The sequence below is a fragment of the Streptomyces sp. NPDC047853 genome, assembly GCF_043204535.1.
GTDB lineage: Bacteria > Actinomycetota > Actinomycetes > Streptomycetales > Streptomycetaceae > Streptomyces.
This window is the reverse complement of sequence record NZ_JBIDCI010000007.1, coordinates 167149-222790: the sequence shown is the minus strand read 5'-3', so window position 1 is coordinate 222790 and position 55642 is coordinate 167149. Positions and strand designations below refer to the sequence as shown.

The window sequence follows — 55642 nt, the reverse complement described above, 5'->3', positions numbered from 1 at the left end:
CCGTGGTCTCGTCGAGACCCAGGGCGAGGTTCATGCTCTGGACGGCACCGCCCGCGGTGCCCTTGGCCAGGTTGTCGATGGCGCTGATGGCGATGATGCGGCCCGCCGCGGCGTCGTACGCGACCTGGACCTGAACGGCGTTGGAACCGAAGACGGACGCGGTGGCGGGCCACTGGCCCTCGGGCAGCAGGTGCACGAAGGGCTCGTCGGCGAAGGCCTTCTCGTAGGCCGCGCGGACGGCGTCCGCGGTGACGCCGGGCTTCGCCTTGGCGGTGCAGGTGGCGAGGATGCCGCGGGGCATCGGCGCGAGGGTCGGGGTGAAGGAGACGGTGACGGGCTCGCCGGCGACCGCGCCGAGGTTCTGGATCATCTCGGGGGTGTGCCGGTGGGCGCCGCCGACGCCGTACGGCGACATGGAGCCCATGACCTCGCTGCCCAGCAGGTGCGGCTTGGCCGCCTTGCCGGCGCCGGAGGTGCCGGACGCGGCGACGATCACGGCCTCGGGCTCGGCCAGCGACGCGGCGTACGCCGGGAAGAGCGCGAGCGACACGGCGGTCGGGTAGCAACCGGGCACCGCGACACGCTTGGACCCCTCCAGCGCGGCGCGGGCACCCGGCAGTTCGGGAAGGCCGTAGGGCCAGGTGCCAGCGTGCGGGGAGCCGTAGAACCGCTCCCAGTCACCGGCGTCCGCCAGCCGGAAGTCGGCGCCCATGTCCACGACCAGCACGTCCGGCCCGAGCTGCTCGGCGACGGCGGCGGACTGCCCGTGCGGCAGCGCGAGGAAGACGACCTCGTGCCCGCCCAGCACCTCGGGGGTGGTCGCCTCCAGGACCCGGTCGGCCAGCGGCAGCAGGTGCGGCTGCAGTGCGCCGAGCCGCTGGCCCGCGTTGGAGTTGCCGGTCAGAGCGCCGATCTCGACCTCGGGGTGCGCGAGAAGCAGGCGCAGCAGCTCACCGCCCGCATACCCGCTCGCTCCGGCCACCGCCGCACGTACCGCCATGATGTCCTCCATCCTCGATGGCATGACTATACGTAGCGGCGCACGTTTATGCAACGCATCGCTGTGCCACCACCTGCGCACCGCTCACGGCCGTCGCCACGGAGGTCGGAGGTCGCCCCCACCCCCGCCCCCGCCGAGGGCGGGCCCGGGACGACCTCGTGCACCGGTGGCCGTCCCGGGGCCGTACGAACGGCTACCGCTGCCTGATCCGCAGGAACGTCACCGAGTTCGCCGGGAAGGTGTACGTGAACTTCCCCGCCGCCCCCGAGAAGGTCGACGTCACCGGGGTGACCGGGGTGTCCGTCTCCGTGTTCACCGCGTCCTGGTCGGCGGCGAGCGTGGTGACCCGGGCCCGGGAGGCGACCCGCGCGCCGCCGAGGTCGACGGCGGTGCGGGCCGCGGCGTCCTGGGCGTTGACGACCTTGACGATCAGCTCACCCGTCCGCTCGTCCTCGGTGACGATCTGGCGGAAGGGCTCGGCCGGCTTGTCGTCGGTGAAGCTGCCCCACTCCTGGCCGTCGAGGTACAGGGTCACCTGGCGGCCCCGCACCTTCACGTCGATGTCGTAGGCGCGGCCCGTCTCGATCGAGCCGGCCTTCGACAGGAGCGTGGTCTTGCCGCCGTCCGAGGCCTGTTCCACGGCGGACTGGGTGTTGTTCCAGCCGCCCAGGTTCCACCAGTAGTAGTTGCCGGTGTCCTTGACGCCGAAGGCGACGAGGAAGCCCTCCTTGCCGGACTTCTTGGTGGCCTTCACGTGCAGGTCGTAGTCCTGCCAGGCCGGGTCGCCCGCCGTGACGAGGGTGTTCTCGGCGGCGTCGTCCGTCTGGACGTACTCGCCGTCCCGCACGCTCCAGCTGCCCGCGCCCGTGGGGGTCCACCGCGAGGCGTCACCGGAGAAGTCGTCGGACAGGAGCGTCCGGCCGTCCGCCGACGTCACCTCGACGTCGTCGTAGGCCGCGCTGGTCGCCCAGGTCGAGAGGCCGACGGCGCCGGCGATGGGGCCGCTGACGGCCGGCGTGCCGGTCGCGCGCGAGGGGACGACGCGGTCGCCGGTGTTGTTCATGAAGAGCTTCTGGACCTCGTAGTTGGCCGAGTTCCAGGACGCGTGGTTGTTGAACCAGATCATGTCGGGGCTCCACTGCACGTAGTCCTCGTTGGCGAGCAGCGGGGCGTACGAGGCGAGCTTGACGATGTCGGCGTTGCGCTCCAGGCCGGTCATGAAGGCGGCCTCGGACAGCGCGTTCCTCCAGGCGTTGCCCTGGGAGGCGTACTCGCCGAGGAAGACCTTCGGGCCGTTCCTGTCGTACGTGTCGTAGCGGTCGTTGTTCTGCAGGAACCACTGCGGGCTGTTGTAGTAGTGCTCGTCGACCAGGTCGACGCCGGCCTCGCGGTTCAGCTGCCAGGCGGTGTCGAAGGTGGCGCCGGTGTCGTCCGGGCCGGAGTTGGAGACGACCGTGATGTCCGGGTACCGCGCCTCGATCGCGGTGCGGAACTCCTTGAAGCGGGCCATGAACTCCCGGGGCAGGTTCTCCTCGTTGCCGACGCCGACGTGGGTGAGACCGAAGGGCCGCGGGTGGCCCATCTCGGCCCGCTTGGCGCCCCACTCGCTGGTGCGGGGGCCGTTGGCGAACTCGATGAGGTCCAGGGTGTCCTGGATGTGCCGCTTCAGGAGTGCGTCGTCGTCGGTGGCCTTGTTCTGGCCGCAGCCGGTGACCAGGGCGGGAACCACGGGCAGCGGCATGGCGCCGATGTCCTCGGCGAAGCGGAAGTACTCGTAGTAGCCGAGGCCGTAGCTCTGGTTGTAGCCCCAGAAGTTGGCGTTGGTGGCACGCTCCTCGACCGGCCCGATGGTGTCCTTCCACTGGTAGCTGCGCTCGCGCTGCCAGCCGCTCTCCTCGCTGTAGTCCTCCATCGAGCCGGTGTTGACCAGGCAGCCTCCGGGGAAGCGCAGGAAGCCGGGGTTCAGGGCCTCGATCTTCTCCGCGAGGTCCCTGCGCAGGCCGCCCGGCTGCCCCTTGTAGGTGTCGCGGGGGAACAGAGAGATCATGTCGAGTGCGGCGGGGGCGGTGGTGGCGACGGCGAGCCGGCCGCGGTTGCTGGTGCGGGTCGCGGTGAAGGTGGCGGTGTACTTGCGCCACTCCCCCTCGGCGGCCACCTGGCGCACCTTCGCGAGGGTGCCGGCGGCGTCCCGCAGGGTGACGGTGAGCGTGGTGCCGCCCTCGGCGCGGACCCACACCGAGAAGTCGTACCTCTCGCCCTTCTCCACCCGGACGCCGGTGTTGTAGCCGGCGTTGGTGACGGACGAACCGGCTCCGAGGGAGAGGTAGGTGCGGTTGCGCTCGTTGAGGCGTCCGGCGTCGTTCACGGCCTCGGCCGGGCCGTCGACCGTCCAGGAGGTGAGCGGTGTGTAGGAGGCGTTGTCGGCGGTCGTGTACTCGAAGGACCGGTTCTGCACGAGCTCGGCGTACAGACCTCCGTCGGCCGCCCGGTTGATGTCCTCGTAGAAGACGCCGTACATCGAGTCGTCGATCGCGGCGCCCTCGGCGGACGGGTCGACGGTGATCGCGTAGTCGGTGACGGCCTCCGCGTGGGCCGGCGGCGGCAGCAGGGCCGAGGCCGCCAGGAGGGCGGTGACGCTGAGACCTAGTCTCCAGCGGGTGCGTGACATGGATGCTCCGCGACTCTCATAGGTCGTTCGAAATATCGGACATTGGTCAGCACTTCGAACGGCAAGATAGGGAGGGGGTGTGGGCGCGTCAATGGGTCGCGCGGTAACCAGGGACCTGGAGACGGAAAGCGGGTGGAAATGGGCGAGTGGTGGCCGGTACCGGATGTGCTGGCGTATCTCGCGGGCCGGTGGCGCACCGAGCGGTCGGTACGCGACCTGGCGAGCGGCGCGGAGGGCCGCTTCGAGGGGGAAACGGATTTCGGCGCACTGGCCGGCGGCGGTCTGCTGAGCCGGGAGTCCGGCGCCTTCACCTGGCAGGGCGTGACCCGCCCCGCCGAGCGGACCCTGCGCTACGAGCCGGGAGCCGCTCCGGGCACCGCCGACGTGCGCTTCGCGGACGGCCGGCCCTTCCACGGCCTGGACCTGACCACGGGACGGCACGTGACCGACCACCCGTGCGCCGCCGACCTCTACCGGGGCGAGTTCACCGTCCGGGACCGGGACCGTTGGCGGACCGTGTGGCGGGTGGGCGGCCCGGCCAAGGACCTGCTGCTCACCACGGACTACGTCCGGGCGGGTCCGCGTTCCCCGGCCACTGGGCGCGGCCCCCTTCGAAGCGGAGGTTCCAGCGGCCCGCACGGCCGGTGACGGTGCTCGCGGACAGCGGGCGGACGTCCAGGTTCCAGTACGTCGCGGGCGGCGCCCTCAGCACGTACACCAGCGCGGCCCGGATCACGGACGGTTCGGCCACCGCGACGATGCGGTCGCCGTCCTCGCCGGGACGCGTGTCGAGCCAGCCGCCGACCCGGGTGATGAACGCGAGGAGCGACTCCCCGCCGTGCGGGGCCGCGCGCGGGTCGGCGAGCCAGGCGTCGACGGTCCCCGGCTCACGCGCCATGGCCTCGCCCAGGGTCATCCCGCGCCAGCGGCCCATGTCGCAGTCGCGCAGGGCGAGTTGCGCGAGCGGAGCACAGCCCAGGGCATCCCCGGTGGCACGGCTGCGGGGCGTGGGCGAGCAGTAGCGCAGCTCGGCCGCCGCGAGCGGCAGCAGATCGCCGGCGGCGCGCAGCACCTCGTCCCAGCCGGCCTGGTCCAGGGGCCGGTCGTCCTCGAACCGCTCCGCGAGCAGCGGTGAGCCGCGTGCGGCCGCCACGAACGTGACCCGAAGCGCCATGCGGTGATGGTGCTGCGCACGGGTGCGCAGGTCAAGAGGTGTTACCTGCGGTCGTCCAAGAGGTCGCACCGGCCGGCCCGGCCCCGGCCCGTCAGCCCCACACCTCGGTGCAGGCCGTGCGCAGCCGCCGTACCCCTTCGGCGATCTCCCCAGTGCCCGCGACCGCCGCGAAGCTCAGCCGGAGATGGGCGGCGGGCGGTTCGGCGCTGAAGTACGGGCGGCCCGGGGTGATGGCGACACCCGCGCGCAGGGCCGCCGAGGTGAGCGCGGCCTCGTCCGTGCCCTCGGGCAGGCGCGGCCACAGGTGGTAGCCGCCCGAGGGCACGTGGGGCAGGGACACCTCGGGCAGGTGCAGCCGCAGCGCGGAGGTCATCGCGTCCCGGCGGGCCTTCAACTCCGACGAGACGGCCCGCAGGTGGCGGGGCCAGGCGGGCGAGCCGACGAGTTCCAGCGCCGCTTCCTGGAGCGGGCGGGGCACGAAGAAGGTGTCGACGATCTGGATGGCCCGCAGCCGCTCCAGCACCGGCCCCCGCGCGACCAGGGCGCTCACCCGGAAACTGGGCGAGGTCGCCTTCGTCAACGAGCAGACGTGGACGACGACCCCGTCCGGGTCGTCGGCGGCGAGCGGGGCGGGAAGCGGGCCCGCGTCCTCGTGCACCAGCCGCCGCACGAAGTCGTCCTCGACGACGAAGGCGCCGGCCTCGCGGGCGATGCGCAGCACCTCGCCGCGCCGCTCGGGGGCGAGCACGGCACCGGTCGGGTTCTGGAACAGGGGCTGGCAGACGAAGACGCGGGCGCCGGTCGCCCGGAAGGCGTCGGCGAGCAGGGCCGGCCGCACACCGTCCGCGTCCACCGGGACCGGCACCGGGCGCAGGCCGGCCGCCCGCGCGATGGCCAGCATGCCGGGGTAGGTCGGGGACTCGACGAGGACGGGGGCGCCGGGCGGGGCGAGCGCGCGCAGGGCGGTGGTCAGGGCGGACTGGCCGCCCGCCGTGATCAGCACCTCGGCCGCCGTGATGGCCCCGCCGACGCTGCGCGCGAACCACTCCCGCAGCTCCGGCAGTCCTTCCATGGGCGGCCGGCCCCACGCACCGGGACGCCGCCCGGCCCGGGACAGGGCCGCCGCCATCGCCCGCTCCGGCTGGAGCGAGGGGTGCAGATAGCCGCCGTTGAACTCCACCACCCCGGGCGGCGGCGCGGCCAGCGAGACCAGGACCCCGGAGGCGTCGACCGAGCGCGGTACGAGGTCGGCGGCGCCGTCGGCGCTGAGCGTGACCTCCTGCCAGGAGGTGTCCCCGGCGGGTGCGGCCGAGGGGCGCGGTCCTGCCCGGTAGGCGCCGGCGCCGGGGCGGGTGACCACGAGCCCCTCGGCGGCCAGCTGCGCCAGGGCACGGGAGACGGTCACCGGGCTCACCCGGAACCGGTCGATCAGGACCCGGCTGGACGGGAGCTTTCCGCCGGGTGAGTAGCGGTCGAGTTCCCTTCGCAGCTTGTTCGCCAGCTCAGAGGTACTGCTACGCTCGTGCATGAGAGCACAGAGTAGCGCTACCGCACCGTCTCCGATAGCAGTCGGCGATCCGGACCCGACCGTCGGCGATCCGGACCCGACCGTCGGCGATCCGGACCCGACCGTCGGCGATCCGGACCGGGCCGTCGGCACCAGGCCCCTCGGCACGCTCCAGGCCGCCCTCGGCGTGGTGGCCTTCTCCCTCACCTTCCCCGCCACCGCTTGGGGCCTGGAGGGCTTCGGCCCGTGGTCGCTGATCGCCGTGCGCAGCATCCTCGCCGCGGTGATCGCCGGGGGCTGTCTGTTGGTGCTGCGTATACGGCTGCCGGAGCGGCGGCACTGGTTCGGGCTCGCGGTGGTGGGCGCGGGGGTCGTCCTGGGCTTCCCCCTGCTGACCACGCTCGCCCTGCGGACCTCGACCACCGCGCACGCCGCCGTCGTGGTCGGCCTGCTCCCGCTGACCACCGCCCTGCTGTCCGCGCTGCGCATCGGCAGCCGGCCCTCGCGCGGCTTCTGGTGGGCCGCGCTGGCCGGCGCGGCGGCCGTGGTCGCCTTCACCGTGCAGCAGAGCGGGGGCGCCCTCACGGCGGCGGACGCGTACCTGTTCGCGGCGCTGCTGGTGTGCGCGGCCGGCTACACGGAGGGTGGCCGGCTGGCCCGGGTGATGCCGGGGTGGCAGGTCATCGGCTGGGCGCTGGTCCTGTGCCTGCCGCTGACCGTGCCCATGGCCGCCGTGGCCCTGTCGTTCGAACCGGTGCACCTGACCGCGCACAGCGTGAGCGGGCTGCTGTGGGTGGCGGTCGGCTCGCAGTTCCTCGGCCTGGTCGTCTGGTACCGGGGCATGGCGGCCATCGGTATTCCGAAGGCCAGCCAGTTGCAGCTGGCCCAGCCGCTGCTCACACTGGTGTGGTCGGTACTTCTCCTGGGCGAGCACCTGACGGTGGCCGCTCCGCTGACGGCCGCGGCGGTCCTGGTGTGCATCGCGGTCACCCAGCGGGCCCGGGGTTGAGCGGCACACAGGTGAGGAGGCCTCACGGATGCACGCAACCAAGGGCGACCAGCTGATCCAGCACGGCAGGGTGGTGGGTGAGCACGACAAGGTCGCGGAGATCGTGGAAGTCATGGGCGCGCAAGGCGCTCCCCCGTACCGGGTCCGCTTCGAGGACGGCCACGAGGCCGTGTGCTCACCCGGCCCCGACTCCGAGATCCGGCACCGGGAGATCCAGCTCTAGAACCGGCCGGCCGGGATTCCCGGCCGGTGCGGCCGGTGGCGTGCCGCCGGCGTGCCGTAGTGGTCGGCGCTCACCCGCGCCATCGCCCCGATCCGGTCCTCGGCCACCTCCTTCGCCGAGAAGAAGACGTGCCCGCGCACCTCGGGATGGTTCCGCGCCAGCGTGAGGTGACGGGACAGCTCGGCCGGATCCTGCCAGGCGGCGGGCTGCGCCGGATCGCCGGCCTTGTACAGCGCCTCGCCGATGTACAGCTGGGTGCGGCTGCCCTTGGCGACCTCCGCCCACCAGGGGACCAGCTTCGCGTAGTCGGCGGCCGCGAGGCCGGTGTGCCAGTACAGCTGCGGCACGATGTAGTCGATCCAGCCCTCGCGCACCCACCTGCGGGTGTCGGCGTGCAGGTCGTCGTACGTCTGCACGCCGGCCCTGGTGTCGGAGCCCTTCGCGTCGGTGGCCGCGTTGCGCCACACCCCGAAGGGGCTGACGCCGAAGCGGGCGGTCGGCCGGATCTTCTTGACCCGGGCGGCCGTCTCGCGCACCAGCAGGTCGATGTTCTGCCGGCGCCAGGCGGCCTTGGTGGCGAAGTCACCGCCGTAGGTGCTGTAGGTGCCGCCGTCGGCGAAGCTCTGGCCCGCCACCGGATAGGGGTAGAAGTAGTCGTCGAAGTGGACGCCGTCCACGGCGTACTTCTCCACCGCGTCCATCATCGCGTCCTGGACGAAGGCCCGGACCTCGGGCAGCCCCGGGTTGTAGTAGAGCTTCCCGCCGTAGGGCACCACCCAGCCCGGGTTCTTCCGCGCGGGGTGGGAGGGCACCAGGTGCGCCGGGTTGTCGTGGGTGGCGACGCGGTAGGGGTTGAACCAGGCGTGCAGCTCCAGCCCCCGGGCGTGGGCCTCCTTGACGGCCGTGCCCAGCGGGTCCCAGCCCGGGTCGCGGCCCTGGCTGCCGGACAGGTACTCCGACCACGGCTCATGGGCGGACGGCCACAGCGCGTCGGCCGTGGGACGCACCTGGAAGATGACCGTGTTGAGTCCCTGCCGGACCGCCGCGTCGAGCAGTGCGAGCAGTTCGGCGCGCTGCTCGCCCGCGCGCAGCCCCGCGCGGGTGGGCCAGTCGCGGTTGGCGACCGTGGCCAGCCACATCCCGCGCATCCCGGTGACGGCGCGGCTCGCGGGCGCTCCCGCGAGCGGCACCGGCGCCGTGGGCGGGGTGGGAGCGACCGGTGAGTCCGGCGCCGCCGACGCGCGCGGCGCCATGGTGAACGCCGACAACGCCGCCACCGCGAACGCCCGACGCGAGACACGGCCCATGGGGAAACCTCCTGAACGCTGTGGATCCGCACGGTCACGGATCGTGCACGGGCCCTCAGCATGCCCGACCCGGGAGACGGATCCGTGACCATTCGGGGGTAACGTGCTCGATCGGAGCAGACGACGGGGACCCCGGCACGTCTGCTGCCACAGCCGTGGAGTCAGCGAAAGGGACGATGTGACCGGCATCTCGGGAGATATCACACGCGTCGGCGTGGTGGGCTGCGGTCAGATGGGAGCGGGCATTGCCGAGGTGTGCGCCCGCTCCGGTCTGGACGTGATGGTCGCCGAGACCACCGGCGAGGCGCTGGAGATCGGCCGGACCCGGTTGTACAACTCGCTCACCAAGGCCGCCGAGCGCGGCAAGATCACCGAGGAGGAGCGGGACGCGACGCAGGCGCGCCTGAGCTTCACCACCGACCTCGGCGAGTTCGCCGACCGTGATCTGGTGATCGAGGCCGTCGTCGAGAACGAGCAGGTCAAGACCGAGATCTTCCAGGTCCTCGACCAGGTGGTGACCCGGCCGGACGCGATCCTCGCCTCCAACACCTCCTCGATCCCGCTGGTGAAGCTGGCGGTCGCCACGTCGCGGCCCGACCACGTGATCGGCATCCACTTCTTCAACCCGGCCCCGGTGCAGCAGCTCGTCGAGCTGATCCCGGCGCTCACCACCTCCGAGGGCACGCTCAGCCGGGCGCAGCTCTTCACGGAGAAGGTGCTCGGCAAGCACGCCATCCGGGCCCAGGACCGCTCGGGCTTCGTGGTCAACGCGCTGCTGATCCCGTACCTCCTCTCCGCGATCCGGATGTTCGAGTCGGGCATCGCCAGCCGCGAGGACATCGACAACGGCATGGAGATGGGCTGCGCCCACCCGATGGGCCCGCTGAAGCTGTCGGACCTGATCGGCCTGGACACGGTCGCCTCGGTCGCGTACTCGATGTACGAGGAGTACAAGGAGCCGCTGTACGCCGCTCCCCCGCTGCTCCAGCGCATGGTCGACGCGGGCCGCCTCGGCCGCAAGAGCGGCTCGGGCTTCTACGCCTACGGCTGACACGCTGGTACGGCTGACACGCGGAGTGACGCTGCACGGGCCCGGCACCTGACGAGGTGCCGGGCCCGCGGCGTTCACACGGCGTGTGCGCTCCGGGCCCGCATATGCCTTCCGCACACTCTCCCCAGGCGCCCACCAGGCGGGTTGACTCACCATGCACATGCAAGGGACGTGAGACGACTACGGAAAGGAGCGGTTTCGTGACCGCCGATCCCGAGCATTCCGTCGCCCAGGGAGAACTCGCGGAGTTACGACGCCGGCTGGACGTGGCCTACGCCCGCGTCGAGGGCGGGCTGGCTCTGCTCTCCCACCGCACCGAGGAGACCGCCAAGGAGCTGAGCGAGCTGAACGCACGGCTGACCACCCTGGAGCACGCCCGCTGGCCGCTGCCCTCGGTCGCGGTCGTCACGGCCGTGGGTTCCCTGGTGGTGGCGGTCTGGCAGGCCCTCGGCCGCTGAGCCCCGGACGTCAGGCCATGCCGTCCGGGCCGGGCGGGCCGTCCTGCCCGAGCCTGAGGTGGTGCAGCAGGAGTAACGCGGCCGCCATGTTCGCGGCCGGGACCTCCCCCCGGGCGACCAGGTCGGGAACGAGCTTGAGAGGGACCCACTCGCGGCGGTCCGACTCGAAGTCGTCCACGGGGTGTCCGACGTACGTGCCCTCCTCGGCCCAGTAGATGTGGTGCCGGGCGTCGGTGAGCCCGTTGGACGGCTCCACGCTCATGAGGTGGCGCAGCGGTCCCGGCCGCCAGCCGGTCTCCTCCTCCAGTTCCCTGGCCGCCGCCGCAGCGACGTCCTCGCCGTCCTCGACGACGCCGGCCGCGAGTTCCCAGCCCCAGCTGTCGGTGATGAAGCGGTGCCGCCACAGCAGGAGCACCTCGCTCGCGGCGTTCACGACCGTGGCCACGGCCACGGGGCGCATGCGTATGAGGAAGTGGTCGAGATGCCGGCCGTCCGGGAGCGCGACATCAGCGAGGTTGACGCTGAACCAGCGGTTTGCGTACACATTTTGTTCGCTTTGTTTCGTCCACTGCACGGTTCTGCCACCTTTCCTTGAGTAGGTGGCAATATCGCAGCAGGAACGGCTCGGCAGCAGGCGCACGGCGGCCGCTCGGGGCGCAGGGGTGGCGCAGCAGCCCCCGGGCGGGGAGGTCAGAGCGGTACGCGCAGGGCTCCGTCGATGAGTTCGGCGGCCTCGGCCGTGCCCGCGCCGCCGCTGCGCACCAGGTGCTCGCGCACCGCCCTGAGTCGGTCGCGCAGGCGCTGGGACTCCATGCCCCGGGCCTGTTCGGCCATCTGCACCGCGGTGGCCACCGCCTTGTCGGCGTTGCCCCGGCGCAGTTCGATGGTGCTGAGCATGGCGAGCCGGTGCACCCGGCCCCGGTCGTGCGCGGGGTTGTCGACGGCCGCCGCGGCGTGCTCGCCGGCCGCCGCGAGTTCCCCGAGGCTCAACAGGGCCTCGGCCACCTGGACGTTGACCAGGCCGGGCTGGACATAGCCGGTCTCGTCGGGTTCGTACCCGCGGCGGATGCGCTCGGCGGCCTGCTCGGCCCGCCGGATGCAGGACAGGGCGCTCGTGCCGTCGCCGAGGTGGGCGTACGCCTTGGCCTGCATCGCGTAGAGGTCGGAGGCGAGAGCGGGGGTGATGTGCCGGCCGGCCGCGCGCAGGGCGGCCTCGGCGAAGGCGACGGCCTGGCGGTACTCCCGCATGAACAGCGCCTGGTTGACCAGCAGCGCGATGACGTAGGCGCCCAGGCCCCGGTCCCCGCTGGCCTTGGCGAGCCGCAGGGCCTGGTGGAAGTAGCGCTGGGCCAGGCCGTGCGCGTCGGAGTCGTAGGCGCAGATGCCGGCGACCGCGACCAGCCCTCCGGTGGCCCGGTGGAGCTGGCGGCCGGTGGCGTCGGTGTAGCCGCCGCGCAGCAGGGGGGCGGCCTCGGAGTTGAGGAAGCCGACGATGCGGGCGCGGGTCGCTATGCCGCCGGCCTTGCGGTAGAGCTGCTCGTAGTGGGCGCGCGCGCAGCGCAGCATCTCCAGGTCGGCCGGGGTGACCCGGTGCCGGCCCCCGCGGGAGACGTCCACGTCCTCGGGCGGGTTCTCCCACTCCCACACGGGCATCACGGCCGGTGTGCCGGTGAGCGCGGGGGCGCCGAGGATGTGCGGGCGCTGCTGCTGGTCGGAGCGCCACAGGGCGGTCGCGCGCTCCACGAACCCGGAGAGGGAGCCGGTGTGCGGGGCGGCCGGTTCCCCGGGCACGCCGAGGCCGATGTCGTCCAGGGTGACGGGGCGGTGCAGCCGGGACGCGAGGACCTCGCAGATCAGGTCGGGCACCTGGCCGCGCGGACGCTGACCCTTCAACCACCGGGCGACGGCGGTGTGTTCGTATCTCAGGGCGAGCCCGCGTGCCCGCCCCGCCTGGTTGACGTGCGCGGCCAGTCCCGCGTGCGAGATTCCGGCCTCGTCCAGGATCGCGTCGAGCAGGGTGTTGGGCTGCATGGATGCCCCCCGGTGATTCGGTGCCGACAGCGTAGTGCGTCGGTACTCACACGGGGTGTGAACGGAGTACGCGCATCCGTACCGTGTGCGCGCTGTCGCGGAGAGTTCCGGGCCGGTTGACTGAGCTGCCTCGAAAGAGGCCGGCCGGGCCGCCGGCTCCCCCTCGTACAGTGCGGCGGCCCGCTACCGCCGTCCGCTCCGTCGCCTGCCCGACACTCCGTGGCGGGGCGGACGGCTCCGCCGGTCGCGTGGAGGATTGCGGTGCGTTGTCGGCCGCAGGTCCGCTGTGGCTGGTCGCGCGGTTCCCCGCGCCCCTCAAAGGGGCGCGGGGAACCGCGCGGGCGACCACGGCGTACCCGCGGCCGCCGGACCGGAAGCCTCCCGGTCCTTGGGCGCACCGCCTAGCTGCGCAGCGCCGCTCCGACCCGCTCGCCCGCGAGGGCGACCGCCGCGTCGCGGGCAGCCGACGCCTCGTCGACCGTCAGCGTCCGGTCCTGCGCGCGGAAGCGCAGCGCGTACGCGAGGGACTTGCGCCCCTCGCCGAGCTGCTCCGCGTTGTCGTAGACGTCGAACAGCCGGATCGACTCCAGCAGTTCACCGGCGCCCTCGCGCAGCGCCGCCTCGACGTCGGCCGCCGGCACGAACGCGTCCACGACCAGGGCGACGTCCTGCGTGGCGACCGGGAACGTGGAGATGCCCGGCGCCTGCGGGGTGTCGTCCCCGGCCCGCTGCACCGCGTCGAGGTCGAGTTCCATCGCGCAGCTGCGCGCGGGCAGCCCGAGCGTCTTCAGCACGCGCGGGTGCAGCTCGCCGGCGTGCCCGACGACCCGCTCCGCACCGTCCACCGTGAGGATCAGCTCGGCGCAGCGGCCCGGGTGCCAGGGCCCGTACTGGCCCTTGCGGGTGCCCAGTTCGGCGCCGGCCTCGCGGGCGACGGTGCGGGCGGCCTCGACCGCGTCGGCCCAGTCGGCCGGACGGCCCTTGCCCCACCAGCCGGCCTGCTCACGGGCGCCGGCCAGGACGACGGCGACGTGCCGCGGCTGGTCGGGCAGCGCGGCGTCCAGCGCGGCGAGGTCGTCGGCGTCGGGGCGCCGGTCCACGGGCAGGTTCGCGGCGACGCGCCGCTCGTCGCGCGGGTGGAAGACCAGGCCGGTCTCGAACAGCGCGAGGTCGTGCGAACCCCGGCCGTCGTTGCGCCGCAGCGCGCCGAGCAGACCCGGCAGCAGCGAGGTCCGCAGCGCGGGCTCCTCGTCGCTGAGCGGGTTGACCAGCTTCACGACGCGGCGGGCCGGGTCGTCGGCGTCCAGTCCGAGCTGGTCGAAGACCTGCTCGCTGACGAACGGGTAGTTCGGCGCCTCGACGTACCCGGCGCCGGCCAGGGCGCGCCCGACGCGGCGGTGCAGGCGCTGGCGGGCGGTCAGGCCGCGGCCCGCCGAGGGCCTCGGCAGCGTGGCGGGCAGGTTCTCGTAGCCCTCCAGGCGGATGACCTCCTCGGCGAGGTCGTTGGGGTCGGCGAGGTCCGGCCGCCAGGACGGGACGGTGACGATCAGCTCGTCCTGCCCGTACACGTCGCAGCCGACCTCCTGGAGGCGGCGTACGACGGTCTCGCGGCCGTAGGTCACACCCGCGACCTTGTCCGGGTGGTCGGCCGGGACGCTGATGGTGTGCGGCACCGGCGGGGCGCTGAGCTCCGTGACGCCGGACTCGGCGGTGCCGCCCGCGAGGAGCACCAGCAGGTCGACGGTGCGCTGCGCGGCAGCGGCGGCGGCCTGCGGGTCGACGCCGCGCTCGAAGCGGCGGGACGCCTCGGAGGACAGCTTGTGCCGGCGGGCGGTGCGCGCGATGGCCACCTGGTCGAAGTGGGCGGCCTCGATGACCACGTCACTCGTCGCGCTCTCGGCGTCCCCGTGGTCGGCGATCTCCGTGTTGGCGCCGCCCATGACACCGGCGAGGCCGATCGGGCCGCGGTCGTCGGTGATGACCAGGTCCTCGGCGTGCAGCTTCCGCTCGACGCCGTCGAGGGTGACGATCTTCTCGCCCTCCTCGGCGCGGCGCACGCCGATGGTGCCCTGGACCAGGGAGCGGTCGTAGGCGTGCAGGGGCTGGCCGAGCTCCATCATCACGTAGTTGGTGACGTCGACGGCGAGCGAGATCGGGCGCATGCCGACCTTCTGGAGCCGGCGCTGGAGCCAGATCGGGGAGCGCGCCTCGGCGCTGAGGCCGGTGACCGTGCGGGCGGTGAAGCGGTCGCAGCCGGTCGGGTCGGCGATCTTCACCGGGTAGCCGTAGGCGTTCGGGGCGGGCACGTCGAGCAGCGCCGGGTCGCGCAGCGGCAGGCCGTAGGCGATGGCGGTCTCGCGGGCGACGCCGCGGATGGACAGGCAGTCGCCGCGGTTGGCGGTGACGGCGATGTCCAGCACCTCGTCGACCAGTTCGAGCAGCTCGATGGCGTCCTTGCCGACCTCGGTCTCGGGCGGCAGCACGATGATGCCGTGGCTGCCGTCGTCGCCCATGCCCAGCTCGTCGCCGGAGCAGATCATGCCGTGGGACGTCTTGCCGTACGTCTTGCGGGCGGAGATCGAGAAGCCGCCCGGCAGGGTGGCGCCGGGGAGGACCACGACGACCTTGTCGCCGACGGCGAAGTTGCGGGCGCCGCAGACGATCTCCTGCGGGTCACCCGTGCCGTTGGCCTGTCCGACGTCGACGGTGCAGAAGCGGATCGGCTTCTTGAAGCCCTCCAGCTCCTCGATGGTGAGGACCTGGCCGACGACGAGGGGGCCCTTGAGGTCGGCGCCGAGGTGCTCGACGGTCTCGACCTCGAGGCCGGCCGAGATCAGCTTGGCCTGCACGTCGCGGCCGGTCTGCGTGGCCGGCAGGTCGACGTACTCCCGCAGCCAGGAAAGTGGGACCCGCATCAGATCTCCGTCCCGAACGGCCGGGTGAACCGGACGTCACCCTCGACCATGTCTCGCATGTCCTCGACGTTGTGGCGGAACATCAGCATCCGCTCGATGCCGAACCCGAAGGCGAAGCCGCTGTACTTCTCCGGGTCGACGCCGCAGGCGGTGAGCACCCGCGGGTTGACCATGCCGCAGCCGCCCAGCTCGATCCAGCCCTCGCTGGAGCAGGTGCGGCAGGGCCGGTCGGGGTTGCCGACGGACGCGCCCTTGCAGACGTAGCAGAGCATGTCCATCTCGGCGGACGGCTCGGTGAAGGGGAAGAAGTTGGGCCGCAGCCGGGTCTTCATCTCCGCGCCGAACAGCGACTGGACCATGTGGTCCAGGGTGCCCTTGAGGTCCGCCATGGTCAGGCCCTCGTCGATGGCGAGCAGCTCGACCTGGTGGAAGACGGGGGTGTGCGTGGCGTCCAGCTCGTCGGTGCGGTACACGCGGCCGGGGCAGATCACGTAGACCGGCAGCTCGCGGTCGAGCGCGGAGCGGATCTGCACGGGCGAGGTGTGGGTGCGCAGCACGACGCCGGACTCGGCGCCGCCGTCCGCACCCTGCACGAAGAAGGTGTCGGCCTCGCCACGGGCCGGGTGGTCCGGGCCGATGTTGAGGGCGTCGAAGTTGAACCACTCGGCCTCGGCCTCGGGGCCCTCGGCGACCTCGTAGCCCATGGCCGTGAAGACGTCCTCGATGCGCTCGGAGAGCGTGGTGAGGGGGTGCCGGGCGCCGGCCGGCACCCGGTCGTAGGGCAGCGTGACGTCCACGGCCTCCTCGACCAGGACGCGCGCATCGCGCTCGGCCTCCAGCTCCTCCTGGCGGGCCGCGAGGGCCTTGTTCACGGCGCCTCGGGCCATGCCGACGCGCTTGCCGGCCTCGGCCTTGGCCTGCGGCGGCAGGGCGCCGATCTCGCGGTTGGCCAGCGCCAGCGGGGAGGTGCCGCCGGTGTGGGCGACCTTCGCCTCCTGGAGCGCGTCGAGGGAGCCCGCTGCGGCGAAGGCGGCGAGCGCCTCGTCCCGCATGCGCTCGATCTCTTCCGGTTTCAACGCCTCGACCTCGACCGGGTCGTACGACTTATTCGGTGCCGACATCTCTTCCCGTGCTTCCGATTGGCTGGCTGGGACGCCCCGTCTACGGTCCGGAGACGATGGTCTGCGGAGCTGGACGCAAAGGTGCCAAAGACCGAGTCTAACGGGGGTGTGGAACGCGACCGCGCCCGTGGGGCCGCTCAGGCCAGGTAGGCCGGGGCCGCCACGGGCAACGTAAATCGGAACTCGGCGCCGCCGCCGGGGGCGCGGCCGACCGTGATGGTGCCGCCGTGGGCCTCGACGATGCCCTTGACGATGTACAGCCCGAGGCCGGTGCCGCCGCGCTTGCTGCCCCGCCAGAAGCGGGTGAAGACGCGGTTCATGGACTCCTCCGGGATGCCGGCCCCTTCGTCGCTCACCGTGACCGACGTACCGGTGTCCTCTCCCTCGCGGGGGGACGCCGTGGGCGTGACGTCAATGGTGACGGTTCCCTCGCCGTGGCGCACCGCGTTTTCGAGCAGGTTGCCCAGCACCTGGTCGACCTTGTCGGGGTCGGCCCACAGGTCGGGCAGCGGCTGGGAGACGCGGAGCAGGAAGCGGTCGGCCTCCTGGCCTGCGGCGACGTACGCCTGGATGTGGCGGCCGACGGCGGCGCCGATGTCCACGGGCTGGCGGCGGACCTCGAGCCGGCCCGAGTCGATGCGGGAGATGTCCAGCAGCTCGGCGATGAGCCGGGTGACGCGGTCGGCGTCGGCGTCCACGGTCTCCAGCATCAGCCGCTTCTGATCGTCGGTGAACCGCTCCCACTTGGCCAGCAGGGTGGCCGTGAAGCCCTTGACGGAGGTGAGCGGCGAGCGCAGTTCGTGGGCGACGGTGGCGATCAGCTCGGCGTGGCTGCGTTCGGTACGGCGGCGGGCCTCGGTGTCGCGCAGGGTGACGACGACGCGGTGGACGGGGCCGGTGGGCTGGATGCGGACGTAGCGGGCGGAGACGAGGACCTCCCGGCCGCCGGGCAGCAGGAGGTTGCGTTCGGGCTGGCCCACGCGGATGGCGAGGCCGCCGTAGGGGTCGGTCAGCTGCCACCAGCGGCGGCCCTCCAGGTCCTCCAGGGGGAGGGCCTTCTCCAGCGGCTGTCCGAGGGCGTCGGCCGCGGCGACCGCCGTGATGCGCGCGGCGGCGGCGTTGAAGCAGACGACGCGGCCCCGCTCGTCCGCGACGACGAGGCCGTCGGGCAGCTGGTCGGGGCCGATGCCGAGGTCGGCGAGGTCGCCGGGTGCGCGGGGCGCGGGCGGACGCGGCGCCTGGCGTGCTCCCGGTGCGCTGCTCGTGCCGACGCTCATCCCCGTACCCCACCTCTCAACCGCTCAGGGGCCTTGAGCTGGTCACCCTACTAGTCCTTGGTGACGGAGCGGCACCCTCCGGCGGCGCGCTGTGCACGCGCCGACGCGTAGAGACATACGGCGGCGGCGGTCGCGAGGTTCAGACTTTCGGCCTTCCCGTGGATCGGGACGCGCAGCACGGCGTCGGCGAGCGCCCGGGTCTCCTCCGGGAGCCCCCAGGCCTCGTTGCCGAAGACCCAGGCGGTGGGGCCGCCCATGGTGCCCTCGTCCAGTTCGGCGTCGAGGTCGTGTTCGCCCGCGCCGTCGGCGGCGAGGATCCGCACACCGGCGTCCCGTAGGCCGGCGACGGCGTGCTCGACGGGTACGCCGACGGCGACCGGCAGGTGGAACAGGGAGCCGACGGAGGCGCGGACGGCCTTGGGGTTGTACAGGTCGACGGAGGCGTCGGTGAGGACGACCGCCTCGGCGCCGGCGGCGTCGGCGCAGCGCAGTACGGTGCCCGCGTTGCCGGGGTCGCGGACGTGGGCGAGGACGGCGACCAGCTTCGGGCGGGCGGCGAGGATCTCGTCGAAGGGGGTGTCCAGGAACCGGCAGACCCCGACCAGGCCCTGCGGGGTGACGGTGGTGGAGATGTCCTCGATCACCTGCTCGGCGGCGAGGTGGACCCGGGCGCCCGCGTCACGGGCGGCGCCGATGATGTCGGCGTAGCGCTCGGCGGCCTCGACGGTGGCGAACACCTCGACGAGGGTGTCCTCGTACCCCGCGGCCTCCCGCACGGCCTGCGGCCCCTCGGCGAGGAACAGCCGCTCCTTCCCCCGGAAGTTCCGCTTCGCCAGCCGCCGCGCGGCGAGGACCCGGGGGGAACGGGGGGAGATCAGCTCGGGGGCGGCGGGGCGCATGCGATTCTTCACCTTCACAAGTAGTCGACGCCGGGTGCGGGCGCGCCCCTGGGGGGCGCGGGGAACTGCGCGACCAGCCACGACGCACCCGCGGACGAGGACGGTGCGCCGGGCGGCAATCGAAGGACCCGCAGGCTCGAAGCCTGCGGGTCCTTCGACGTCGGCTCAGAGCCGGCGCAGCGTCACGCGGCCTTCGGCGCGTTGACGTCGCTCGGCAGCGCCTTCTGGGCGACCTCGACGAGCGCGGCGAACGCGGCGGCGTCGTTGACGGCCAGGTCGGCCAGGATCTTGCGGTCCACCTCGATGTTGGCGGCCTTCAGACCCTGGATGAAGCGGTTGTACGTGATGCCGTTGGCGCGGGCAGCGGCGTTGATGCGCTGGATCCACAGCTGGCGGAAGTCACCCTTGCGCTTCTTGCGGTCGTTGTAGTTGTAGACCAGCGAGTGGGTGACCTGCTCCTTGGCCTTGCGGTACAGGCGCGAACGCTGACCGCGGTAGCCGGAGGCCTGCTCGAGGATCGCCCGGCGCTTCTTGTGGGCGTTGACTGCCCGCTTGACGCGTGCCACTTGTTAACTCCTTGTAGCGGGGCCGCGGGGATGCTCACGCGGCCCGGTATCGATGGGGTCCCGGTCCAGACGTACGGCGCTCAGAGGGCGCCGTGACGTCACTTGCCGAGAAGCTTCTTGATCTTCGCGGCGTCGCCCGGGGCCATCTCGGCGTTGCCGGTGAGGCGACGCGTCACGCGGGACGACTTGTGCTCGAGCAGGTGGCGCTTGCCGGCGCGCTCACGGAGCACCTTGCCGGAGCCGGTGATCTTGAAGCGCTTGCTGGCACCGCTGTGCGACTTGTTCTTCGGCATAGCGCCGTTCTCTCCTCGTCGGTGGCACTCCGGTGCCCGGTCGTGAAACCGGGCACGGTGGAGCGTCGCTTGTATCGGTTACGTCCTGGGGACCTGGGCCCCCCGGAGTCACGCCTCGGCGGGAGCCTCGGCCGGAGCCTCGGCATCCACCTCGTCGACGTCGTCGGCCTCCGCGGCGTTCTGCGACTTGCCGGGGTTGGCCTTCGCGTCCGCCTTGCGGGCTTCCTGCGCCTGGCGAGCCTCGGCCATCGCCTCGGTCTTCTTCTTGTGCGGACCGAGGACCATGATCATGTTGCGGCCGTCCTGCTTCGGGTTCGACTCCACGAACCCGAGGTCGGCCACGTCCTCCGCGAGACGCTGCAGCAGTCGGTAGCCGAGCTCCGGCCGGGACTGCTCGCGACCACGGAACATGATCGTGATCTTGACCTTGTCGCCCTGCTTGAGGAACCGAACGACGTGACCCTTCTTGGTGTCATAGTCGTGCGGGTCGATCTTCGGCCGGAGCTTCATCTCCTTGATGACCGTGTGCGCCTGGTTCTTGCGCGCCTCACGGGCCTTCATGGCCGACTCGTACTTGAACTTCCCGTAGTCCATGAGCTTGCACACGGGCGGACGGGCGTTCGCCGCGACCTCTACGAGATCGAGGTCGTACTCCTGCGCAAGCTCCAGGGCCTTGGCAAGCGGGACAATCCCGACCTGCTCGCCGCTGGGACCGACAAGTCGCACCTCGGGAACGCGAATCCGGTCGTTGATGCGGGGCTCGGCGCTGATGGATCCTCCTCGGTAGCACCACGCGACGGTCTGGCGGACAGCCGCGTAACGTCTGTGTTCGATAGACCTAACCGCGCCGGCGCAACAAAAATGCCCCGGACGATCACAGGCGGGGCTCCTTGAACTGCTACCGGAGCACCGCCGCGATGGCCGCGGGGCGCGATCTCGGGCTGGTCACCGTCGCTGGACGGGACCGCCTGACCGGTGACCCGCCGTCCTGAGGACGGCCAGGTGGGAGTTCGGAGCCTCCACTTGTGGGCCGGGCTCGCTGCCGTGGGCGTGCGTGTCCGACCGGTCGTTACACAAGGTTAGCAGCTCGGCAGGGGAAGGGCTAACCGAGACCGGGTGGGGCCGGGTCGCGCGCTGCGCCTATCGTGGGCGCATGAGTGAGACCCCTCCTGAGACGCCCGACTTCGACGCCATGACCCGCGACATCGCCGAGGTCCCCGCGGTCGAGGTGATCGTGACGGTCGCCGTCAACCTGATGAGCGCCGCCGCCGTGAAGCTGGGGCTGACCGAGGAGGGCGACGCGCACAAGGACCTGGACGAGGCCCGCAAGCTGGTGCACGCGCTGGCCGGTCTGCTGGACGCGTCGGCGACGGAGATCAGCTCGTTCCACGCGGCCCCGCTGCGCGACGGGCTGAAGTCGCTCCAGCTGGCCTTCCGCGAGTCCTCGCTCGTCCCCGACGAGCCGGGCCAGGGCCCGGGCGAGAAGTACACCGGCCGGGTCTACGGCTGAGCAGTCCCCTGCGTGGCCGAGCTGTCCCTCACGCAGCCCAGCTACCCCCGCACGTACAAGGGCTCGCCCGGCGGCGTCGCCCCGGCCGGCAGCAGTGCCAGGTCGAGGCCGCGCACCAGGCGGGCCCTCAGCGTCTCGTCGGCGGCGAGGCGCTCGGCGACGGCCCGGGCGGCCGTGGCCGGGTCGGCCCCGGGGTCCAGTTGCAGCGCGAGCGTGCCGTCGGCCCGTCCCGGCCCGAGGTGGGCCCGGAGCACGGCGGGCTCGGCGGCCACCGCGGTGCGCACCGCCTCGGCGACGGCCGGGTCGGCCAGCGGATCGGTCGTCGTACGCCCCTCGGCCAGCGCCAGCAGCACCGCGCCGGTCAGCTCGAAGGGCACCGGACCGGCCAGGTCCAGGACCACCGTGTCCGCCTTCTCGTGCGCGGCGGCCTGCAGCGCCTGGTGCACGGGTACGGCGACGGGGCGGGCCGCGGGGTCCCAGCGGGCCAGCGACTCGGTGGACGTGAAGGCGGGCAGGGCGGTGCGGTCGCCGGCCTTCAGCGTCGGGACCGCCATGTCACTGGTCTTCTCGCGCCGCAGCCCGTTCTCGTCCTCCTCCACCTCGCCGAGAACGGCCACCACGGGTACGAGCAGCCGGGCGCCCTTGAGCGCCTCCAGCACGGGAGGCAGGGCGGTGCGGTCCTCGGCCCAGGCGGCGAGCGCCGCGCTCAGCCGGGGGTCGGCGGAGCCGTCGTCGTCGGAGTAGCCGGAGTCGGGGATGTTCTTGTTCGCCACGCTCCCGACCCTAGTCGAGGGTCCGGACAGGTCGCCGAGGCCCACCTCGCAGACGTGCGGACCGGCCCGGCGATCATGGTTGGTAGCCTCGCCGGATGACCGCGACCTTCGACGACGCCGTCCGCGCTCGACTGCGAGCTCCGCACATCTGGTACGTCGGCACCGTGTTCGCCGACGGAGCGCCGCAGGTCAGCCCCATGTGGGTGGACCTGGAGGGGGAGAACGAGCTGACCTTCAACACCTCGGTGGGCCGGGTGAAGGAGGAGAACCTGCGCCGCGACCCCCGGGTCTACCTCTCGCACGCGGACGCCGCCGACCCCTTCGACCGCGTGCAGATCAGCGGGGTGGTGTCCCGCTTCGTCGAGGGCCCGGAGGCGCACGACCGGATGGACCGGCTGGCCCGCAAGTACCTGGGCAGCGAGCGCTTCGAGTGGCTCATGCCCGGAGAGCGGCGGATCGCGGTCGTCGTGCGTCCGGTGAAGGTGCGGCACATCGTCGGAGTGGAGCGGTTCCGGCCCGGCGGTCCGGTTTCCGCTCCGTGAGGACGGGCGTCCGGTCGGGCGGCCCGGTCGAGGACCGTGACGCGCTGCTGGCCACGGCCATGGCGTCGGTGCCCGTGGCGGGCGGCGCCGAGGTGTCGGTGGCGGTGTTCGACCCGGCCTCGGGCCGGAGCGCCTCGTACGGCTCGGGCCTCTACGAGACGGCGAGCATCGTCAAGGTCGACATCCTGGCGGTGCTGCTGCTCCAGGCGCAGGACGCGGGGCGTGCGCCCACCGCCGAGGAGGAGGCGCACGCCGTCGCGATGATCGAGCGGAGCGACAACGACTCGGCGTCGGCGCTGTGGCGGGCGATCGGGGCGGCGGACGGGCTCGACGCCGGGAACGCGCGCTTCGGACTGACGCGGACCCGGGGAGGCGACGGACCTCTGTGGGGACTGACGCGGACCACGGCCGCCGACCAGGTCGCGCTGTTGCGGCAGGTGTTCGTGGCGGACGGCTCGGAGCTGAGCGAGGCCTCGCGGGCGTACGTGGGCGGGCTGATGGGGCGGATCACCGAAGGTCAGCGGTGGGGTGTGTCGGCCGCGGCCGACACCGCCGGTGGCTCGGCGTGGGCGCTGAAGAACGGCTGGCTGCGGCGTAGCACCACCGGGCTGTGGGTGGTCGGCAGCATCGGGCGGGTCACGACGGGCGGCCGCGACCGTCTGGTGGCGGTCGTGTCCCGCGGCAGTGCGAGCCGGGCGGAGGGGATCGCGCTCACCGAGGCGGCGGCGCGGGCGGCGGTGTCCGTCTTCCGCGAGGCGGTCCCGCCCGGCGGGGACGGCGCGGCCTGCGGTCAGAAGTCCTCGTAGCGTCCGCGGCGGCCCCGCCACAGGACGACGGCCGCGACGATCATGACGCCGCCCGCGCCGCCCGCGAGGGGCGCCGCCCAGGCGGCGGTGGAGTCGTCGGAGGCGGCGGCCTCCGGTCCGGAGCCGAAGTACTCGTCGCCGTAGGCAGCCGGCTTCAGGCCCCGCCGCTCCAGGCGTCCCGCCGCCTCGATGGCCGCGGCGGGGTCGACGAAGCCGTAGCCGCGGGAGTCGTCGCGGCCCTCCGCGGGGGCGTTGCGGGCCGTGTCCTCCAGGAGGGACTTGACCTGGGCCGGGGTGAGGTCGGGGTGGGCCGACTTGACCAGGGCGGCGGCCCCGGAGACGAAGGCCGAGGCGGCGCTGGTGCCCCAGCCCTCGTAGTAGCGGTGGTCCGGGTCGGCGATGATCACGTCGACGCCGGGGGCGCTGACCGTGGCGTACCAGCGGCGGGTGGAGAAGGAGGCGCGGGTGCCGTAGCGGTCGACGGCGGTCGCGGCGATCACGCCCGGGTAGGCGGCCGGGTAGGAGATGTGGTCGCCCTTCTCCCCTCCGTTGCCGGCCGAGGCGACGACGACCACGCCCTTCCTCAGGGCGTACTGGATGGCCTCGTCCTCGGCGGGTTCGGGGTGGGCGGAGGCGGAGTCGTCGCCCAGGGAGAGGTTGATGATGTCGGCGCCGTGGTCGGTGGCCCAGCGGATGCCGTCGGCGAGGGCGTTGCCGCGGGTCTTGCGGGCCTTGGCGCGGGAGGGGTCGCCGTCCTCCAGGATCACGCGCAGGGGCAGGATCTTGGCCTCCGGGGCGACGCCCATGGCGCCCTCCGCGTTGCCGGCGCCGTGGCCGTGACCGGCGATGATCCCGGCCATGGCGGTGCCGTGCCGGGCCCAGGCACGGTCCCCCTCGCTCGCGCCGAAGCCGACCAGGTCCTTGCCGTCGAGGACGTTGCCCGCCAGGTCGGGGTGGTCGGCCTCGACCCCGGTGTCCAGGACGGCGACGGTGACGCCCGCGCCCTTGGTGGTGCGCCAGGCCTCGTCGGTGTGCAGGGCGTCCAGGGCCCACTGCTGCGCGCGGATGCCGTCGGCGTGCGCGGCGGGCGCCGGGACGAGGACCAGGGCGGCGGCGAGGAGGAGCCCCAGGGCGCCCTTTCCGCGGACGCCGGTGTGCGGCACGGGGGCGGCGGGCTCCGCGGCGGGGTCGACGGTCTTCACGACGGACGCTCCGTGGCCGGGCCGACGTTCTTGCGCAGGGCACGTTCGACGCGGTCGGCGAGGCCCTGCGCCTCGTGGCCGAGGCCGGCCTGGGCGGGGGCCGAGCCCGCGCCGGACTCCATGGCCTCCTCGGCGGGCTCGGGCTCGTCGACGCCGCGGCCGTCGGCCCAGCCGGAGACGGCGTAGACGACGACGGGGCCGTCGGTGAGGACGGAGACGGTCCACGAGGCCCGCTGCCGCGCGCCGAAGCCGGCGGCGACGGTGCCCTCGGCGGCGTACGGCAGCGGCATGAGGTCCTCCCGGCGGCCGAGACCCTCCTTCTCGAACCGGCCCGCCAGTGAGGTCATGGCGGCGGCGTCGGCCTTGGTGAAGAGCAGGCCGACGGTGGTGACGTGGCTCTGGGTGGCGTCGGTGTAGGTGGCGCGCAGCAGACGCCGGCAGCCGACGGGGTCGAGGAGCTTGGCCAGCAGCGGGTCGAAGGCGCCCTCGCAGCCGCTGTCCGGCGCGACGGCGACCCGCGTCCAGGTGCGGTCGGCGCCGCCGGGTCCGGCGCCCTGTCCCCGCACGGTGGGCGGGAACAGCTGGTCGACCGGCACGCTGTGCCACAGGTCTCCCGCCTCGGCGAACGCGCCGCGCGCCCCGTCGTCGCCCGAGTCCCCGGCGAGCCAGCTGCCGGTGACGGCGCCCGTCACCAGTCCCAGCCCCAGCACGAAGCAGACGGCCGCGGCGAGGGCCTGCGCCCGCCCCCGGCCCCGGCCCCGCCCCCGCTCACCGAACGGATGCGGCCGGGCGTGCTCGTCGTACCCCTCGGGCTCCCCGAACGACACCCGGGGCCGCCCCTCGCCGGTCGCCGTCGGAGCGCTCCAGGACCGCCCGGGGTCGGGGGTGGCGACCGTGCCCGTCGGACCGGACGCGGGGCGCGGCGCTGCCGCCCGTTCCGCTTCCGGTGCCGGTGCCGGTGCCGCCGGGATCGGGCGGAGGCGCCGGGTCGTCTCGGACGGGGCCTCCGGGGGCGCCGAGTCGCGGCCGCGCGGGGCCTCCAGGTGCGCCGTGGGGCCGCCGCGCGGGGCATCGGCGGGTGCGCCGGGGCCGGCTGGCGGGGGCGTCATCGGGCCGCGACGGGACGGCCGCGCCGCGCCGGCGCCTGGCGAAGTCCCCGCGGGGGCGTCGGCGCCGCGGGGGGTGGGGGCGCCGGGGACGGGTGTGCCGGGGCGGCGCGGTGAAGGCGGCGCCGGGCGGTGTGCCCGCTGCGCCCCGCCCTCCCCCGGGCCACCGCGGCCGACGGTGGGCGGGGTGTCGGGGAAACGGGCGGAGGCGCGGGGTGGCGGGGGCGCGGGCTCGGTGGCCCGGGAATCGACGGGCCACAGGCGCGGGAGACGCGGCCCGGCACCGGAGTCCGGGGCCTCCCGGTCGCCCTCCCGGCGCGGGGCGGCCCAGCCGGCGTCTCGGCTGCCGGGTCCGTCTCCCGGGTCCTGCTCCCTCGCCGTGCCCGGTCCGGGGACGCCGTCGTCGGCGGACGGGGACGCGTCGGCGGCCGACGGGGGCGCGTCGGCGGCCCGAGGCGCGTCGGCGTCGCGGGACACGTCGTAGCGCCGGGTGTTCGCGTCGCGCTCCCCCGTGTGCCGGGGAGCGGGGAGAGGCGGCGCGACCGGCGCGCGCCGGTCGGTCCCGGCCGGGTCGCCACCGGGCGCCGCCGACGGCTGTGCCGGCCGGGGCGGGCCGACGGGGCGTGGCGGAGCGGCGGGACGTCGCGGGACGCCCGCGTCCGACGCCGGCGGCGGGGTGCCGGGGTGCGGCGGAGTACCAGGGCGGGGCGAACCTCCCGCCTCCGGCGCGAGCGGCGGCGTGCCCCGGTGCGGCCGAGGCTCAGGGCGGGGCGAGGTGCCGGGGTGCGGCTGGGGCTCCGGGGACGGCCGGGTGCCGGTGCGCCGCACCGGGTCCGGCGGGGTGCCGGGGTGCGGCGGCGCGGACGGGGGAGGCGGCGTGGCGGGACGGGGCGGCGTGCCGGGGGTCGGTGGGGTCTCCGGGTGGGCCGGGGGCTCCTGGCGGGACGGGGTCCCCGGGTGCGGAGGGAGGGAGGCGCGGCGCGCTTCCGTGCTCATGCACCCCCCGTTTCCTCGGGCCCGGGCCGTTTCTCCGACGCGGGCCGGTGATGTGGTCTCCTGCCCCGGCCCGGCGTGGAGCGATCCGTCCCGGGCACGCATACCCGCACGGGAGGACCGCCACCCCGGCGCGGGCTCCGAGCCCTGCCCCGGGGGCCGTGCCGCCGTGCGTGCGCGTCACTCTACGGCGTGACCCCGTCCGGCGGGGAACCAGTCCGCGCCCCCGTGGCATTGGCCCGGAACGTCCCCCTACCCTGCGGTAATCCTGTCTGGCAGGCTGCGTCCATGACTGCGCGCGCCGCCGACCGGGCCCGTTACGACCGGGCCACCGCCCATCTGGACGCCCCCGTGGCGATCGTGGACCTGGAGGCCTTCGACGCGAACGCGGACGACCTGCTCCGCCGGGCCGGAGGGAAGCCGATCCGGGTCGCCAGCAAGTCCGTACGCTGCCGGGCCCTGCTCGAACGGGTTCTGGAGAGGGACGGTTTCGCGGGTGTCATGTCGTTCACCCTGGCCGAGTCCCTGTGGCTCGCACGCTCGGGTTTCGAGGACGTGCTGCTCGCCTACCCGTCGGCGGACCGCGCCCGGTACGCCGAACTGACCGCCGATCCCAAGCTCGCCGCCGCCGTGACCGTGATGATCGACGATCCGGCGCAGCTGGACCTCATCGACGCGGCACGCGACGGCGGCCGGGAAGTCGTGCGCGTGTGCCTGGAGTTGGACACCTCGCTGCGGCTGCTCGGCGGGCGCGTGCGGGTCGGGGCCCGGCGCTCCCCGCTGCACTCCCCCGCCCAGGTCGCCGACCTGGCCCGCGCGGTGGTCCGCCGGCCCGGGTTCGAGGTCGTCGGCATCATGGCGTACGAGGGGCATGTCGCCGGGGTCGGGGACGCGGTGGCGGGGCGGCCGCTGCGGTCCCGGGCGGTGCGGCTGATGCAGGGGGCCGCCCGCCGGGAACTCGCCGAGCGGCGTGCAGCGGTGGTGCGGGCGGTCCGGGCCGTGGTGCCCGGCCTGGAGTTCGTCAACGGCGGTGGCACGGGCAGCGTGCAGCACACCGCCGCGGAGGACGCGGTCACGGAGATCGCCGCCGGCTCCGGGCTGTACGTACCGCGGCTGTTCGACAACTACACGTCCTTCCGCGGGCGTCCGGCGGCGCTGTTCGCCCAGCCCGTGGTCCGGCGTCCGGGGGTCGGCGTCGTGGCCGTGCTCGGCGGCGGCTACCCGGCCTCCGGCGCGCCCGGCGCCGACCGCCTGCCGGAGCCGTACCTGCCCGAAGGGCTGCGCTACGACTCCCAGGAGGGGGCCGGCGAGGTGCAGACGCCGCTGCTCGGCACCCCCGCCGACGACCTCCTCATCGGCGACAAGGTGTGGTTCCGGCACGCCAAGGCCGGTGAGCTGTGCGAGCGGTTCGACGCGCTGCACCTGGTGGAGGGGGACGCGGTGACGGCGACGGTGCCGACGTACCGGGGCGAGGGGCACACCTACCTGTAGGCGCGTACCTGTAGGCGGTACCTGTAGCCGCGCCGGGTCAGTCCGACGGGCCGATGCCGCTGCCCACGCCGCCGCCCGTGTCCGCGTCGCCGACGGGCCGGATGCCCTTGGTGATCCGCTCCATGTCGGCCAGGGGCGGACCGTCCTCGCCGGCGTCGAACACGTAGCGGACGAGGATCGGGGACTCGGTGCCCACCGTGGAGGGGAACACCATCGACTGCACGTAGCCGCCGGGGCCCTCGGCCGTCGTCACCCGCCAGCGCACGTAGTACCCGGCGCGTCCGGCGACGGCGACCGGCCCGGAGGCGACCTCCTCGTGGGACTCGATGCCGCCGAAGGGCTTGTTGCCGACCAGGTCGCGGTCGTAGGCGTCGTCGGCCGCGTCCTCGATGTCCTGCTCGGCGAGGGTCTTCGGGGAGGACTCGGCGTTCGCCGTGACGGTGCGCGAGACGACGAGACCGTGCCGGCACACCCCGCCGTCGGCGGGGCAGTCGTAGGTGCCGTCCGTGGTCATCATGACGTCGCTCTCGGCGACGTTCTTCGGCGGGACCCAGCCGTCCGGCAGCGGGAAGGTGACGCCGTTGAGCTGGTCCTCGACCGTGGTCGGGGGCCCGGTGGGGGTCGGTGAGGGGGTCGGCGTCGCGGTCACCGGCGACGGTCCGGTGGGAGCGGCGGACGACGGCGGGGTCCCGGTCCGCGGGCCGCCGTCGTCCTCGCCGAGGAAGAACGCGCCGCCGACGATCGCCGCGACCAGCACGGCCCCGGCGGCGGTGAGGGCGACGGCCCTGGCGCGCACGGTGCCGTCCGCGGACCGCCGTTGCCCCGGGTGGCCGCCCGTGCGGAGCGGCACGGTCGACGGCTGCCCGGGCGCCGCGGAGGGCACCGGCTGCTGCGCCGGGGGCGCCCCGTACCCGGCGGGCCCGGGTGCCCGCCGGTGCTCTGTCCAGGCCGTTCCGTCCCACCACCGTTCCTGGTGCGGGGCCGACGGATCGGGGTACCAGCCGGGCGGCGGCGTCATGCTCATCCCGGCACTGTAGGGCGCCGCCCGCGGTGATCTACAGCGGTGTGACGTACGCCCCGGAGATCCCGCCGTCCACCAGGAAGTCGCTGGCGTTCACGAAGGAGGAGTCGTCGCTGGCCAGGAAGGCGACGGCGGCGGCGATCTCCTCGGCCTCGGCGAAGCGCCCGAGCGGAATGTGGACGAGGCGGCGCGCGGCCCGCTCCGGGTCCTTGGCGAACAGCTCCTGGAGGAGTGGGGTGTTGACCGGTCCGGGGCACAGGGCGTTGACGCGGATGCCCTCCCGCGCGAACTGCACGCCCAGTTCCCGGGACAGGGCGAGGACTCCGCCCTTGGAGGCCGTGTACGAGATCTGCGAGGTGGCCGCGCCCATCCGGGCCACGAAGGAGGCGGTGTTGATGATGGACCCCCGGCCCTGGCGCCGCATGTGGGGGAGGGCGGCCTTGCAGCACAGGTAGACGGAGGTCAGGTTGACCTCCTGGACGCGCTTCCACGCCTCCAGGCCGGTCTCCAGGATGGAGTCGTCGTCGGGCGGCGAGATGCCGGCGTTGTTGAACGCGACGTCGACGCTGCCGTAGGTGTCGTACGCCGCCGCGAACAGCGCCTCGACCTGCTCCGGGTCGGTGACGTCGGCCTTGACGAAGGTGCCGCCGATCTCGTCCGCCGCCGCCTTGCCCCGGGTCTCGTCCACGTCGCCGCAGACGACGTGCGCGCCCTCGGAGGCGAGCCGGCGGACGGAGGCGAGGCCGATGCCGCTGCCGGCCCCGGTGACGACGGCGGTACGGCCGACGAGCCTGCGGCAGACGATGTCTTCGCTCACTGTGCGGGGTCCTCCGTGCTCGACGGGACGTTACGGGGCGGTGCTGATGAAGACGTTCTTGGTCTCGGTGAAGGCGGTCAGCGCGTCCGGACCGAGTTCGCGGCCGAGACCGGACTGCTTGAACCCGCCGAACGGCGTCCCGTAGCGGACGCTGGAGTGGGAGTTGACGGACAGGTTCCCGGCCCGCACCGCCTGGGAGACGCGCAGGGCACGGCCGACGTCCCGGGTCCAGATCGAGCCGGACAGCCCGTACTCGGTGGCGTTGGCCAGGCGGACGGCGTCGGCCTCGTCCTCGAAGGGCAGGACGACGGCGACGGGCCCGAAGACCTCCTCGACCGCCACGCGCGCGTGCGCGTCGACGCCGGTGAGGACGGTGGGCGGGAACCAGAAGCCGGGGCCGCCCTCGGGGGCCTTGCCCCGGATGCCGTCGGCGCCCTCGGGGACGTAGGAGCGGACGCGGTCCAGCTGGGCCCGGGAGATGAGCGGGCCCATGTCGGTGCGTTCGTCGGCCGGGTCGCCGACGAGGACGGACTCGATCGCCGGGGCGAGGAGGCCGAGGAAGCGGTCGTACACCGTGCGCTGGACCAGGATGCGGGTGCGGGCGCAGCAGTCCTGGCCGGAGTTGTCGAGGAAGGACAGGGGCGCCGCGGCGGCGGCGGCCTCGATGTCGGCGTCGGCGAAGACGATGTTGGGGCTCTTGCCGCCGAGTTCCAGGGTGACGGGCTTGAGGAGCGCCGCGCCCTTGGCCGCCACCTGACGGCCCACCGCTGTCGACCCGGTGAAGACGATCTTGGCGACGCCCGGGTGGGTGACGAGCGCGTCACCCGCCACGGATCCGTGTCCGGGCAGCACCTGGAGGAGGCCTTCGGGAAGCCCGGCCGCGAGGGCCAGTTCGGCCAGACGCAGTGCGGTCAGCGGGGTCGTCTCGGCCGGCTTGAGGAGGACCGCGTTGCCCGCCGCCAGCGCGGGCGCCGTGCCCCAGGCCGCGATCGGCATGGGGAAGTTCCAGGGCGCGATGACGCCGACGACGCCGAGCGGTTCGAGGAGCGTCACGTCCAGGCCGCCGGCGACCGGGATCTGCCGGCCGGTGAGCCGCTCCACTCCCCCGGCGGCGTAGTCGAGCAGGTCGCGGACGTTACCGGCCTCCCAGCGGGCGTTGCCGATGGTGTGCCCGGCCTCGCGGACCTCCAGGCGGGCCAGTTCCTCCCGGTGGTCGTCGACGGTGGCGGCGAACCGGCGCAGGAGCCGGGCGCGATCGCCGGGGGCCAGGGCGGCCCAGGTCGGCTGCGCCCGCGCGGCCCGTGCGACGGCGGCGTCGACGTCGGCCGCGGTGGCCGCGGGGACGGTGGCGACGACCTCTTCGGTGGCGGGGTTCAGCACCCGCAGGTCCTGTGTCCCCGTTGCCTCTGTTGCCTCTGTTGCCTCTGTTACGGGTGCCTGGTGGGACACGTGGGGCCTCACATGCGTTCGAAGGAGCGGCGCAGCTCCCAGTCCGTGACGGCGGCGTCGTAGGCGTCGAGTTCGACCCGCGCCATGTTGCGGTAGTGGGCGACGACCGCGTCCCCGAAGGCGGCCTTGGCGAGGGCGCTGTTCTCCCACAGCTCGGCGGCCTCGCGCAGGGTGGTCGGCACGTGCGCGTAGTCCGCGGCGTAGGCGTTGCCCGGGCACGGCTCGGGCAGCGCCAGCCGCTGCTCGACCCCGTGCAGTCCCGCCGCCACCATGCCGGCGACCGCGAGGTACGGGTTGACGTCGCCGCCGGGGAGTCGGTTCTCGAAGCGCAGGGAAGGGCCGTGTCCGACGACCCGCAGGGCGCAGGTGCGGTTGTCGCGTCCCCAGGCGACGGCGGTCGGGGCGAAGGAGCCCGGCTGGAACCGCTTGTAGGAGTTGATGTGGGGGGCGTAGAGCAGGGCGAACTCGCGCAGCGCCACCAGCTGTCCGGCCAGGAAGTGCCGCATGACCTCGGACATGCCGCCCTCCCGCTCCCCGGCCATGACGCCGGCGCCGCTCTCGTCGGCGAGGGAGAGGTGGATGTGGCAGGAGTTGCCCTCGCGCTCGTTGTACTTGGCCATGAAGGTGAGGGACATGCCCTCCTGGGCGGCGATCTCCTTGGCCCCGGTCTTGTAGACGGCGTGCTGGTCGCAGGTGACCAGGGCCTCGTCGTAGCGGAAGACGATCTCGTGCTGGCCGGGATTGCACTCGCCCTTGGCCGACTCGACGGTGAGGCCCGCGCCGGCCATCTCGTTGCGGATGCGGCGCAGCAGGGGCTCGACGCGGCCGGTGCCGAGGACCGAGTAGTCGATGTTGTACTGGTTGGCCGGGGTCAGTCCGCGGTAGTTCGCGTCCCAGGCCTGTTCGTAGGTGTCCCGGAAAACAATGAACTCCAGCTCCGTGCCGACCAGCGCGCTCAGGCCGTGTCCGGCGAGGCGTTCGAGCTGGCGGCGCAGGATCTGGCGGGGCGCGGCGGGCACCGGTGAGCCGTCCTCCCAGGCGAGGTCGGCGACGACCATCGCGGTGCCCTCGTTCCAGGGCAGGCGGCGCAGGGTCTCCACGTCCGGGCGCATGGCGAAGTCGCCGTAGCCGCGGTCCCAGGAGGACATCGCGTAGCCGTCGACGGTGTTCATGTCGGCGTCGACGGCGAGGAGGTAGTTGCAGCCCTCGGTGCCGTGCCGGAGGACCTCGTCCAGGAAGAAGCGCGCGGCGAACCGTTTGCCCTGGAGGCGTCCCTGCATGTCGGGGAAGGCCAGGACGACGGTGTCGATCTCACCGCCGACGACGAGTGCGTGCAGTTCCTCGACCCCGAGGGGGGGTGTGCGGTCTGGCACGGGGAGAGCCTCCTTGTGACCGGGAGCCATAAGGTATTGCGGACGACCATTGCTTGGGAAGGGGGCGCGGCCGCATGCCGGAGGGAAACGGGGGGAGCGTGGCGGACCGGCTCGCGCCGGTGCTGCGGACGGTGCGGGCCGGCAACGGCTTCGAGGAGGCGCTGGAGCAGATCCTCCAGGTCGTGCGGCTGGGCCTGGTGTCCGGGGGCGAGCGGCTGCCGGCCGAGCGGGAGCTGGCGGAGCGGCTGGGGATCAGCCGGGTCACGCTCCGCGAGGTGCTGCGGGTGCTCCAGGACCAGGGGCTGGTGGAGGCCCGGCGCGGCCGGTACGGCGGAACGTTCGTACGGGCGAGGGCGGACGCCGGCGGCGAGGACGAGCTGCGGCGCCGGGTCGCCGGGGTCGACATCGAGGACGTGCTGCGCTTCCGGGAGGTGCTGGAGGTGGGCGCGGCCGGGCTGTGCGCGGCGCACGGGCTGACGGAGCAGGGGGCGCTGCGGCTGCGCGAGGCGCTGGCCGGCACGCGGGACGCGCCGCTGGCCTCCTACCGGCGGCTGGACACGAGGCTGCACCTCACCCTCGCCGAGCTGTCCGGCTCACCGGCCCTGGCCGGGCAGTACGCCGCCGTCCGGGCCGGTCTGAACGACCTGCTGGACTGCATCCCGCTGCTGGTGCGCAACCTGGAGCACTCGCAGCGGCAGCACACCGCGCTCGTGGCGGCGGTGCTCGACGGGGACGCCGACGGGGCGCGGGAGATCGCGCGGGAGCACTGCGCGGGGACGGCGGCGCTGCTGCGCGGGTTCCTGGCCTGACGCGCGTCCGCGTCTTGCCGTGACACCGGTGCCCGGCAAAGGTATGGGAGCGAGCCATTACGGGCCATGACGAAGGAGGTCGGATGGCGGGCATGCCGCTGGTCGGCGTCAGCACGTACCTGGAGACCGGGGCGCGCTGGGGCGTGTGGGAGCTGGAGGCGGCGCTGCTGCCCGCCGGGTATCCGCGGCTCGTGCAGCGGGCGGGCGGTCTGGCCGTGATGCTCCCGCCGGACGCGCCGGAGCGGGCCGCCGCCACCGTCGCCCGGCTGGACGGGGTGGTGATCGCGGGCGGCCCGGACGTGGAGCCGGTCCGCTACGGCGCCGAACGGGACCCGCGCACCGGACCGCCCGCCCGCGCCCGGGACACCTGGGAACTGGCGCTCATCGAGGCGGCCCTGGACGCGGGCGTCCCCCTGCTGGGCGTCTGCCGGGGCATGCAGCTGCTGAACGTCGCCCTGGGCGGCACCCTCGTCCAGCACATCGAGGGCCACGCGGAGGCGGTCGGGGTCTTCGGCGGCCACCCGGTCACGCCGGTGCCGGGAACGCTGTACGCCGGTGTCGTGCCCGAGGAGGTGTTCGTGCCGACCTACCACCACCAGGCGGTGGACCGGATCGGTACCGGGCTCGTCCCCTCGGCCCACGCCGCGGACGGCACCGTCGAGGCCCTCGAACTGCCGTCCGGCCGGGGCTGGGTCCTCGGCGTGCAGTGGCACCCGGAGATGGGCGAGGACGTGCGGGTGATGGCGGCGTTGGTGAACGCGGCGGCGTCGGGAGGACCCAGCCCCGGCTGAGCCACCCGTCCCCGGCGACGGCACCCGCGGCACGCGCCGCAAGCCTGGCCCGCCACCGGCACCAGGTCTCTCGCCTGCCACAAGCCCCCCGCCCACCCCGCGTCCCGCGCCCACCACAGAGCCCCGCGCCCACCACCCCGCGTCCCCCGCCCACCACCGAGCCCCGCGCCCACCACCCCGCGTCCCCCGCCCACCACCGAGCCCCGCGCCCGCCCGCGCGGCCTACGCCCGGGTCAGCGACAGCAATTGCCGGGCCGGGCCGGTCGGGCGGTGGCCCGTGGGCCAGACTGCCCGCAGGTCGCGGGCCAGGGCGACGTCCGCCACCGGCACGCTCACCAGGCGCCGGGTCGTGAGTTCCTCGCCGACGGCGAGTTCGCTGAGGACGGAGGGGCCGGCCCCGCTCACCGCGGCCGCCTTGACGGCGGTGGTCGACGACAGCTCGATCAGGGGGCGGGCCAGGCCGCCCAGCGCCGCGTCCAGGACCTGTCGGGTGCCGGAACCCTCCTCCCGCAGGATCAGCGGGGTGGCGGCGAGCTCCGCCGCCTCCAGCGGGCGCCGGCGACGGGCCCAGGGATGGCCCGGTGCCGCCACGACGATCAGGCGGTCGTGGGCGATGACGGCCGAGTCGAGGCCCGCCGGGACGCTCACGCCCTCCACGAAGCCCAGGTCGGCCTCGCCGGACAGAAGGCGCTCCGCGACCGCCGCGGAGTTCCCGGCGAGCAGCGACACCGCGGTGTCCGGCAGCTGGGTGCGCAGCGCGACCAGCCAGCCCGGCAACAGGTACTCGGCGATCGTCATGCTCGCCGCCACCCGCAGCCGCGAGTCCCGCCGGTCCCGCAGCGCCTGCGCTCCCGCATCGAACGCCTCGGCAGCCTCCACGATCCGACGCGCCCAGTCCGTGACCAGAGCCCCGGCGTCGGTGAGCCGCGAGCCGCGCGGCGAACGGTCCACCAGGGCGACCCCCAGCTGGCGCTCCATCGACCGGATGCGGCTGCTGGCGGCCGGCTGGGTGATGCCCAGCTCGCGCGCCGCCCCGCCGAGGCTGCCGAGCCGCGCCACCGCCAGCAGCAGTTCCATGGCGCCGAGATCCGGCACCCGGTGTGCCAGCGCGCCCGGTCCGCCCCGACCTGCCTGCTCAGCCTCCGCACTGCTCCTGCCCATAACCCCAGCTTATGCCCTCATAGAAGCATGGTCCCTGGTCAGCGGCTTCCGCCGCGATGATCGTGGACGCATGGTCACCGTCGCCCAGCCCCACTCCCCCACCAAGGCCCCTGCCCGGCCCGTCCCGGCCGTCCGGCATCTCGGGCCCAACTGGTACTCCTGCGTGATGGGCACCGCGATCGTCGGCAGCGCCGGAGTCGCGCTGCCGGGACACATACCCGGACTGCGCCCCGTGTGCACCGCGTTCTGGGCCCTGTCCCTCGTCCTCCTCGCGGCGCTGCTCGTGGCCCGTTCCCTGCACTGGTACCACCACCGGGACCAGGCCCGGACGCATCTGCTCGACCCCGCCGCTGCCCCGTTCTACGGCTGCCTGGCGATGGCCCTGCTGGCCGTCGGCGGCGGCGCCCTGACGGTCGGCCGGGACTGGATCGGCACCTCGGCGGCGGTCGCCCTGGACACCGTGCTGTTCACCTCCGGTACGGTCGTCGGGCTCGCGGCAGCGGTCGTCGTGCCGTACCTGATGGCCGTACGGCATCGACTGGAGCCGGGTCAGGCCGGCCCGGTGTGGCTGCTGCCGCTGGTCGCGCCGATGGTCTCCGCGGCCGTCGGACCGCTCCTGGTCCCGCACCTCCCGCCGGGCCAGCCGCGCGCGACGCTGCTGCTCGCCTGCGTCGCCCTGTTCGGGATGAGCCTGCTGGCGACGCTGGTGACGCTGCCCCTGATCTTCGGCCGGCTGCTCACCGGCGGTCCGCTGCCGCTCGCGCTGACCCCGACGCTCTTCCTGGTGCTGGGCCCGCTCGGGCAGTCGACGACCGCGGTGGGACAGTTCGCGGAGGTGGCCCCCGGGGTCCTCCGGGACCCGTACGCCACAGGATTCGAGGTGTTCGGCGTCCTGTACGGCGTACCCGTGCTGGGCTTCGCGCTGATGTGGCTGGCGCTCGCCGCGGCGCACGTCGTGCGGGCCCGGCGCGAGGGCATGGGGTTCTCGATGACGTGGTGGTCGTTCACCTTCCCGGTGGGCACCTGCGTCACCGGTTCCGAGGCGCTGGCCCGGCACACGGGACTGGCCGCCTACGACGCCCTCACCGTCGTCCTGTACGGGGTCCTCGTCGTCGCCTGGGCCGTCGCCGCCGTGCACACCGCGCGCGGCGTGGTCAGCGGCGCGCTGCTCGCAGGGCCGCGTCCAGCACCCGGGGCGCCTCGGCCAGGGACGGCCCGTACCACGTGAGGCACCGGCCGTCGACGAGGGCGCAGGGCAGGCCGGGGAAGGCCTCGGGTCCGTCCTCGGCGGTGAAGCGGTACGGCTCGTCCGGCAGGACCACGAGGTCCGGGCGGGCCGCCCGGAGTTCCTCGACGGGCACCTTCGGGTAGCGCTCGGCGTGCCCGGCGTACAGGTGGTCGACGCCGAGGCGGGCCAGCACGTCGCCGGCGAAGGTGTCGCGGCCCAGCACCATCCAGGGCCTGCGCCAGACCGGCACGACGGCGCGGCGGCGCCCCTCCCGGACGGCGGCCGGTGGCGCCGCCCAGGCCGCCTCCGCCTCGTCCAGCCACCGGGGCCGGGACGACGCGCCGCAGGCCGTCAGCACCCGGTCCAGTTCGGTGAGGGCCTGCGGCACCGTACGTACCTCGGTCACCAGCACCTCGACGCCCGCCGCGCGCAGGCTGTCCAGGTCGGCCGGGCGGTTCTCCTCCTCGTTGGCGACCACGAGGTCGGGTGCGAGGGCGAGGATCCGGTCGGTCTTCGGGTTCTTGGTGCCGCCGACCCGGACGACGTCGAGTCCGGCCGGGTGCGTGCACCAGTCGGTGGCCCCGACCAGCACGCCCGGGAGCGTCACGGCCACGGCCTCGGTCAGCGACGGGACCAGGGAGACCGCCCTCACCGGCGGGGCCTCACCGGCGGGGCCCTTCCCGGACCGCCTCGATGTGCTCGGCCACGGCGACCACGACCAGCCGGGTGTCGGGCACCGTGGCCCGCCACCGGTGCCGCACCCCGCCGGTGAGGTACAGCGTGTCGCCCCGCCCCAGCCGGTACGCGCGGCCCTCCGCCTCGATCTCGACGGCACCCTCGGTGACGAACATCAACTGGTCGTTGCGGTACTGCAGTTCACGTCCGGCGTCATGGTCGCCGGTGAACTCGGAGGCGTGCATCTGGTGGTGTCCGCGCACCAGGGAGCGGACCCGGGGCGCCAGCTCCGGATCGGGGTCCTCGGCCCGCACCACGTCCACGCTGCACGCGGGGTCGGCGGCGGCGAGCAGTTCCACGGCGGTGGTGCGCAGCGCGTCGGCCACCTTCTCCAGGGAGGTCTGGCTGGGCCGCGCCCGGTCGTTCTCGACCTGGCTGAGGAAGGGCACGGACAGGCCGCTGCGCTCGGAGACGACGGCGAGGGTGAGCTCCAGGGCCCGGCGCCGACGCCGCACGGCCGCGCCCACCCGCAGGTGCTGATCTTTGTGGTCGCCCATCGCTCCGGCTCCCTCCTTCACCCGTCTCCGTACCACCGCGGCACCCCGCACCGGGCGCCGTTCTCCTGTCGAGTTCTCTGCACCCTACGCATGTTCGGCAAACCGTTTCATGCGGCCGTCACATCGGGGTCACGGTGCGGTGGCCGCGACCTCACAGTTCTCGCCATCGCGCGGCCCGCCCGTGCGCGGTCGCGGACGCCTTACCGGTTCAAGGCGCGGGCGGCCCTCCGTGTTCCCGCCAGCCCCCGCGGCCCCGGCGGGCGGAGGCCAGGGCAGGGGGTGGCGCTCCGTGGTTGGCCAAATCTTTGCCGTGCCCCGGCGGACACGACCGAGGGGTGGGTCCGGTCGCGTCTCCTGACGGAGCGCGGCGGGACCCACCCCTCGGGGCGGCCGGTACGGCGGTGCCGGGCCGGTGTCGTGCCGACGTGCTACTGCGGGGTCATCCGGCCGACCATGTCCGGGTGCTCCTCGAGCCAGGCCGCGACGGCTTCCTCCTCGTGGCCCTGCCCGCGGTCCTTGATCTCGGCCTCCAGGGTGCCGAGCTCGTCCTCGGTCATGTGGAAGTCCTTGATCCACTCGGTGAGCTGCGGGTACTGCTCGGGGAACTTCTTGCTGGAGATGGTGCGGATCGTGTTGCCCTCGCCGAAGGCCTTCTTGGGGTCCTTCAGCTTGGTCAGCTCGTAGTCGCTGTAGGCCCAGTGCGGTGACCACAGAGTGACCGCGACCGGCTCCTTCTTGGCGTAGGCGCGCTTCAGCTCGGCCAGCATGGCCGGCGTGGAGCCGTCCACGACCTCGTACTCGTCCTCCAGGCCGTAGCCCGGCAGCACCTCGTTCTTGGCGAGCTGCATCTCACCGGTGCCGGGCTCGATGCCGATGATCTTCCCGTCGAAGAGGTCGCCCTTGCCCTTGAGGTCCGCGAGGGACTTGACGTCCTTCACGTAGGAGGGGACGGCGATCTCCAGGGAGGTCGGTTCGTACCAGGTACCGAGGTCGGTGAGGTTGTCCTTGTTCTTCTCCCAGTAGTTCTTCTGGGCGTGCGGCAGCCAGGCGTCGAAGTTGAGGTCGAGGTCGCCGGAGGCCAGGCCGGTGTAGACCGGGCCGACGTCCATCTGCTTCAGGTTCATCTTGTAGCCGCGGCGCTCCAGGACGTTCTTCCACAGGTAGGTGACGGCGACGTCCTCCTCCCAGGGGAACCAGGCCACGTCCAGGGTGCGCTTCGCCTCGGCCGGGGTGCCGCCGGCGGCGCCCTCGACCGGGGCGAGCTTGTCGACCAGCCCCGGGTTGCTCTTCAGCCAGGTGCGGACGGCGTCCTGCTGCTTGCCCTTGCCGGCCTTGTTGATCTCGGCCTCCAGGCTGGTGAGCTGCTTCTCGTCCAGCGTGAAGTCCTTCATCCACTTGGCGGCCGTCGGGTCGTCGCCGGCGAAGCCCTTGCGGGACAGCGTGTGCACGCCGTCGCCCTCGCCCCAGGCCCCCTTCGGGTCCTTGAGCTTCTTCAGGTCCAGGTCGTTGTACGCCCAGTGCGGGGACCAGAGCGTGACGACGATCGGTTCCTTCTTGCTCATGGCCCGCTTCAGCTCGGCCAGCATCGCCGGCGTCGAGCTGTCGACGACCTTGTACTCCTTGTCGAGGCCGTACGCCTTGGTGACCTTGTCCTTCAGCAGGGCCATCTCGCCGGCGCTGGACTCGATGCCGGTGATCCTGCCGCCGAAGAGGCCGGCCTTGCCCTTGAGGTCCGCCAGCGTGTCGACGTCCTTCATGTACGCGGGGACCGTCAGCTCCAGCGACGTCTCGTCGTACCAGGAGCCCAGGTCGTCGAGCCGGTCGCCGTACTTCTTCCAGTACTGCTCGTGGGTGGTCGGCAGCCAGGAGTTGGTGACGATGTCGATGTCGCCCTGCGCGAGCGAGGTGTAGAGCGGGCCGGCGTCGAACTGCTTGGCCTCGACCTCGTAGCCGCGCTGTTCGAGGATCTCCTTCCACAGGAACGTGGAGGCGACGCCCTCGTCCCACGGCACGTACCCGAGGGTGACCTTCTTGCCCTGACCGACGTTCTTGCCGTCCGCGACGGACTCGGAGTCGCCGGAGCCGCCGAACATGCCCATGCCGCCGGCCACCAGGGCCAGGATCACGACGCCGACCACGGCGACCTGCGGGCGGGGACGGTAGGACCAGATCTTGAGGCCACCCGCGGCCCGCGCCTTGGCGGCGGCGCGCCGGCCCAGCGGCGAGACCTGGGTGCCCAGGGCGCTGGTCATGCGGTCCAGGTAGATCGCCAGGATCACGATGGCGACACCGGCCTCGGAGCCGAGACCCACGTTGAGCTGGCCGATGGCCTCGTTGACGTCGCCGCCGAGGCCGCCGGTGCCGACCATGCCGGCGATCGCGGCCATGGACAGGCCGAGCATGATGACCTGGTTGACGCCGGCCATCACCGTCGGCAGGGCCAGCGGGAGCTGGACGCGCAGCAGGGTGTTGCGCGGGGTGGTGCCGAAGGCCTCGGCGGCCTCGACCAGCTCCTTGTCGACCTGGCGGATGCCCAGCTCGGTCATGCGCACGCCCGGGGCGAGCGCGAAGATCAGGGTGGCGACGATGCCCGCGGAGGCGCCGGTGCCGAAGAACAGGATCGCCGGGATGAGGTAGATCATCGCGGGCAGCGTCTGCATGAAGTCCAGCACCGGCCGCACCAGGCCGCTGACCCGGTCGGAGCGGGCCGCCCAGATGCCGACGGGCACCGCGATGACGAGCGCGATGATGGTGGCCACCAGCACCAGCGCCAGGGTGATCATCGCGTTCTCCCACAGCTCCATGGAGATGATGAACGCGAATCCCAGGAAGGTGAGGACACCGGCGACCGTGCCGCGCAGCCAGAAGGCGATGATCGCGAAGATGCCGACGAGGAGCAGCGGTTCGGGCGCCTGGAGGACGGCGTTGATGCCGTCGTAGGTGCCGGTGAAGACGGTCTTGAGGAAGTCGAAGAGCCAGGAGACGTGGCCGAGCAGCCAGTCGACGGCGTCGTTGACCCAGTCGCCGAGCGGAATCCTAGGCACGGGCCATCACCTTCTCGCCGCCCTTGTCGCGCGGGGAGTCGCAGGTGCCGGCCTCGGCCTGCTCGTCGCCGAGGAACCCGACGAGGCGCCGGGAGGGGACCACTCCGACGAGGTCGCCGTCCTTGACGACGGCGACGGCGTGCGGCACGCGCGCGCTGATGGCGCACAGTTCGGTGAACGGCGTGTCGGGCGTCGCCGTCTCACACGTGCAGTCGGCCTCGTCGCCGCGCACGTCGGTCTCCATGACCGCGCGGGCGGTGAGGACGCGCGAGCGGTCGACGTCCTGGGTGAAGGAGGCGACGTAGTCGTTGGCGGGGCGTATGAGGATGTCCTGCGCGGTGCCTATCTGCACGATGCTGCCGTCGCGCATCACGGCGATGCGGTCGCCCAGGCGCATGGCCTCGTTGAGGTCGTGGGTGATGAAGACGATGGTCTTCTTCAGGGTCTTCTGCAGGTCGAGCAGCTGGTCCTGCATGTCCCGGCGGATCAGCGGGTCGAGGGCGCTGAAGGACTCGTCCATCAGCAGCAGGTCGGCGTCCGTGGCGAGCGCGCGGGCCAGACCGACGCGCTGCTGCATACCGCCGGACAGCTCGTCCGGCCAGGACTTCTCCCAGCCGGCCAGGCCGCACAGGGCGAGCGCCTCGTCGGCGCGGCGTTCGCGCTCGGCGCGGGGCACGCCCTGCACTTCGAGGCCGTAGGCAGCGTTGTCACGGACGCTGCGGTGCGGGAAGAGCGCGAAGTGCTGGAAGACCATGCTGATCTGCCGGGAGCGGACCTCGCGCAGTCCGCGGTCGCCGAGTTCCGTCAGGTCCTGGCCGCCGAAGCGGACGTGCCCGGCGGTCGGCTCCAGCAGACCGTTGAGCATGCGCAGCAGCGTCGACTTCCCGGACCCGGACAGTCCCATGACGACGAAGATCTCGCCGGGCTCCACGGTGAAGGACGCGTCGATGACGGCGGCCGTGGTGCCGTCGGCCCGCAGTTCCTCCCGGTCGGCTCCTTGGCGCAGTCGTTCGACCGCCTGGTCCGGTTTTCTGCCGAAGACCTTGTACAGGTTCTCGGCCTCTAGCCTCGCTGACACGCTTACCTCTTGGCTCGGGGGCAGGGACAGGGGCACGAGGACTCGCCGGCACAAGGAACCGTCGGAGCGGGCGCCCGTCGACACGGGAACCCGTCGGTCCGAGGACTCATTGATCCGAAGACTCGCTAACAGTTGAATGCATCAACCAGCCTCGGCCCGGGAGCGCGCCTGCCCCCTTCCCCTCGACCCAAACACAAGAGTGACCCAGTTCACACGGCCTCCCCCGTGCACCCGCACCGCCTGCGGCATGATGCGAGGCGTGACCGGACGACTGATGCTCCTCGACACCGCCTCCCTCTACTTCCGCGCCTACTTCGGGGTGCCCGACTCGGTGAGGGCCCCTGACGGGACGCCCGTCAACGCCGTGCGCGGTCTCCTCGACTTCATCGACCGCCTGGTGAAGGACCACCGGCCCGACCAGCTGGTCGCCTGCATGGACGCCGACTGGCGACCGCACTGGCGGGTGGAGCTGATCCCCAGCTACAAGGCGCACCGGGTGGCCGAGGAGACCCCGCAGGGCCCGGACACCGAAGAGGTGCCCGACACGCTCTCGCCGCAGGTACCGGTCATCGAGGCCGTCCTGGACGCGCTGGGCATCGCCCGCGTGGGCGTGGCCGGGTACGAGGCGGACGACGTCATCGGCACCTACACCGCGCGGGCGACGGGCCCGGTGGACATCGTCACCGGCGACCGGGACCTGTACCAGCTGGTCGACGACGCCCGGGGCGTGCGCGTGCTGTACCCGATCAAGGGCGTCGGCACCCTCGCCCTCACCGACGAGGCCGTACTGCGTGAGAAGTACGGCGTGGACGGCCGCGGGTACGCCGACCTGGCGCTGCTGCGCGGGGACCCGAGCGACGGCCTGCCCGGCGTCGCGGGCATCGGCGAGAAGACCGCGGCCAAACTGCTCGCCGAGTTCGGCGACCTGGCGGGCATCCAGGCCGCGGTGGACGACCCGGGGGCGAAGCTCACGCCCTCGCAGCGCAGGCGGTTGACCGAGGCGCGGCCCTATCTCGCGGTGGCCCCCAAGGTCGTCCGGGTCGCCGACGACGTCCCGCTGCCGGACGTCGACACGACGCTGCCCGGCGCCCCGCGCGACGCCGAGGCACTGGACGGACTCGCGACCCGTTGGGGCCTGGGCGGCTCGCTGCAACGGCTGCTGGCGACGCTCGCGGCCTGAGCCGGGCCCGCCGTGCGCCCGAGCCGTCGGGGCGTACGGCGAGCCGGGCCCCCGGCGGGGGGGCCGCACGCCGCGTCCGGGGTACGCGGGTCCTGGGGGCACCGTCCACGAGGCGGCGAAGGGGGCGGGGATGCTAACTTAGGTAAGCCTAAGTCACGATGCCCTCACGTAGGGAGCAGGGAGGCCGTCATGGCAGACCGAGCGGGACGCAAGCCGCGCACGCCGCACACCGCCCAGGTCGTCCGCACCGAGCGGCTGACCCCGCACATGCAGCGGGTGGTGCTCGGCGGTGAGGGACTCGCCGGGCTGCCGGCGGACACCTGCACCGACCACTACGTGAAGCTGCTGTTCGCCGCCGAGGGCGTGACCTACCCGGAGCCCTTCGACATGGAGCGGATCCGCGAGGAGTTCCCCCGGGACCAGTGGCCGGTGACCCGGACGTACACCGTGCGCCAGTGGGACGCCGAGCATCGCGAGCTGACCCTGGACTTCGTGATCCACGGCGACGAGGGACTGGCCGGCCCCTGGGCGCGGCGCGTCCAGCCGGGCGAGACCGTCCGCTTCATGGGCCCCGGTGGCGCCTACGCCCCTGATCCCGCCGCCGACTGGCACCTGCTCGCCGGTGACGAGAGCGCGCTGCCCGCGATCGCCCGGTCCCTGGAGGCGCTGCCCGACGGCACCCGCGCCTACGCGTTCGTCGAGGTCGAGGGCGCCGAGGAGGAGCAGAAGATCGACTCCGACGTGGAGGTCGTCTGGCTGCACCGCGGGGGCCGTCCGGTGGGGCAGGCCCTGGTCGAGGCCGTCCGCGCGCTGGACTTCCCCGAGGGCCGGGTGCACGCCTTCGTGCACGGCGAGGCGGCCTGCGTGAAGGAGCTGCGCAAGCTGCTGCGGGTGGAGCGTGAGATCCCCCGCGAGGACCTCTCCATCTCCGGCTACTGGCGCCTCGGCCACAACGAGGACGGCTGGCAGGCCTCCAAGCCGGCCTGGAACGCCCGTATCGAGGCCGAGCAGGAAGGCGCCGCGCCGGCCGCGTGACACCCCGCACGACGGCCGCGTGACGAGGACAGCGCGTACCACCGGCGGATCGTCCCGCGCCGGATTCCGGGAGACACGACGCTCAGTCCCCGCGTACGCGCGCGTGCAGGTGCATGTCGTGCCAGCCGTCGGGATGGAGCAGGGCGCTGCGCTTGGTGCCCTCCAGGGCGAACCCGGCCTTCCGGGCGACCCGGCAGGAGGCCTCGTTGGCGACGGCGTGGCTGAGTTCCAGGCGCTGGAAGCCGATCCCGTCCAGGGCCCAGCGGGCGAGCGTCCGGGTGGCGCGGGCGGCGACGCCCCGGCCGCGGGCCGCCGCCGTCGTCCAGTAGGCGACCTCGGCCACCCCGTCGCCGAGCTGTATCTCCCGCAGCGCGACCCGGCCGAGCAACCGTTCGCCGGCGGCGTCGGCGACGGCCCACTGGACGGCCCGCTCGTGCTCCCAGGCCTGCTGCCACTCGGCGATCCAGCCGCGCACCTCCTCCTCGGAGTCGGCGGTGCGGATGTGCCACTGGTGCATCACCGGGTCCTGGAAGGCCGCGTGGACGGCGGGCGCGTCCTCGGTGCGCCAGGGGCGCAGCACCAGTCCGTCGCCGGTGGGGAGGGTGGGCTGCGGGTCACGGGAGAGGGTGCCGGCGGGCAGTACCGGGCGGGTCAGATAGGGCATGGTCCGCATCCTGCCAAGGCCCCGGACGCCTGGCCCGGCGTTTTCCGGTGCCGCCCGGCGCCTCGTACGCTGGCAGACGATGAGACGCCGTACGCCTCCCCCGCCCTCACCCCTTCCGCAGCGCGACGGAATCGATCCGGTGCGGGTGCGGCTGCCCCCGACCGGACCGTGGTCCACGGTGCGGGAGCACCTGGCGGAGCGGCTCTCCGGTGCGGGCGCCGACGTCGTGGACGGGATGTTCGACGCCGGGCTGTTCGTGGGGGCGGACGGACGGGCGGTGCCGGCCGACGCGCCGTACGAGCCGGGACTGTTCGTCTGGTTCCACCGCGACCGGCCGGCCGAGGTACCGGTCCCCTTCCCCCTGGAGATCGTGTACCGCGACGAGCACATCGTCGTCGTCGACAAGCCGCACTTCCTGGCCACCACTCCGCGCGGCGGCCACGTCACCGAGACCGCGCTCGCCCGGCTCCGCAGGGAGCTGGGCATCCCGGAGCTCGGTGCCGCGCACCGCCTGGACCGGCTCACCGCCGGCCTCGTCCTGTTCACGGTCCGCCCCGAGGAGCGCGGCGCCTACCAGGGCCTGTTCCGTGACCGGCGGGTGCACAAGGAGTACGAGGCCGTCGCGCCGTACGAACCCGCGCTCGCCCTCCCCCGGACCGTACGCAGCCGCATCCTCAAGGTGCGCGGGGTACTGGCCGCACAGGAGATCGAGGGGGAGCCGAACGCCGTGAGCCGCGTCGAGCTGATCGCCCACCGTCCGGGGCCGGACGGGGAGCTGGGGCGGTACCGGCTGGTGCCCGGCACCGGGCAGACCCACCAGCTGCGCGTCCACATGACCTCGCTCGGCGTGCCGATCCTCGGCGACCCCCTCTACCCCGAGGTGTCCGCCGCCGTGCCGGCCGGTGACTTCCGGCGCCCGCTGCAACTGCTGGCGCGGGAGCTGGGCTTCACCGATCCGGTCACGGGGCGGGAGCACCGCTTCCGCAGCGGACGGTCCCTCGACGCCTGGAGCGCGTACGGGGACTGGGCGGGCGGTCAGTAACCGCGCCACCAGAGCAGGAAGCGCTGCCAGGCACCGCGCGGCCGGTCAGGCTCCGGTACCGGCTGGGGCTGCGCGGCCGCCACCGACACGGGCTCGGGCGGTCGCGGCGGGGCCTGCGGGGCGGGCCGCTCCTCCGGGCGCGGGGTGCCGACGTGCCAGGCGGTGCGCTGGGCCGGGGCCGGGGCGTGGCTCGGCTGCTGCCTGATGTCCTGCTGCGCCTTGGGCTCGAACCGTACCGGCAGCTCCACCAGGTGCCGCGAAGCGATCGACGACCGCCACTGGAGCTCGTCCTCGGCGCAGTCGAGCTGGACGTCCGGCAACCGCATCAGCAGCGCGTCGATGCCGGCGTCGGCGATGGCCCGCCCGATGTCCTGGCCGGGGCACTCGTGCGGGCCGCCGCCGAAGGCGAGGTGGGCGCGGTTACCCTGCATGCTCGCCGCCAGGTCGGGGCGGATGCGCGGGTCGACGTTGCCGGGCGCGATGCCGAGCAGCAGCCCGTCGCCGGCCCGGATGCGCTGGCCGCCCAGCTCGGTGTCCTGCTTGGCGAAGTAGGCGAAGACCGTGCTGAACGGCGGCTCGTCCCACAGGGACTGCTCGACCGCCTCGAAGACCGTCATCTGGCCGCCGCTGAGCTGGGCGCGGAAGCCCGGGTGGGTGAGCACCACGCGCAGCACGTTGCTGATGAGGTTGACGGTCGCCTCGTAGGCGGCGAGGAGCACCAGCCGCAGGTGCTCCCTGACCTCGTCGTCGCTGAGCCCGGCCGGGTGGGTGACGAGACGGCCGGCGATGTCGTCCTCGGGCCGCTCCCGGCGCTCGGTGCTGAGCCGTCCCAGGGACTCCATCAGGTAGGCGTGGCTGGCGATGGCGGTGTCGGTGCCCTTGAGCGTGTCCCGCGCCGCCTCCACCATCCGGTCGTTGTACTCCTCCGGCATGCCGAGGAGGTGGCACATCACCCCCATCGGCAGGTGCTCGGCGAACTGGCCGACCAGGTCGGCGCGGCCCTCCTCGCAGAACCGGTTGACGAGGCGCTGGGTGTAGCGCTTGATGTGGCGGCGCAGTTCCCGGTAGTCGAGGCCGGACATGGCGCCCATGACGGCACCGCGCAGCCGCTTGTGCTCCTCGCCCTCGGCGTGCGAGCAGATGGGCTGCCAGGCGATGTGCGGCATGAGCGGGTGGTCGGGCTTGACCATGCCCTCGTTGAGCGGCGTCCAGATGCGGCTGTCGCGGCAGAACTGGGCGGGTGTGCTCACCATGTGCAGGTTCTCGGCGTGGCCGAGCACCACCCACATCGGCACGTCGTCGTGGAGCAGCGCCGGCGCCACCGGTCCGTGCTGCTCACGCAGCTTCTCGTACAGTTCCTCCAGGTCGTCCGCCTCGTGCAGCCGGTGCAGTCCGCCCGGTCCGAGGCCGTGCGCGGGACAGCCGGGCGGCGGTTCGAGCAGGGGTTCGCCCGTTCCGGTCGGGGAGTGGCGTTCAGGCGTCACAGTGTCGCTCCGCAACAGAAGTGTGGGTTCAGGGGTGGGGGTCCGGGTGGGGTCGGCCGCGCCCGGTCAGGTGAGCGCGCCCTTCATGGCGAGGGCGTGCAGGAAGCGCATCAGGGTGAGCAGGACGTCGCGGCTGGAGGCCCGGCGCCGTACGTCGCAGTCGAGGATGGGGATCTCCTCGGGCAGGTCCAGGGCCGTCCGCAGCTCGGCGACGGGATAACGGGGTGCGTCGGGAAAGGTGTTGACGGCCACCACGAAGGGCACGCCACGCTCCTCCAGGCGCCCCATGACGTCGAAGCTGACCTCCAGGCGGCGGGTGTCGACGAGCACCACCGCGCCGAGGGCGCCTTCGAACAGGCCGTTCCACAGGAACCAGAAGCGCTCCTGGCCGGGCGTGCCGAAGAGGTACAGCACCAGTTCGTCGGTGATGCTGATGCGGCCGAAGTCCATGGCCACCGTGGTGGCCGTCTTGGAGGCGGAACCGTAGTTGTCGTCGACCCCGATGCCCGCCTGGGTCATCGTCTCCTCGGTGGTCAGTGGTCTGATCTCACTGACCGAGCCGACCATGGTGGTCTTGCCGACTCCGAAGCCGCCCACGATGACGATCTTCACGGCGGCCTCGGCCGTGTGCGGCAGCCGGTCCTCCGTCCGCGGGCCCGGGATCGTGTCAGAGTTTTTGAAGTCCATGCATCACCGCTTCGAGGAGGGTTCGGTCGGCGACCTTCTGGCGGACGATCGGGGCGCGGGCCTGCACCAGTTCGGTGGCCAGGAGGTCGGTGAGCAGCACGGACACCACACTGAACGGCAGGCTCAGGTAGGCCGACAGCTCGGCTACGGACAGCGGGGCGACGCACAGCCGCAGCAGGGCGGCCTGTTCCGGGGTGGCGGACACCGGCGGTTCGGCGCGTGCCACGATGAGGGTCACCAGGTCGAGGTCGGCGCGCTCGCCGCCCCCCTCGCCGCCGATGACGAACAGCCGCTCGGGGTTGGGTGTCGCGCCTTCCTTGGGAGGCGGGTCGGGCGCGGAGGCCGCGGCGGACGGCTGCTGCCCCGGGGTTCGCCTCTGGCGTTGGGGAGGAGTCATACGGTCTGCCCGTTGCGCCGGGCGGGACTGGTGAGATGGGGTCCGATCCGGGCGACCAGGTCCGCCATGCTGAGGCCCATCCGGCCGGGCTCGCAGCGGACGTCGGAGAGCACGGCGAGATAGGCGTTGGGGCCGGCGGCCATCAGGTAGAAGTAGCCGCCGTTCATCTCGATCAGGACCATCTTCATGTCGCCGTCGCTGGTCGGGATCTCCTGGGCGACCGCGCCCGCCAGGCTCTGCAGGCCCGCGCAGGCGGCGGCGACCCGGTCGGCGGCGTCCGGGTCGCCGGAGTAGCGCGCGATGCGCAGGCCGTCGGCGGACAGCACCACGATCATCTCGATGCCCGGAACACCGTCGTAGAGATCCTTGAGCATCCAGTCGAACTTGCCTTGCTGCTCGATCACTTGAGGTTCCCCTCGTCGTCGGCCGGGGCATGGGCCGGCTCGTTGCTGCTGGACTGCTGGTGGGCCTGGGTGATGCCCGGGTGCTGCTTGAGGCCCTCCCAGAAGGCCCCGATCCAGTGGCCCGGCGGGAGTTGCTCGGTCTCCTCCTGCGCGGGCTCCGGGGCCGCGGGTGCCGGGATGCCCTTGCGGGCCCGCTCGGCGGCCAGACGGGCCTCGCGCTCGGCGTCCTCCCGCTCCCACTGCGCCTGTTCGGCGAGGCGCTGGCTGAGCGGCATCTTGACCCGGCTGCGGCGTTGCGGCAGGCCGCCGGCGGTCCACTCGGTGACCTCGGGAACGTCGTCCTCCAGGGAGACGCCGGCCGGGATACGGGGGCTGGTGGGGCGGCGCTTCTTGGGCCGGCGCTCGGGGCCGGGCAGGGCGTCCGGGCCGGGGGTGGGGATCGAGGTGGCGCCGATGCCGTGGGCGAGTCCGACGCCGGGCTCGGTCGTCATCATCTTGCTCGGCACGATGAGGATGGCCCGGACCCCGCCGTAGGCGGAGGCGCGTAGCGAGACGTCCATGCCGAACTGCGTGCACAGCCTGCCGACGACGGACAGGCCCAGGCGCGGGTGGTGGGCGAGGTCCTGCACGTCGGTGCCGCGCTTGGCGTCCTCCAGCAGGCCCTCGATGCGGGCCCGGGACTCCTCGCTGAGGCTGACGCCGGCGTCCTCGATCTCGATGCAGACGCCGCTCTGCACCTCGGTCGCGGTGACGTGCACCTTGGCGCCGGGCGGTGAGTAGCGGGTGGCGTTGTCGAGGAGCTCCGCCGCGGCGTGGATGACCGGCTCGACGGCGGTGCCCTTGATGTTGACCTTGGCGATGGAGGCCAGGTTGATCCGGCCGTACTGGAGGATCCGGGACATCGCGCCGCGCAGCACGCTGTAGAGCGCCACCGGCTGGGGCCACTGGCGTCCGGGCCGGCCGCCGCCGATGACGGAGATCGAGTCGGCGAGGCGGCCGATCAGCGCGGTGCCGTGGTCGATGCGCAGCAGGTCGTCGAAGACCTCGGGGTTGCGCCCGTGGTCCTCCTCCATCTCGCGGAGTTCCTTGTTCTGCTGGTGGACGATCGCCTGGACGCGGCGGGCGATGTCGACGAAGGAGCGCTCGGCGGACTCGCGCATGGAGTCCTGGTGGTCGACGATGTCGCACACCATCCGGATCAGCTTGCGCTGGGGCTGGCCGAGTTCGGTGTAGGCGGGGTTGACCTCGGGGAGGCGGCGCATCACCTCTTCGGGTGTGCTCCCCGTGCGCATGAAGTCCAGCACGTCCGGCAGGACGACCTCGCCGAGGTACACCATCTCCTCGTGGTGGCTCGCCACCCGGTGTTCCAGATACGCGGTGTGACGGGCATGCTCGGCACGCAGGGTGCGCAGCGCACGGCCGCGGCGCACCGCCTCCGCCGCCGCCACGATCACCAGCAGCGTGGCGAGGACGCCGCAGAGGCCGACGGCGAGCCGGGCCGGTTCCGTCACCAGGGCGACGGCGGCCCCGGTGGCCGCGGCCATCAGTATGGCCGGCAGCAGGAGCGTGCGCGCGTACGGAAGTTCGCTGCGACCTGGAGGGGAATCAACACTCACCATGTAGGCCCTCTGAAAACGAATCGGCGGGGATGGGGGAGCTTGCGGCGGGGTATCTCTGGGAGTTGTCGGTACCTTCGGCGCATTGGGAACAAGCGCGCGAATACACCTCAACTCGGTGCGCTGCGGGCGAGCTTAGTCCGAGGGGATCATCGCCGTGTCATATTCAGCAAGCACCTGAAACGGGCACCGGAGCTGGAGTAGCCTCGGACCCATTTGCACGCCCCGACACCATTCGAACACATGGAGTAATGCCCTCCGGGCATGCGAAGGCGACTCACCGTGACGAGTGAAAGGGGCGCCGCGGGACCTCGCCCGGGACGCGAAGAGGCCCGGCGGAGAACCGCCGGGCCCCGGATGCGCTTCGGTCAGCCCACGGACGAGTAGGCGACCACCCCGCGCAGCAGTCCGTCGACCGCCTTGCGCGCGTTCTTCGGCACCGTCGAGCCCTCCCGGGGCGCGGCGGCCGAGATCTGGCCGAGGACGTCGATGACCTGCTTGCACCAGCGCACGAAGTCACCGGCCGGCATCTCCGCCTCGCGCAGCACCTCGTCCAGGCCCTTGCCTGACGCCCACATGTACGCGGCCCAGGCGAAGCCGAGGTCGGGCTCGCGCTGGCCGACGCCCTCGGTCTGGCTGATCCGGAAGTCCTCCTCCAGGGCGTCCAGGCGGCCCCAGATGCGGACGGTCTCGCCGAGCGCGGCCTTGGCCTTGCCGGAGGGCAGCTTCGGCGCCATGGCGTCGTCGGCGGCCCGCGACTCGTAGACCAGCGCGGAGACGCAGGCGGCCAGCTCGGCCGGGGAGAGCCCCTCCCAGACGCCCTCGCGCAGGCACTCGCTCGCGAGCAGGTCCAGCTCGCCGTAGAGCCGGGCGAGGCGCTTGCCGTGCTCGGTGACCTCGTCGCCGCGCAGGTAGTCCATCTCCGTCAGCAGCGCCACGATCCGGTCGAAGGTGCGGGCGATGGTGTTCGTCCGGCCCTCGATGCGGCGCTCCAGCTGCGAGGTGTCACGCATCAGCCGGTGGTAGCGCTCGGCCCAGCGGGCGTGGTCCTCGCGGTCGTCGCAGCCGTGGCAGGGGTGGGCGCGGATCGCCTTGCGCAGCTGGGCGATCTCCCGGTCGTCGGCTGCCTGGGAGCGCTTCTTGCGGGCCCGCTCCGGCGGGATGTGCCCGGCCTTGGTGCGCAGCGCGGAGGCGAGGTCGCGACGGGACTGCGGCGAGCGCGGGTTGAAGGACTTCGGGATGCGCATCCGCTCCAGCGCCTCGACCGGCACCGGGAAGTCCATCGACGCCAGCCGCTTGACCTGACGCTCCGCCGTCAGCACCAGCGGGCGGGGCCCGTCGTGGTGCTCGAAGCCGCGGTGGCCGTTGGACCGCCCGGCGGGCAGGCCGGGGTCCAGCACCAGGGCGAGGCCTGCGTACTTGCCCGTGGGGACGTGGATGACGTCGCCGGGCCTGAGCTTCTCCAGCGCGACGGCCGCCTCGGCGCGCCGCTCGTTGGCGCCCTGCCGGGCCAGCTCGTTCTCCCGGTCCTTCAGCTCCCGGCGCAGCCGCGCGTACTCCTCGAAGTCGCCGAGGTGGCAGGTCATGGAGGCCTTGTAGCCGTCGAGGCCCTCCTCGTTGCGCTGCACCTGCCGGGAGATGCCGACGACCGACTTGTCCGCCTGGAACTGCGCGAAGGACGTCTCCAGCAGCTCCCGGGAGCGGTGCCGGCCGAACTGCTCGACGAGGTTGACCGCCATGTTGTACGACGGCCTGAAGCTGGAGCGCAGCGGGTACGTGCGGGTGCCGGCCAGTCCGGCGAGGTGCTCGGGGTTCATGCCGCGCTGCCACAGCACGACGGCGTGCCCCTCGACGTCGATGCCGCGCCGCCCGGCCCGGCCGGTGAGCTGCGTGTACTCGCCGGGGGTGATGTCGGCGTGCTGCTCGCCGTTCCACTTGACGAGCTTCTCGAGCACCACCGAACGGGCGGGCATGTTGATGCCGAGGGCGAGGGTCTCGGTGGCGAAGACGGCCTTCACCAGGCCGCGGACGAACAGCTCCTCGACGACCTCCTTGAAGGTCGGCAGCATGCCCGCGTGGTGGGCCGCGATGCCCCGCTCCAGGCCCTCCAGCCACTCGTAGTACCCCAGGACGTGCAGGTCCTCGGCCGGAATGGAGGACGTACGCTCCTCGACGAGGGAACGGACCCGTTCCCGGGCGTCCTCGTCGTTGAGCCGCAGCCCCGCGAACAGGCACTGCTGGACGGCGGCCTCGCAGGCGGCGCGGCTGAAGATGAAGGTGATCGCGGGCAGCAGCCCCTCGGCGTCGAGCCGCTCGATGACCTCCGGCCGGCTCGGCGTCCAGATACGGGAGCGCTGCCGGCGCTCGCGCTCCCGGTCGGCCTCCTTCATGACGCGGCCGCGCCTGCGGTCCTGGTAGGACGGGCGGCTCGCCTCCAGGCGCGCCATGCGCGTGAGGTCGGGGTTGACGGCCCTCTTGCGGCCCTCCCCCTCCTCGAACAGGTCGTACATCCGGCGGCCGGCGAGCACGTGCTGGAACAGCGGCACGGGCCGGTGCTCGGAGACGATCACCTGGGTGTCGCCGCGCACGGTGTCGAGCCAGTCGCCGAACTCCTCCGCGTTCGACACGGTCGCCGACAGTGACACCAGGGTCACGGATTCGGGGAGGTGGATGATCACTTCCTCCCACACGGCCCCGCGGAAGCGGTCGGAGAGGTAGTGCACCTCGTCCATGACCACGTACCCGAGACCGAGGAGGGTCTGGGAACCGGCGTACAGCATGTTCCGCAGGACCTCGGTGGTCATGACGACGACCGGGGCGTCGGAGTTCACGCTGTTGTCGCCGGTGAGCAGGCCCACGCGGTCCGCGCCGTAGCGGCGGCACAGGTCGGCGTACTTCTGGTTCGACAGGGCCTTGATGGGTGTCGTGTAGAAGCACTTCTTGCCCTGCTCCAGGGCGAGGTGGACGGCGAACTCGCCGACGATCGTCTTGCCGGAGCCGGTGGGCGCGGCCACCAGCACGCCCTTGCCCGCCTCGAGCGCCTGGCAGGCCTCGATCTGGAAGGGGTCGAGGCCGAAGTCGTACATCTCGCGGAAAGCAGCGAGCGCGGTGGCCTGCTCGGCGGCCCGCTGACGGGCTGCCGCATACCGCTCGGCCGGAGAGAGATCCTCTGTCATCGTGCTTTCGAGCGTACCGGGCCGCACTGACAACAGGACGATCATTATCGGGATCGGTCCTGTGAGGGGTTCCGGGGGAGATTCCGCAGGCCGTGCCGTGGGGCGGCGACGCGCGCCGTCACCGCCCCGGTATGGCTCAGGTCACGTCGTCGTAGCCGTTGACCCGGTCCTTCGTCGCCTGCTCGGGCAGTACGCGGGCCGTGGTCACGGGCTCGATCTCACCGATCGCCTCGGGGGTGAGGTCCAGCTCGGAGGCCTCGTCGTCGTCGGGCTCCAGCGCCTCGCGGCGGGCCCTGCGGCGGTCGTTCAGCAGCGAGACCGCCACCGCGACGAAGTACAGGACCCAGATCGGCCCGGCCAGCGCGATCATGGTCAGCGGGTCCGTGCTGGGCGTGGCGATGGCGGCGAACAGCGTGATGCCCATGATCATGCCGCGCCACCAGCCGACCATGCGCTTGCCGGTCAGCACGCCGGTGAAGTTGAGCATCACCAGCAGCAGCGGCAGCTCGAAGGAGAGGCCGAAGACGACCACCATGCGCGTGACGAGGTCGAGCAGGTCGTCCAGCGGGAGGAGGTTGTCGACACCGAACGGCGTGAACTCGATCAGCACCTTCGCGGTGGTGGGCAGCACCACGTAGGCGAAGTAGGCGCCGAAGAGGAAGAGCGGGGCGCCGGTGGCCACGAAGGCGTAGGCGTACTTCTTCTCGCTCCTGTGCAGGCCCGGGGCGACGAACGCCCAGAGCTGGTAGAGCCAGACCGGCGAGGCCAGTACGACACCCGCCATCAGTGACACCTTCAGCGCCAGCGTGAAGGGGCCCAGCAGACCGTTGATGGTGATCTGCGCGCACGGCTCGGAGTCGGCCGACGACCTGGCCAGCTCTTCGAACGTCTTCGTGCAGCCGACCGAGTCGAGGACCGGGTCGGTGAAGAAGTTGATGATGTCGTTGTAGAAGAAGGCGGCGACGACGGTGACGGCGACGATGGCCAGCAGCGCCTTCGCGAGCCGGTTGCGGAGCTCACGAAGGTGCTCCGCGAGGGGCATCCGCCCCTCGGGGTCCCTCTCCTTGGTGGTGCGGGCAGACTTCAGCAACCCACGTTCCCATCTCGTGCGGCGGGCCGGAGGTCACCGGCCCTGTGTCAGCGCTTGGTCGTGTCCGTCGGCTCGGTGACCGGCCGGGAGCTGGTCACGTCGCCGGGGGCGGCCTGGATGGTGCGCTGCGCCGCGGCCTGCTCGGGGGTGGGCGGGTCGGCGGGGGCGGCGTCGTCGGACTTGCCCTCGCTCTTCATCGCCTTGGCCTCGCTCTTGAGGATGCGCGCCGACTTGCCGAGCGAACGCGCCATGTCCGGAAGCTTCTTCGCGCCGAACAGCAGGATGATGACGACGAGGATGAGAATGATCTCGGGGGCGCCGAGCCTTCCGAACATAAGTCTTTACCTTCTCACCGAGGCGGCTGGGTGGGGGTGCTGTCCGACCGGTCGGACATATGTCCGATCGATCGTCTTGTGCAGCGATCGTAACGCTCGGGGGTAAACGTGAGGCAATCCCCGTGCGTACTCCCGTCCGCGGCCGGGCCTCGTTTTCCGGACCGCGACCAGCAGCGTACCTCCCGGTACCTGTGGGGTGACAGGGCGAAGTGCCCCGAAACGCGACGCGCACCCGTCCGTCCGGCCACCCCCGCGGGTCCTCGCCGGCGTTCAGCGCTTCACAGCGCGTCCACGGCGCGGGCGGCACTCTCGGTCGCGCGCTCCAGGTCGTCGGCGGCCCGGCTGATCCGGCGGGCCGAGTCGGTCACCTGCCGCCCCAGGCGCTCCGCCTCCACGAACACCTTCACGGCGAGCACCGCGAGAACGGCGAGACCCAGGAAACCCACGGCAACCGCGAACATCGGCCAGAACATGGAGCCGAGCCTAGACCGTCGCGCCCCGGGTCCCGAAACGCCGGTGCCGGAGCCGCTAGACGGTGGGATGCAGCCGCAGGGTCCTGACCCCGCCGCCCGTGAGCAGTTCCACGACCCGCTCCCCCGCCGGCTTG

Annotated in this window: 52 protein-coding genes (2 of these 52 running past the window's edge); 15 read left to right on the top strand and 37 right to left on the bottom strand. The window is 73.0% G+C overall.

Annotation, left to right across the window (positions count from 1 at the left end; translation table 11 throughout):
• Nucleotides 1-1000 carry the 5' portion of an N-acetyl-gamma-glutamyl-phosphate reductase gene (gene argC, locus ACGF5T_RS16210; protein WP_361012398.1) on the bottom strand. It extends 29 nt beyond the left edge of the window, so only the first 1000 of its 1029 coding nucleotides appear in the window; it begins with the start codon at nucleotides 998-1000; the stop codon falls past the left edge of the window.
• 193 nt (nucleotides 1001-1193) lie between these two features.
• Nucleotides 1194-3668, bottom strand: coding sequence for an alpha-L-arabinofuranosidase C-terminal domain-containing protein (locus ACGF5T_RS16205; protein WP_366768584.1), 2475 nt, complete (start codon nucleotides 3666-3668; stop codon nucleotides 1194-1196).
• A 138-nt stretch (nucleotides 3669-3806) separates the two neighbouring features.
• Here ACGF5T_RS16205 and ACGF5T_RS16200 point away from each other — a divergent pair, with 138 nt between their 5' ends.
• Nucleotides 3807-4316 carry a DUF6314 family protein gene (locus ACGF5T_RS16200; protein WP_366768583.1) on the top strand — a complete coding sequence of 170 codons (510 nt, stop codon included), beginning with the start codon at nucleotides 3807-3809 and terminating at the stop codon, nucleotides 4314-4316.
• On the opposite strand, the gene ACGF5T_RS16195 is transcribed toward ACGF5T_RS16200, so the two are convergent.
• Together ACGF5T_RS16195 and ACGF5T_RS16190 are read right to left on the bottom strand one after the other, a co-directional pair.
• Complete coding sequence (locus ACGF5T_RS16195; RefSeq protein WP_361012406.1) at nucleotides 4222-4842, bottom strand: histidine phosphatase family protein; 621 nt, start codon at nucleotides 4840-4842, stop codon at nucleotides 4222-4224. The genes ACGF5T_RS16200 and ACGF5T_RS16195 overlap by 95 nt on opposite strands.
• Nucleotides 4843-4933: 91 nt before the next feature.
• A complete protein-coding gene (locus ACGF5T_RS16190) occupies nucleotides 4934-6370 on the bottom strand; it encodes a PLP-dependent aminotransferase family protein (RefSeq protein ID WP_366768582.1) in 1437 nt (478 codons plus the stop codon).
• Here ACGF5T_RS16190 and ACGF5T_RS16185 point away from each other — a divergent pair.
• Together ACGF5T_RS16185 and ACGF5T_RS16180 are read left to right on the top strand one after the other, a co-directional pair.
• The gene (locus ACGF5T_RS16185) at nucleotides 6369-7358 is read left to right on the top strand and encodes a DMT family transporter (protein WP_366768581.1); all 990 of its coding nucleotides are present in this window, start codon (nucleotides 6369-6371) and stop codon (nucleotides 7356-7358) included. The genes ACGF5T_RS16190 and ACGF5T_RS16185 overlap by 2 nt on opposite strands.
• Nucleotides 7359-7386: 28 nt before the next feature.
• Nucleotides 7387-7581, top strand: a complete 195-nt coding sequence (locus ACGF5T_RS16180) for a DUF1918 domain-containing protein (RefSeq protein ID WP_356605843.1) — start codon at nucleotides 7387-7389, stop codon at nucleotides 7579-7581.
• Here ACGF5T_RS16180 and ACGF5T_RS16175 read toward each other — a convergent pair.
• The gene (locus tag ACGF5T_RS16175) at nucleotides 7578-8888 is read right to left on the bottom strand and encodes a family 10 glycosylhydrolase (protein WP_356605845.1); all 1311 of its coding nucleotides are present in this window, start codon (nucleotides 8886-8888) and stop codon (nucleotides 7578-7580) included. The genes ACGF5T_RS16180 and ACGF5T_RS16175 overlap by 4 nt on opposite strands.
• 178 nt (nucleotides 8889-9066) lie before the next feature.
• Between ACGF5T_RS16175 and ACGF5T_RS16170 the strand changes: the two genes are divergently transcribed.
• Nucleotides 9067-9939, top strand: a complete 873-nt coding sequence (locus ACGF5T_RS16170) for a 3-hydroxybutyryl-CoA dehydrogenase (protein WP_356605847.1) — start codon at nucleotides 9067-9069, stop codon at nucleotides 9937-9939.
• A 200-nt stretch (nucleotides 9940-10139) separates the two neighbouring features.
• Complete coding sequence (locus tag ACGF5T_RS16165) at nucleotides 10140-10397, top strand: hypothetical protein (protein ID WP_356605849.1); 258 nt, start codon at nucleotides 10140-10142, stop codon at nucleotides 10395-10397.
• A 10-nt stretch (nucleotides 10398-10407) separates the two neighbouring features.
• Here ACGF5T_RS16165 and ACGF5T_RS16160 read toward each other — a convergent pair whose 3' ends face one another.
• The 9 genes from ACGF5T_RS16160 to infC all read right to left on the bottom strand — a co-directional run bounded on the left by ACGF5T_RS16160 (nucleotide 10408) and on the right by infC (nucleotide 20270).
• A complete protein-coding gene (locus ACGF5T_RS16160; protein WP_356605851.1) occupies nucleotides 10408-10971 on the bottom strand; it encodes an NUDIX domain-containing protein in 564 nt (187 codons plus the stop codon).
• A gap of 116 nt (nucleotides 10972-11087) precedes the next feature.
• Nucleotides 11088-12428 carry a transcriptional regulator gene (locus tag ACGF5T_RS16155; RefSeq protein WP_356605853.1) on the bottom strand — a complete coding sequence of 447 codons (1341 nt, stop codon included), beginning with the start codon at nucleotides 12426-12428 and terminating at the stop codon, nucleotides 11088-11090.
• A gap of 401 nt (nucleotides 12429-12829) precedes the next feature.
• On the bottom strand, nucleotides 12830-15343 hold the full coding sequence (gene pheT, locus ACGF5T_RS16150) for a phenylalanine--tRNA ligase subunit beta (protein WP_361012420.1): 2514 nt from the start codon (nucleotides 15341-15343) through the stop codon (nucleotides 12830-12832).
• Nucleotides 15343-16464, bottom strand: a complete 1122-nt coding sequence (gene pheS, locus ACGF5T_RS16145; protein WP_361012423.1) for a phenylalanine--tRNA ligase subunit alpha — start codon at nucleotides 16462-16464, stop codon at nucleotides 15343-15345. Before pheS ends, pheT begins: the two co-directional genes overlap by 1 nt.
• Nucleotides 16465-16601: 137 nt before the next feature.
• Nucleotides 16602-17741: an ATP-binding protein gene (locus ACGF5T_RS16140; protein ID WP_361012426.1), complete on the bottom strand. Its 1140-nt coding sequence runs from the start codon at nucleotides 17739-17741 to the stop codon at nucleotides 16602-16604.
• Between the two features lie 50 nt (nucleotides 17742-17791).
• Nucleotides 17792-18640, bottom strand: coding sequence for an RNA methyltransferase (locus ACGF5T_RS16135; RefSeq protein WP_366768237.1), 849 nt, complete (start codon nucleotides 18638-18640; stop codon nucleotides 17792-17794).
• Between the two features lie 182 nt (nucleotides 18641-18822).
• The gene (gene rplT, locus ACGF5T_RS16130; RefSeq protein WP_053128232.1) at nucleotides 18823-19206 is read right to left on the bottom strand and encodes a 50S ribosomal protein L20; all 384 of its coding nucleotides are present in this window, start codon (nucleotides 19204-19206) and stop codon (nucleotides 18823-18825) included.
• A gap of 98 nt (nucleotides 19207-19304) precedes the next feature.
• The gene (gene rpmI / locus ACGF5T_RS16125; RefSeq protein WP_003977225.1) at nucleotides 19305-19499 is read right to left on the bottom strand and encodes a 50S ribosomal protein L35; all 195 of its coding nucleotides are present in this window, start codon (nucleotides 19497-19499) and stop codon (nucleotides 19305-19307) included.
• A 108-nt stretch (nucleotides 19500-19607) separates the two neighbouring features.
• Nucleotides 19608-20270, bottom strand: coding sequence for a translation initiation factor IF-3 (gene infC / locus ACGF5T_RS16120; RefSeq protein WP_356606209.1), 663 nt, complete (start codon nucleotides 20268-20270; stop codon nucleotides 19608-19610).
• A 382-nt stretch (nucleotides 20271-20652) separates the two neighbouring features.
• Between infC and ACGF5T_RS16115 the strand changes: the two genes are divergently transcribed.
• Entirely contained in the window at nucleotides 20653-21009 is a 357-nt protein-coding gene (locus tag ACGF5T_RS16115; RefSeq protein ID WP_366768238.1) for a DUF1844 domain-containing protein, read from the top strand.
• A gap of 41 nt (nucleotides 21010-21050) precedes the next feature.
• Here ACGF5T_RS16115 and ACGF5T_RS16110 read toward each other — a convergent pair whose 3' ends face one another.
• Nucleotides 21051-21782 (bottom strand): SseB family protein, encoded by a 732-nt coding sequence (locus ACGF5T_RS16110; RefSeq protein WP_356605864.1) that lies wholly within the window; start codon nucleotides 21780-21782, stop codon nucleotides 21051-21053.
• A 95-nt stretch (nucleotides 21783-21877) separates the two neighbouring features.
• Here ACGF5T_RS16110 and ACGF5T_RS16105 point away from each other — a divergent pair, with 95 nt between their 5' ends.
• Together ACGF5T_RS16105 and ACGF5T_RS16100 are read left to right on the top strand one after the other, a co-directional pair.
• Nucleotides 21878-22324, top strand: a complete 447-nt coding sequence (locus ACGF5T_RS16105) for a TIGR03618 family F420-dependent PPOX class oxidoreductase (RefSeq protein ID WP_356605866.1) — start codon at nucleotides 21878-21880, stop codon at nucleotides 22322-22324.
• Nucleotides 22325-22383: 59 nt separating this feature from the next.
• Nucleotides 22384-23130, top strand: coding sequence for a hypothetical protein (locus ACGF5T_RS16100; protein ID WP_366768252.1), 747 nt, complete (start codon nucleotides 22384-22386; stop codon nucleotides 23128-23130).
• On the opposite strand, the gene mycP is transcribed toward ACGF5T_RS16100, so the two are convergent.
• Nucleotides 23115-24293, bottom strand: coding sequence for a type VII secretion-associated serine protease mycosin (gene mycP, locus ACGF5T_RS16095; RefSeq protein ID WP_361012493.1), 1179 nt, complete (start codon nucleotides 24291-24293; stop codon nucleotides 23115-23117). The two genes, ACGF5T_RS16100 and mycP, sit on opposite strands and share 16 nt — an antisense overlap.
• A gap of 35 nt (nucleotides 24294-24328) precedes the next feature.
• Nucleotides 24329-25441, bottom strand: a complete 1113-nt coding sequence (locus ACGF5T_RS16090) for a hypothetical protein (protein ID WP_366768239.1) — start codon at nucleotides 25439-25441, stop codon at nucleotides 24329-24331.
• A 1278-nt stretch (nucleotides 25442-26719) separates the two neighbouring features.
• On the opposite strand from ACGF5T_RS16090, the gene ACGF5T_RS16085 reads away from it, so the two are divergent.
• Entirely contained in the window at nucleotides 26720-27922 is a 1203-nt protein-coding gene (locus ACGF5T_RS16085; RefSeq protein ID WP_361012436.1) for an amino acid deaminase/aldolase, read from the top strand.
• Between the two features lie 37 nt (nucleotides 27923-27959).
• On the opposite strand, the gene ACGF5T_RS16080 is transcribed toward ACGF5T_RS16085, so the two are convergent.
• Genes ACGF5T_RS16080 through ACGF5T_RS16065 form a run of 4 tightly spaced genes read right to left on the bottom strand, consistent with a single transcriptional unit; the run spans nucleotide 27960 to nucleotide 32582 of the window.
• A complete protein-coding gene (locus ACGF5T_RS16080) occupies nucleotides 27960-28940 on the bottom strand; it encodes a DUF2510 domain-containing protein (protein WP_366768253.1) in 981 nt (326 codons plus the stop codon).
• Between the two features lie 37 nt (nucleotides 28941-28977).
• Nucleotides 28978-29760: a 3-oxoacyl-ACP reductase gene (locus ACGF5T_RS16075; RefSeq protein ID WP_356605871.1), complete on the bottom strand. Its 783-nt coding sequence runs from the start codon at nucleotides 29758-29760 to the stop codon at nucleotides 28978-28980.
• A 30-nt stretch (nucleotides 29761-29790) separates the two neighbouring features.
• A complete protein-coding gene (locus tag ACGF5T_RS16070) occupies nucleotides 29791-31209 on the bottom strand; it encodes an aldehyde dehydrogenase family protein (RefSeq protein WP_392888147.1) in 1419 nt (472 codons plus the stop codon).
• Between the two features lie 8 nt (nucleotides 31210-31217).
• Nucleotides 31218-32582 (bottom strand): glutamine synthetase family protein, encoded by a 1365-nt coding sequence (locus ACGF5T_RS16065; protein WP_366768241.1) that lies wholly within the window; start codon nucleotides 32580-32582, stop codon nucleotides 31218-31220.
• 74 nt (nucleotides 32583-32656) lie between these two features.
• On the opposite strand from ACGF5T_RS16065, the gene ACGF5T_RS16060 reads away from it, so the two are divergent.
• Entirely contained in the window at nucleotides 32657-33391 is a 735-nt protein-coding gene (locus ACGF5T_RS16060) for an FCD domain-containing protein (RefSeq protein WP_356605875.1), read from the top strand.
• A gap of 83 nt (nucleotides 33392-33474) precedes the next feature.
• Nucleotides 33475-34182: a gamma-glutamyl-gamma-aminobutyrate hydrolase family protein gene (locus ACGF5T_RS16055; RefSeq protein ID WP_366768242.1), complete on the top strand. Its 708-nt coding sequence runs from the start codon at nucleotides 33475-33477 to the stop codon at nucleotides 34180-34182.
• A gap of 222 nt (nucleotides 34183-34404) precedes the next feature.
• Here ACGF5T_RS16055 and ACGF5T_RS16050 read toward each other — a convergent pair whose 3' ends face one another.
• Entirely contained in the window at nucleotides 34405-35343 is a 939-nt protein-coding gene (locus ACGF5T_RS16050; protein WP_356605879.1) for a LysR family transcriptional regulator, read from the bottom strand.
• Between the two features lie 70 nt (nucleotides 35344-35413).
• On the opposite strand from ACGF5T_RS16050, the gene ACGF5T_RS16045 reads away from it, so the two are divergent.
• Nucleotides 35414-36571: a TDT family transporter gene (locus tag ACGF5T_RS16045; protein WP_361012444.1), complete on the top strand. Its 1158-nt coding sequence runs from the start codon at nucleotides 35414-35416 to the stop codon at nucleotides 36569-36571.
• On the opposite strand, the gene ACGF5T_RS16040 is transcribed toward ACGF5T_RS16045, so the two are convergent.
• The 4 genes from ACGF5T_RS16040 to ACGF5T_RS16025 form a co-directional block, all read right to left on the bottom strand.
• On the bottom strand, nucleotides 36498-37223 hold the full coding sequence (locus ACGF5T_RS16040) for a helical backbone metal receptor (protein WP_366768243.1): 726 nt from the start codon (nucleotides 37221-37223) through the stop codon (nucleotides 36498-36500). The genes ACGF5T_RS16045 and ACGF5T_RS16040 overlap by 74 nt on opposite strands.
• A gap of 10 nt (nucleotides 37224-37233) precedes the next feature.
• Nucleotides 37234-37803 (bottom strand): XRE family transcriptional regulator, encoded by a 570-nt coding sequence (locus ACGF5T_RS16035; protein ID WP_356605885.1) that lies wholly within the window; start codon nucleotides 37801-37803, stop codon nucleotides 37234-37236.
• Nucleotides 37804-38231: 428 nt separating this feature from the next.
• A complete protein-coding gene (locus ACGF5T_RS16030) occupies nucleotides 38232-40847 on the bottom strand; it encodes an ABC transporter permease/substrate binding protein (protein ID WP_356605887.1) in 2616 nt (871 codons plus the stop codon).
• Entirely contained in the window at nucleotides 40840-41925 is a 1086-nt protein-coding gene (locus tag ACGF5T_RS16025; RefSeq protein WP_356605889.1) for a glycine betaine/L-proline ABC transporter ATP-binding protein, read from the bottom strand. Before ACGF5T_RS16025 ends, ACGF5T_RS16030 begins: the two co-directional genes overlap by 8 nt.
• Before the next feature lie 250 nt (nucleotides 41926-42175).
• Here ACGF5T_RS16025 and ACGF5T_RS16020 point away from each other — a divergent pair, with 250 nt between their 5' ends.
• Nucleotides 42176-43105: a 5'-3' exonuclease H3TH domain-containing protein gene (locus tag ACGF5T_RS16020; RefSeq protein WP_392888228.1), complete on the top strand. Its 930-nt coding sequence runs from the start codon at nucleotides 42176-42178 to the stop codon at nucleotides 43103-43105.
• A gap of 189 nt (nucleotides 43106-43294) precedes the next feature.
• Nucleotides 43295-44140, top strand: a complete 846-nt coding sequence (locus tag ACGF5T_RS16015) for a siderophore-interacting protein (RefSeq protein ID WP_356605891.1) — start codon at nucleotides 43295-43297, stop codon at nucleotides 44138-44140.
• Nucleotides 44141-44222: 82 nt separating this feature from the next.
• On the opposite strand, the gene ACGF5T_RS16010 is transcribed toward ACGF5T_RS16015, so the two are convergent.
• The gene (locus ACGF5T_RS16010) at nucleotides 44223-44804 is read right to left on the bottom strand and encodes a GNAT family N-acetyltransferase (protein ID WP_366768244.1); all 582 of its coding nucleotides are present in this window, start codon (nucleotides 44802-44804) and stop codon (nucleotides 44223-44225) included.
• A gap of 79 nt (nucleotides 44805-44883) precedes the next feature.
• Between ACGF5T_RS16010 and ACGF5T_RS16005 the strand changes: the two genes are divergently transcribed.
• Entirely contained in the window at nucleotides 44884-45846 is a 963-nt protein-coding gene (locus ACGF5T_RS16005) for an RluA family pseudouridine synthase (RefSeq protein ID WP_366768245.1), read from the top strand.
• Here the strand turns inward: ACGF5T_RS16005 and ACGF5T_RS16000 are convergent.
• The 10 genes from ACGF5T_RS16000 to ACGF5T_RS15955 form a co-directional block, all read right to left on the bottom strand.
• On the bottom strand, nucleotides 45840-47330 hold the full coding sequence (locus ACGF5T_RS16000; RefSeq protein ID WP_356605897.1) for a cytochrome P450: 1491 nt from the start codon (nucleotides 47328-47330) through the stop codon (nucleotides 45840-45842). The genes ACGF5T_RS16005 and ACGF5T_RS16000 overlap by 7 nt on opposite strands.
• A gap of 66 nt (nucleotides 47331-47396) precedes the next feature.
• Entirely contained in the window at nucleotides 47397-48017 is a 621-nt protein-coding gene (locus ACGF5T_RS15995) for an ATP/GTP-binding protein (RefSeq protein WP_356605899.1), read from the bottom strand.
• Nucleotides 47998-48414 carry a DUF742 domain-containing protein gene (locus ACGF5T_RS15990; RefSeq protein ID WP_356605901.1) on the bottom strand — a complete coding sequence of 139 codons (417 nt, stop codon included), beginning with the start codon at nucleotides 48412-48414 and terminating at the stop codon, nucleotides 47998-48000. Before ACGF5T_RS15990 ends, ACGF5T_RS15995 begins: the two co-directional genes overlap by 20 nt.
• Entirely contained in the window at nucleotides 48411-48788 is a 378-nt protein-coding gene (locus tag ACGF5T_RS15985) for a roadblock/LC7 domain-containing protein (RefSeq protein ID WP_370466402.1), read from the bottom strand. The genes ACGF5T_RS15990 and ACGF5T_RS15985 overlap by 4 nt, the downstream gene beginning before the upstream one ends.
• Nucleotides 48789-48814: 26 nt before the next feature.
• Nucleotides 48815-50437: an ATP-binding protein gene (locus tag ACGF5T_RS15980; protein WP_356605903.1), complete on the bottom strand. Its 1623-nt coding sequence runs from the start codon at nucleotides 50435-50437 to the stop codon at nucleotides 48815-48817.
• Nucleotides 50438-50802: 365 nt separating this feature from the next.
• Entirely contained in the window at nucleotides 50803-53655 is a 2853-nt protein-coding gene (locus ACGF5T_RS15975) for a DEAD/DEAH box helicase (RefSeq protein WP_366768246.1), read from the bottom strand.
• Between the two features lie 91 nt (nucleotides 53656-53746).
• Nucleotides 53747-54700, bottom strand: coding sequence for a twin-arginine translocase subunit TatC (gene tatC, locus ACGF5T_RS15970; protein WP_366768247.1), 954 nt, complete (start codon nucleotides 54698-54700; stop codon nucleotides 53747-53749).
• 47 nt (nucleotides 54701-54747) lie between these two features.
• Nucleotides 54748-55035, bottom strand: coding sequence for a Sec-independent protein translocase subunit TatA (tatA, locus tag ACGF5T_RS15965; protein ID WP_356605909.1), 288 nt, complete (start codon nucleotides 55033-55035; stop codon nucleotides 54748-54750).
• Between the two features lie 278 nt (nucleotides 55036-55313).
• Nucleotides 55314-55508 (bottom strand): hypothetical protein, encoded by a 195-nt coding sequence (locus tag ACGF5T_RS15960; protein ID WP_356605911.1) that lies wholly within the window; start codon nucleotides 55506-55508, stop codon nucleotides 55314-55316.
• A 55-nt stretch (nucleotides 55509-55563) separates the two neighbouring features.
• Nucleotides 55564-55642: the final stretch of a hypothetical protein gene (locus ACGF5T_RS15955; RefSeq protein ID WP_392888136.1), read on the bottom strand. Its footprint extends 215 nt past the window's final position; only the last 79 of its 294 coding nucleotides appear in the window; its start codon lies off the right edge, out of view; its stop codon occupies nucleotides 55564-55566.

Excerpts from the sequence above, each read along its gene's own strand:
- ACGF5T_RS16050 (WP_356605879.1), bottom strand. The coding sequence starts at position 35,343 with ATGGGCAGGAGCAGTGCGGAGGCTGAGCAGGCAGGTCGGGGCGGACCG.
- ACGF5T_RS16180 (WP_356605843.1), top strand. The coding sequence starts at position 7,387 with ATGCACGCAACCAAGGGCGACCAGCTGATCCAGCACGGCAGGGTGGTG.
- ACGF5T_RS16200 (WP_366768583.1), top strand. The coding sequence starts at position 3,807 with ATGGGCGAGTGGTGGCCGGTACCGGATGTGCTGGCGTATCTCGCGGGC.
- ACGF5T_RS16100 (WP_366768252.1), top strand. The coding sequence starts at position 22,384 with ATGGCGTCGGTGCCCGTGGCGGGCGGCGCCGAGGTGTCGGTGGCGGTG.
- ACGF5T_RS15980 (WP_356605903.1), bottom strand. The coding sequence starts at position 50,437 with ATGGTGAGTGTTGATTCCCCTCCAGGTCGCAGCGAACTTCCGTACGCG.
- ACGF5T_RS16155 (WP_356605853.1), bottom strand. The coding sequence starts at position 12,428 with ATGCAGCCCAACACCCTGCTCGACGCGATCCTGGACGAGGCCGGAATC.
- ACGF5T_RS16035 (WP_356605885.1), bottom strand. The coding sequence starts at position 37,803 with ATGGGCGACCACAAAGATCAGCACCTGCGGGTGGGCGCGGCCGTGCGG.
- ACGF5T_RS16015 (WP_356605891.1), top strand. The coding sequence starts at position 43,295 with ATGGCAGACCGAGCGGGACGCAAGCCGCGCACGCCGCACACCGCCCAG.
- ACGF5T_RS16045 (WP_361012444.1), top strand. The coding sequence starts at position 35,414 with ATGGTCACCGTCGCCCAGCCCCACTCCCCCACCAAGGCCCCTGCCCGG.
- ACGF5T_RS16060 (WP_356605875.1), top strand. The coding sequence starts at position 32,657 with ATGCCGGAGGGAAACGGGGGGAGCGTGGCGGACCGGCTCGCGCCGGTG.
- ACGF5T_RS16085 (WP_361012436.1), top strand. The coding sequence starts at position 26,720 with ATGACTGCGCGCGCCGCCGACCGGGCCCGTTACGACCGGGCCACCGCC.
- ACGF5T_RS16135 (WP_366768237.1), bottom strand. The coding sequence starts at position 18,640 with ATGCGCCCCGCCGCCCCCGAGCTGATCTCCCCCCGTTCCCCCCGGGTC.
- ACGF5T_RS16020 (WP_392888228.1), top strand. The coding sequence starts at position 42,176 with ATGCGAGGCGTGACCGGACGACTGATGCTCCTCGACACCGCCTCCCTC.
- ACGF5T_RS16115 (WP_366768238.1), top strand. The coding sequence starts at position 20,653 with ATGAGTGAGACCCCTCCTGAGACGCCCGACTTCGACGCCATGACCCGC.
- ACGF5T_RS16080 (WP_366768253.1), bottom strand. The coding sequence starts at position 28,940 with ATGACGCCGCCGCCCGGCTGGTACCCCGATCCGTCGGCCCCGCACCAG.
- ACGF5T_RS16010 (WP_366768244.1), bottom strand. The coding sequence starts at position 44,804 with ATGCCCTATCTGACCCGCCCGGTACTGCCCGCCGGCACCCTCTCCCGT.
- ACGF5T_RS16140 (WP_361012426.1), bottom strand. The coding sequence starts at position 17,741 with ATGAGCGTCGGCACGAGCAGCGCACCGGGAGCACGCCAGGCGCCGCGT.
- rpmI (WP_003977225.1), bottom strand. The coding sequence starts at position 19,499 with ATGCCGAAGAACAAGTCGCACAGCGGTGCCAGCAAGCGCTTCAAGATC.
- pheS (WP_361012423.1), bottom strand. The coding sequence starts at position 16,464 with ATGTCGGCACCGAATAAGTCGTACGACCCGGTCGAGGTCGAGGCGTTG.
- ACGF5T_RS16005 (WP_366768245.1), top strand. The coding sequence starts at position 44,884 with ATGAGACGCCGTACGCCTCCCCCGCCCTCACCCCTTCCGCAGCGCGAC.
- ACGF5T_RS16105 (WP_356605866.1), top strand. The coding sequence starts at position 21,878 with ATGACCGCGACCTTCGACGACGCCGTCCGCGCTCGACTGCGAGCTCCG.
- ACGF5T_RS15960 (WP_356605911.1), bottom strand. The coding sequence starts at position 55,508 with ATGTTCTGGCCGATGTTCGCGGTTGCCGTGGGTTTCCTGGGTCTCGCC.
- ACGF5T_RS16055 (WP_366768242.1), top strand. The coding sequence starts at position 33,475 with ATGGCGGGCATGCCGCTGGTCGGCGTCAGCACGTACCTGGAGACCGGG.
- ACGF5T_RS15975 (WP_366768246.1), bottom strand. The coding sequence starts at position 53,655 with ATGATCGTCCTGTTGTCAGTGCGGCCCGGTACGCTCGAAAGCACGATG.
- ACGF5T_RS15995 (WP_356605899.1), bottom strand. The coding sequence starts at position 48,017 with ATGGACTTCAAAAACTCTGACACGATCCCGGGCCCGCGGACGGAGGAC.
- ACGF5T_RS16185 (WP_366768581.1), top strand. The coding sequence starts at position 6,369 with ATGAGAGCACAGAGTAGCGCTACCGCACCGTCTCCGATAGCAGTCGGC.
- ACGF5T_RS16195 (WP_361012406.1), bottom strand. The coding sequence starts at position 4,842 with ATGGCGCTTCGGGTCACGTTCGTGGCGGCCGCACGCGGCTCACCGCTG.
- ACGF5T_RS15990 (WP_356605901.1), bottom strand. The coding sequence starts at position 48,414 with ATGACTCCTCCCCAACGCCAGAGGCGAACCCCGGGGCAGCAGCCGTCC.
- ACGF5T_RS16090 (WP_366768239.1), bottom strand. The coding sequence starts at position 25,441 with ATGACGCCCCCGCCAGCCGGCCCCGGCGCACCCGCCGATGCCCCGCGC.
- pheT (WP_361012420.1), bottom strand. The coding sequence starts at position 15,343 with ATGCGGGTCCCACTTTCCTGGCTGCGGGAGTACGTCGACCTGCCGGCC.
- tatA (WP_356605909.1), bottom strand. The coding sequence starts at position 55,035 with ATGTTCGGAAGGCTCGGCGCCCCCGAGATCATTCTCATCCTCGTCGTC.
- ACGF5T_RS16205 (WP_366768584.1), bottom strand. The coding sequence starts at position 3,668 with ATGTCACGCACCCGCTGGAGACTAGGTCTCAGCGTCACCGCCCTCCTG.
- ACGF5T_RS16190 (WP_366768582.1), bottom strand. The coding sequence starts at position 6,370 with ATGCACGAGCGTAGCAGTACCTCTGAGCTGGCGAACAAGCTGCGAAGG.
- ACGF5T_RS15985 (WP_370466402.1), bottom strand. The coding sequence starts at position 48,788 with ATGCTCAAGGATCTCTACGACGGTGTTCCGGGCATCGAGATGATCGTG.
- ACGF5T_RS16175 (WP_356605845.1), bottom strand. The coding sequence starts at position 8,888 with ATGGGCCGTGTCTCGCGTCGGGCGTTCGCGGTGGCGGCGTTGTCGGCG.